This window comes from Prevotella sp. oral taxon 317 str. F0108, from assembly GCF_000162415.1.
GTDB classification, from domain to species: domain Bacteria; phylum Bacteroidota; class Bacteroidia; order Bacteroidales; family Bacteroidaceae; genus Prevotella; species Prevotella conceptionensis.
The window spans coordinates 859,837-917,507 of sequence record NZ_GG740072.1 but is presented as its reverse complement, the minus strand read 5'-3'; the positions used below and the strand labels follow the sequence as shown (position 1 = coordinate 917,507).

Genomic DNA, 57,671 nt, shown 5'->3' with positions numbered 1-57,671 from the left:
AGGCTATCCTATGTCCCTTTTTTGCGGTTTGCCGCTTGTAAGAGGCTTGCCCATATTCGGTAGAAGGGCTACTAGGCTGCTTTCAGTACTTCTCAATCAGTTTGCCCCTTAGCAATGCAGACGAAGCTTGTTCTTTGTCGATGATGGCTTTCACGGCAGTTAATGATGCGCCCACCAGTTGTTCTAAAGGCTGCTGAATGTACGTGATGGGGCAGTTAAAGAAGTCGAATGCGGGTGTTCCGTCAAATCCAACAAGCCTCAGGCCATTCGTAGGACAGCCTAATTCTAGCAGTGCATACATTCCCGAAAGGGTGATGAGGTTAGTGGTAAATATAAATCCGTCTGTACCTTTATCCATGCTTTCTTTCAAAAGGTAGGCCATGTCTGCTGTTGAAATGTCGGGTTCTATGCGGATGACGTTGCTTTGTGCACTCTTGCCTTTGTCTGCCATAGCCTGTTCGTACCCTCTAATGCGTTCGTGCATGTGTATCAGGTCAATGTCGTAGGCCACGATGGTGGGTTGCTTGCTGCCTTTACCTAAGATGTAAGCGGTGGCTTGGCGGGTGGCTTCAAAGTTGTCGAGTGCCACATAGTTAATTTCCTGATGGGGAAAATACCTGTCGAGCAACACCAATGGTATGCCGCGCGGCACGAGCGAGCTGATAAATGTTTCTGAGTCTTGGCAAGGAACAACTATCAATCCATCCACACCGCGGGCAATAAGGTTTCTGATAGCTTGTTGCATTTTGTCTGCATTCTCATCGGAACTGCCAAAGAATACGGTGTAGCCAAGTTTAGCGGCTTCGTCTTCGTAAAGTCGGGCAAGCGAAGCGAAGAACGGGTTGGAAATGTCTGAAACCACGATACCCAATATCTTTGAACAGCCGTCACGCAGACTGATTGCTGTGAAATTGGGGTTATATTGCAGGCGCTCGGCCATTTCCCAAACACGCTTAGCCGTTTCCTCACCTATGTGATACTCATTGGCTTTGCCATTGAGTACGAACGACACTGTTGTCTTAGAAAGACCTAATGCTTCGGCGATGTCTTTTAATGAGCTGCGTTTGTGAACTGCCATAACTATACCGATTTAGTATTTGTTTTGCAAATGTAGGAATTAATTGTTGAAAGTCCAATATTTCAAACTTAAAATCAAGGGTTAATGCCCAACTTTAACATTTGCTAGTTTCCTTTTGGCTTTAAAAGAGTGTTAGGTGGCATGGCTGGCAGGCTACTAAAGCAGATGTTTTTTGCACCTTATACGCTGTGTTTATGTTTCAAAAATACATCGGAGTCGTCTTGACGTTTAATACCTCTACAAATTGAGAGGAGTATAAGACAGGTCAACTCACGGGCTTATAAACCCACTAAAGCCCAATAACTCTCGAATATATCAATTCACCAACTCACTAAATCGCTAACTCACAAGCTTACAAGCTCATCAACTCTAAAGCTCATCAGCTCACAACCTCACCAGCTCAAAGTCTTAAATTATTATCTTTAATTTTACAAAGTTACTCTGTCATTCCTTTCATTCTAGCGAAATTTTTGGTTGAAAAGTAGGTTAAAAGCCTCTGTTTCTACCCTTTCATGCCTTGCTACTCGTCTATTTTTAAGCATAGCACGTGCATTTTGCACCATTTAGCCTTTCTAGTTTGCTTGCCAACTCATGATTTTTGAGGCCCAATTACCCACTTTTAGCCACCAAAAACCTACTTTTTAGTGGTTATTTTGCCCCTCCTGTCATGTATTTCATGGCTCTAAAAGGTTTTGTTCATACAACTGTTGTGGATGTTTAGGCTAAATCGTCTCGCATTTAGCGGCAAATTGAACTGCATTTAGCACCAAAATACCTTGCGTTTTGCACCAAAACGCACTCCATTTAGCACCAAAACGCACTTCATTTTGCACCAAAACGCACCCTATTTTGCAGCAAATAGCCTCGAAATAGGTGCAAATGGCAACCTATCCTAATAAATATTCATTATGCCGCATGCATATGCTAACCCCTTTTTGCATCAAAACAAACCTTCGCGAGAATCGATTTTTTGCGGCAAGGTGGGCGTTTGGTGGACGAAAAGGGCACTCATAATGTTAAATTTCTTACTAAAAACTAGACAAAGCCGATTTGCGGTGAACACGCGCGGGTGGACAACGGCGCGGAGGGTATTTACGCTTACGGCCGCTAGTGTGAGTGGTTGCAGTACATGCTGCTCGCGGACAATGGAAGCAGCATCATAGAAACGCTGACGTAATCGGCATTGACAAGTGGTTTTCAGCTTGTGTAGACCGCATTGAATAACTTCTGCCCGACAACTTTCTGATTCATTGCCACGTTATGGCACAGACAAATGGTGCAGAATTTCATATTTAATCGTTTCTTTGTTTGGCACGTCGTACATGAGTGGAGAGTTTTTCTTGGTTTTACAGCTCAACGACATAAACTCCGCCCAATTTGTAGAAATGATAGAAGTCAAGGCGACTTCTATTTGATATTATGAGTTGATGACTTTATAACGTTATGACTATTTTGTTTCTAAGTTGATGAGTTGATGTGTTCGGGAGTAATTGGGTTTTCACGTGTTTTATAAGCCTGTACGCTGATTTGTCCAATGCTTCGTACATGAGAGAAACCTTTTTTGGGTGTTGACATCATAAAGATAACAAACACCTCTCTATTTATAGAAATATCAAAAGTCAAAACAACTTTGCTGTTGGTTTGTCAGTCTAGTAATTGTTAGAAGTACAATATCTATAACTTAATGTCTATTGCAAATGTCCTACATGAATGTTTGTTAGCCCATTATTGGCTATAAAAGAACATTTGTTGGTACAACTTGCGGTTTCTAAAGCGCAGGTTTGCTAACGATGGTTGTATATGTGTACCTCGATTTCTTTATCATTAAAAAATGTTTAAACCGTTGGGAAACCTAAATAAATGTAATACCTTTGTGAAAAAGGAGATAATCATGGAACGAATTACACTTGAAAACTTCGAAGCAACGTATGTAGACCCAATCGAAGAGGAACGTATTGACAAATTTGTCTGTGATGAAATGGGCCGCCAAATTCATCGATATATAAAAGGAATGTCGGGTAGCAAAGACATTATGAACAAGTTTGAGGCACAGCTTTCTACGTTGTCGATACCTGAAAAGGAAGTGGCCATTGCCAGATATATCGACCTGAACAGGAAGGTTACAAGCGGACTCGACTTCAAAATCGTGCTAACGAGGGCTATGGCTAACTACTGCGACACGTTCGATTATTTACTAACGCTGGTTAACAATAGGCGAAAGATGGTGTATTACCTTAATCGCATCAAGTCGAAATACCTGCGCTATCACGAAGTTGTGGAGGTAAATGGCAAGTTTGGCATTAATGATAGTGACGGAAATGTGCTTGTTTCGCCCAAGTACGACTTCTTACGCCGTTGCTACACCTATGTAGACGACTTGTGCCTAATGCCCATTATCGCCCAAAAAGATGGTAAGATGGGACTTATTTTGCCCGATGGTAAAGATACGGTTGTGGCAGATTTTGTTTACGACGACATCTGTTTGCGCGACGAATACCCTTATTTTGAGGCGCACCAAGGCAAGAAGAAAATATTGTTGGAAACGAAGTAGGCTCGCAAATTGGCTGAACCTCTTCCGCGTTTAGCCTGCTATTAGACCCAGCATACGGTGAAAAGAAGGATTACTTAGCCTGTATGTTTCCCGCCTTAAAAGTGGGGGAGGGGCTTGATGTTCGATTGGTGCATCTTATTTGTTGGCCGTATTGTTCTGTGTTCGTCTCACACAGAATGGTTTCACTGCTACCGCTTTGTTTTCAGCTAAATGCAAAATTCATTAACGAAAAAGTAGAACCCCCACTGATGGCCATGCTATCAATGGGGGCTCTAACAAATAAGGCAGCGGCGCCATAGACGCATGTGTTGCCTTTTGTGTCCTATTATTTCTTCACAGGTGCAGCTGGAGCAGGCGTGCTTGGTGCAGTAGGAGCTTGCGAACCAGCACCAAAGCCTGGTGTGGTGTTGGGGTTCGTGGTTTGTGTTTCGGTTGCCGATTTTTCGAGAACGCTCGTTTCAGCCAACGATTTGGGTGCAACGTATGCACAAACAACGCTAAACACAACCATAGCAATAGCCAATCCCCATGTGGTTTTCTCAACAACATCGGTTGTTTTACGTACACCCATGATAGAGTTTGACGAAGAGAATTGCGACGAAAGGCCTCCACCTTTCGACTCTTGAATGAGTACAATGGCAATCATCAGCACTGCTGCGATGACGATAAGTACTACAAAAAGACTGTAAATCATTTTCTATTTGTTTTTATTATTTATTTTATTACCTATCTTTTGTTATTCATTGCCAACTGTTAGCAGGGCAGCTATGACGACAACTACTACAAAAAGGATAAAAATCACTTTTCTATTTGTTTTTATTATTTATTATCAATTTCTCTAAGAAACGTATTTGGTCTGCAAAGTAAACATTTTTTTTTGGATAATTCAAATTTAGTCGCCTAATAATTTCAAGCGCCTTCTCAAATTTTCCTTGTCGAATGTATATCTTTGCCAATGTTTCAGTGAAATATCCATCACCTTCTGCCGTTGTTGTAGTTGTCGTATTGTCTTCCACAACGGGCGTAAATTCGGGTTCGTCTTTCAGCTGTATCTTCCCTCCTTCATTAAAAATGAAGTTGTCTATGAGCATTTGCCCTTTCAGTTGTGGGGCCTCTTGGGGCTTTTCCTGTTCCTCCGACTCTATTTCGAGCAAATAAGACACATAGTCTATTGCGGCATCAGCAGGTGTAGGTTTGCGCCGACTTTTCTGCGTTTCCTGCTCTTTGTCTTCGGGCAACGAGTCTAAGAAGTTGTCGATAAGCGATATTGTGCGACTCTCGTTGCCGTCGGTCTGCTCTTGCCGCGTTGTTCGGCGGTCTTCGGTTTTGAGCTTATAGTGTGAGGCCTCAATCATCTCGAACACCACATTGCGGTTGGTGAGATATACCGATGCGCGCCTAAGCTCCTCGTCGAAAGTGGGATCGTGCAGAATATAAAGGTTTTGCAGCATCATCAACCTGGCTGGCTGATAATACGGATGTAGCGCAACGATGCTTCGGAGATCGTATAGCGTCTCCTTGTCTAGCACTTCGGGATGATTGATAAGTTGCGTTAAATTCATCATTTGCGTTGGTTAGTTCTGTGGCTTTACCAATTGGCCACAGTGGCATTGAATATTTGGTCTGTTAGGTCTTTCACCATTTCCCTCACCAACCGCTCTTGTACGGCACTTAAAGGCAAGGTTGTTTCGTATGTTGCGCTAGCGGTGAACTGGCGTTCAAAGTTCTCCTTTTGGTTCTTTGTGTTGGTGAAACGCACGTTAACCGTCATGGAAAGTTCCGTTTGTGCCGAATATCCTTCGCTCGATACCGACTTGTTGCGCTGCGAATATTGCAGAATTTCGCCGTCTATGCGCAGGTCGCCATTTCGTTTAACCTGCGTTAGGCGTGTATGGTTGGCAAAGATGTCCTTCAATTGATTGTTGAACATGGGAGCCATTGGTCCCCATACGTAGCTACTTCGGTTGGGAAATTCGGCAATCTGTATGGTTTTCGTCTTGCTGTAATCAATGCTGGCCCCGTTAAATTTGTACGAAACGGAGCATGCCCACAGCACGCAAGTGCCGAGTACGAGCGTTAATGCCAGCCTATTTACTGCTTTCCAATCCATATTGCTTTATTCTCCTATACAATGTTCGGTCTGATATGCCAAGCTCTATGGCAGCTTTTTTCCTGTTTCCTCCGTTCCTTTCAAGTGCCTTCTCCACCATTTGCCGGCCTAAATCATTTAGGTTTAGGCTTTCGTTGTCGGCTTCGTTTATCTCTTCGGCCTCAGCAAATCCATTTGTAAGGGATGCTTGTTGTGGCGATTGGATGGCGGCTAGGGTGGGGGATGTGTCGTAATTCTTCGTGTTCAATGCGGCGATAGACGAGGAGTAACTAGGCAATTCAGCCCCTAAGGCAACGCTGTCGTCCAGCCTTTTTCTCAGTCCCGACACCTCTCTGCGTAGGTCGCTCACGTTGCCCCGAAGCTCGTAGAGTATCTTATAGAGCACCTCGCGTTCGCTTTCATACGAGTGTGAACCCGTTGAAGACATGGGCGCAAGCTGCGTGCTCTCTGGGTCTTGTGGGATGAACTTCTGCAAGTGCGTGGCATCTATCTCGCGTTCGCGACTTAAAATGGATATTTGTTCAGTGATGTTTTTAAGTTGGCGCACGTTTCCTGGCCACTTATATTTCAGCATCAAGGCCTTAGCGTCTTCCGTTAAAGATATTTTGGGCAGCTTATACTTCTCTGCCATCTGCATGGCGAAAAGGCGGAAAAGCAAGATTACGTCGTTTCCGCGGTCGCGTAATGGTGGCATTTGTATGGGAATGGTGTTCAGTCGATAGAACAAGTCTTCCCTAAATCGCCCTTCGCTGATGGCTTTTCGCATGTTCACATTGGTAGCGGCTACGATGCGCACATTGGTTTTCATGATGCGCTGACCGCCAACCCTGATGTATTCGCCCGTTTCAAGCACGCGAAGAAGCCTTGCTTGTGTGGCCATAGGCAGCTCGCCCACCTCGTCGAGGAATATCGTGCCATTGTTGGCAACGCCAAAATAGCCCTCGCTTTCGCCAATAGCACCCGTGAACGAGCCCTTTTCGTGACCGAATAGTTCGCTGTCGATGGTGCCTTCGGGTATCGAGCCGCAGTTAATCGCGAAATACTTCTCGCGTTTTCTGGGTGAGTTGTCGTGAATAACGCGTGGAATTATCTCCTTTCCTACGCCGCTTTCGCCTATGATTAGTACCGACAAATCTGTTGGCGCAACCTGCATGGCAACGTCTAAAGCATGGTTCAAGGCATCGCAGTTGCCCACGATGTTATACCGTTGTTTTATCTTTTGTAGTTCCGTCGTATTCATAGGAGCAACAAAGTTACGAAAAAATAGCCGAAGAATGGGCAGAAATATAGAAGATTAACGAAATTCGGCATTATTGTTTTAAGTTTCTATGCCTGTTTGCTTGTAAGTTTCTGTGCGTTTAATGCCTTTAAATCTTCAAGTGCCTATAAGTTTGTGAATATTCATTTCGAGCTTTATAATCGTTAAAAAGCATGAAATCAGGCTACTAAGGAGTTGGCAACGACTTTGCAAATAAATCTATTTTTGCAGGTCGGCATTGGGTGTAGAGCGGTCGAACTTAATTAAAAGGAGTCCTAAGCCCGTAAATATCAGCTCCCTTACACGTACAATCAATGCAACAAATATGCCCGAACTAGATGCAATACCCAAGCCCGAGGCTGACATGAGGAACCCTCCTTCGCGTCCGCCTAACTGCAAAGGGATGAAGAAAAGCAGGTTGGCGAAAAGGCTGGTAAAGGCCAATATCAATATACATTGTATGTAATTGACATCGGGCATGATGACTAAGAGGATGAAATAAATTTCTAGTGCAGAGATGATGCGGCAGCTTAGTTCCAGCAATACGGCCGTAACGAAGGTGGTACGGTTTTGTTTGTGCAACGCAGAAATCTGTTGGTCTACTGTGTCTAGCTGCTGTTTGTTCCGCTCGATAAACGATAACGCCCAACGTTTAACAAATGGAATGTGGCTAAGTAGCCGCATTGCCCTGAACGCAAGCCCTTTGCGATAGCCTATCATGAAGAACCAAAGCCCCAAAAAGCAAAACACCAAGCTGGCCAGAACAATGGTTAGGTGGCCAAATGTGAGTGGCTGGGTGATGAAAAACAAGACTATCGAGACAAGCCAAAACCAAAAATGGCTGAAAATATGCGTCATGGCGTAGAGTATAACCGAAGAGGATGCCCGCTCGGTACCAATCTTTGGCGCAAGCGACATGATGCGATAGGGCTCTCCACCCATTAATCCACCAGGTGTAGCGTAGTTTAAGGCGAACCCCGAAACGGTGACTTTGTACAGCCACCAAAAGTTAATGCGCTTGTCGTTTGTGGTTGGATGCGCCGTTTCTTGTCCTTGTCCGGCTTTGATAATGATGTACCATGCCGAGGTGTTGAGCACGTATAACGCCATCCAAAGGGCCAGAACAGCAAAGAACCAATAGCCTGTGTGTTTTAATCCACGCCAAACCTCGGCAAAGTCTAGTTGCGTAACCATGATGCCGAGCAGCACCAAGCCGAAGATGAAAAAGCCGTTTTGATATTTCTTCTTCATCTTTTGTTATTTGGATTGCTGCTCTTCGTTGCTCTCTTTCTTTTTCGTCACGTTGAAACGCACCTTGTCGCTCTCGTCTCTTTTCTCGTGGTAGAGCTTTTTCAGTGGGTTCTTATAGGGCTGGTCGTATGCTTTCCTGTTTCTATATACGTCTAAGGCCAGGTAGATGGCGTGCCTAAACGCAATCTCGTTGCTAACGCCTTGCCCCGCCTTTCCGTCTAATGCCTCGTCATCGGTTGAGGTAACGACGGCCGAAAGTCCTGTGATAAGCCTTACGCCACCCTCGCACGAAAGGGCTTTAAAGGGAATCATGGCTTGGTCGTGATACATGGCTAGCACGGCATCGAATGTGTCGAACTCCCTATTTCCAAAGAAACTGTCGGCTTGATAAGGCCCGAAGGCCGTGTATCCCTCGGCAATAAGTTGCTTGATGGCTGGCGAAATCACCTCTTGTTCTTCCTTACAAGGCTGGTCTTCCAATGTAGGATTCAGGGCCAAGACTGCCACTCGCGGGATGGAAATCATGAAATCGCGGCACAACGAGTTGTGCAATAGGCGCACCGTGCTTTCTATTCGCTCTTTCGTTATTTCGTTAGCCACGTCTTTTATGGCCAATTCACCGGAAAGAGTAGTGATGCGCAAGCATTCGTTGAGCCACATTTCTAGCGTCTCACCCGTTTCGCCTAGTTGTTTGGCAATGTATTGCGACAAGCTAAGGGGGTGTTCTTGGGCGGCGAAGAAGTGTTTTTCGCTTATCGGAGCGTTAACAATGGCGTTTACAATGCCAGCCTTGCAGTCGGCAACAGCCCTGTCTATGGCTTTGCGTGCTAAGGCAGCGGCAGCCTCGTTGGGCGTTCCAAACTCAATCTTTACCTCTTCGTCCGAGATGGCTAGCAAGTTAAGCCGTTCGGGTTTGGCCTCGTTGGCATGCTGAATGATAGAGAAATTAACGTCCAGGTTAAGCGCTTTCTTATGATAAGCCGCAACTTTGGGCGACCCATAGATGATGGGTGTGCAAAGTTCGAACATCTCTGGCGAGGCAAAGGTTTTGAAAATAAGTTCCAATCCGATGCCGTTGGCATCGCCTTGGGTTATGGCTATACGAAGTTTATTGTCGTCCATAGGTTTTTACTTTGTTCTTTATTTATTGGTGTTCGCCGTTGTTTTCTCGGCCTGCAATCTTTTTTGCGGTGCTGAGAAGTCCGCAAGCGGCGAATATGTCTTGTCCTCTGCTGGCTCTGATGGTGGTAAACACGCCATGGTTGGTAAGATAATCCCTAAATGTCTCCATGCGTTTCTCGTCCGAATTGTTCAGGTTTACGTTGGGTATTTGGTGAAAACGGATGAGGTTCACCCTACAATCCAGTCCTTCTACAAGCTTAACCAACTGACGTGCATGAAGTGGCGTGTCGTTTAAGCCACCAAACATGATGTATTCGAACGAAAGCCGACGCTGGTGAGTGAAGTCGTATTGCTTTAAAAGTTCAACAATCTCTTCTATCGACAGGCCTTTTTCGGCAGGCATGATGCTAGCACGCTGTTCGGGTATGGGTGTGTGCATGCTAATGGCCACATGGCAATCGCTTTCGTCGAGAAAGCGTTTGAGTTTACCTTTTACACCAACACTACTTACCGTTATACGTTTCGGACTCCAAGCATAACCATAATCGGCCGTTAGTATTTGCGTTACTTTCAGTACGTTATCTAGGTTGTCCATCGGCTCACCCTGACCCATAAACACGATGTTGGTCAGCTTTTGCCGTTCGGGTAGGGCGTAAATTTGGTTGAGAATGTCTTTGGCTGTTAGGTTTCCCTCAAAGCCTTGCTTGCCTGTTTGACAAAAAAGGCAGTTCATTTTGCAGCCCACTTGACACGAAACGCACAGCGTGGCGCGGTCGCGGTCGGGTATATACACGGTTTCCACAAACTTACCACTCTCTGTTGGGAACAGATATTTTATGGTTCCATCCTTAGAATACTGTGCATCGATAAACTTCGCGGCTCCTATTTCGTAACGTTGTGCTAGCTTTTCCCTATTTGATTTTGAGATGTTTGTCATCTCTTCGATGGTGTCCACGTGCTTGTCATATAGCCAAACGGCCATCTGCTTGCCTGCAAATGCAGGCAGTCCGTTGTCTATGGCAATGGCTTTCAGCTCGTCGAGCGTATGCCCTAGAAGTGGAATCTTGTGGTTATCCATTTATATATTGATGTATAATATGCTGCAATAATCGAAAAAACGTCATGCAAAGTTACTACAATTTCTTGGGATAAGCATGTTGAATGGCATGTTTTCTTACCTCTTCGAGGATGCTGTTTGGGCATGAAAACCTACGTTAAGACCGCATTTTACCACTGGTTATTGGTCAAATTGTCCCAACCAATGGTCAATCAACTTGCGGGCAAGACTAAGTTTTTCGGGAATTTGTGGCAGTTTGTTGCGATGAAACCATCCGCCTGCCGACAATTCTTCTTCTTGTAAGCGAAGGTTTCCGCCTTTATATCGCGCCGTAAAACCAACCATCAGCCCAATGGGGTAGGGCCAAGGCTGACTGCCGAAGTAGCGCAGCGAATCTATTTCCAACCCAGTTTCTTCTCTCACCTCACGCACTACGGCCTCTTCGAGCGATTCGCCTGTCTCTACAAAGCCTGCTATCAGGCCATAGAAGTTGCCTTTAAAGTTCTTGGCATGCACCAACAACACCTCGTCGCCCTTATATATCAACACAATAATAGCCGTAGCCAATTGTGGCCAGACTTCGTTTCCACAGCTTGTGCAGCGTTTAGAAATGTTGGTGTGCAACTTCATCGCACCGGCACATAAGCCACAGAACTTTGTTTGTGCATCCCAATAATTTATCTCGCGGCACTTCCCTGCGATGAGATAGAGGTTGTTTGGGAGTTTATAATACGACTGCCTTAAATCGCAGAAGGTATAAGTGGCGGGAATGGTTGTTGCATCGTCTATTGCGTACGTCTTTACGGCAATTCCTTCGGGTGTGCATTCCATCTCATGTACATTCTGTTGTGCATTGAAGGTTGTTGGCGGATTGTCTGATAAGGGAATGCCGAACGTATGGTCATCAAGCTGTTCGAGCAGCAGGTCCGATTGCTTAAATACAAACCACAGGCTTTTCATTGGCTTTCAATTAAAGGGCAAACCCTGCAAGCGTACACACAAAGCATGCGGCATTTGCAGTACGCTTGTGGGGTTTGCCTATATATAATAATGTGTAAGACTCGTTTTTAATGTTTCGTTTTAATTACCGAAAATCAGTTTCCTGTCTCGCTCAATGGCTGGCTTAGTCCATTCTTCTGGCACGAACTTCCAATTGTTATGTGCCTGCGGATTCATCACGCCAGCCTTCTCTATCTCGTTCATCAGGTAGAAACGTTGGTCTTTCTCGCTCTCAAACACAATTCTGCTCTTCAATTCTGCACGTGGAATGCCTGCCCCTTTGGTAAGCAATTCGCCACCGCCATTGCCTCGATAGCTGTTCATCGCCACCTTATACCAGCGGTTTTCGTCGAACGGCGTACCGTCGGCCATGCTCAATATCCTCACCTTTTGTCCATCGGGCTTGGTTACATCCACCTCGTAGATGATGCCGGCCGCACTATCGAAGTTAAATGCCAGGTTCTTAAAGCCAAACCGTTGACGGTCTTGCTTGGCCCATTCGCTTATCTGCATAATGTGGTCGTCGGGCGATTTCATCGTATTTACCCACAGGTCGTAACTCATTTCCAAATGGTTGCGTATCTCTTTGCCCGTCATTTTAAGCACATATATTTGATTTTCGTATTTATATAGGTTGAACATGTCGCTCACATACACGTCGCCCTTGTTGATACGTGCGTCAAACGATAGCGGAGCATTAAACGAAATGTCGGCTCCCGTTATCTTTAATTGCAGGTCGTGAATAAAGTCGGTGAAGGCTGCACTGCCAAAATAGCAGTCGCGCGTGTAAATCGTGCTTTCAAAGCGCCCTATCTTCCTGTTCACAAAAGCGTTCACACTATCAATGTCGGCTTTGAAGTGTTGCACATACTTCTCGTCAATGGGCTGCCCTGTGATGTCTATCACGTCGCCCGTTATTTTCTTGCTCACCACCTTGCCCTTTGCCTTGCGTATGTTGATAGTAGCGTCGCTCACCATGTAAGCATCGCACGATGGGTCGAGGCACAGCACGTCTTTGCCTGCATTGCTCTTTACCCAACCAGCGTAACGGGTGTGGTCGTGTCCGAAAAGAATGATGTCGAACCCCTCCACTTCGCGTGCTACCGTCAGCGAAGCGTCCTCATCATACTCTGGTGTGTGTATTCCGCCTTCGCGCCCACTATGGAAAAGGCCGATAATAACATCGGGTTTTTCTTTTGTTTGGATGTGTTTCACCCAATACTTGGCCGATTTAACCATGTTGTCGAACCGCAAACCCGTCCACAAACTCTCCTTTAACCAATTGGGGATGGCTGGCGTTAGCAATCCCAGTACGGCCACCTTCACACCATCGCGCTTAATGATGGTATAAGGATGAACATAGGGCTTGTTTGTTCGGGTGTCGATGATGTTGGCTCCCAAGATAGGGCACTTTACCTCTTTAATCCATTTATCATATACGGGATGCCCCGTTTCGATGTCGTGGTTGCCCACCGTTTGCGCGTCATACTGCATGTAGTTCACCACTGATGCGGCCAAGTTGGGCATCGTGGGCTTAACAAAGTTGCAATAATAACATGTGGGTTGACCTTGAAGAATGTCGCCGTTGTCGAGCAAGATAACGTTCTTGCCATACTTCTTGCGCATTTCGTTTACATACGAACTCACTCTGGCCAACGAACCTTTCTTGTCGCGGCGGTTAATAAAGTCGTAAGGAAAGAAACTTCCGTGTACGTCGCTCGTCTGTATTACCTTGATTTCTACATTCTGAGCCTGCGTATATTGGGAAAGACTTAAACCTGTTAGGAGCATAAATAATACTTTTCTCATCTGTTTAAACATTTATAGCCGAACTGCAAAAGTACAAAATCTAATTAAAATACCCTACGAACGGGGCATAAATGTTCACACATAAGAAGTGCAAAAGGTCTCATTTGTTAAAAGACAACTATGAAAAACACCTGAGCGGAACGCAGTTGGAAAGTTGCTGAGTGCCTCGACGAGACAAAAGATTTCAGTAACAACATTAAAGAGAAAGAGGGAACGAAATCTCCACGAGCTTAATCAACTTTGTGTTGTGCACGAAATATCATCAATTGGAGGAGACGGGGTGTACTGCACAACAGCCACAATATATTCGTCGCCGTCTGTGTCGATGAACGTCGCGTTATAACCCAACGGCTGCCAAAGCTCGTTGAGTGCGTTGCACCAATGAGGTATATCTGCTTGTTCATCAAAGTGTTCCTGCGGCACGGGCAAGTTATTTGCCTGCGCCCTTCTCAGGTCTGTCATCTGACCTACAAACTCTTCCAGACCCTCTTTCCAGTCAAACATAGCAATGACTTCTGCCTCTGCCAACACGAACAGCAGCCCCTCGCTACACAACACGTCTGGCTGGTCATGATACATATCCCATATATCGACATACGCGTCATTGTACCACCCGTCACGCGTAATCTGTGCTGAATAAAAAGCTTCGGGCGATTCAAGAAGTTCCTCGACAGTCTGCATCACGTCCGCTTCTTCGCCAGCAAGCATTTTCGCAAGTTCACGTAACGAATCTTTATCCGTAGGTAAATTTACCTGTGGCACAAACGGTAACGGTTTCGTATCTGGTGCCGCAGAGGGGAGAAACGGGCCAAGCAATGGGAAACCGAAAAACAGTGCACCCAACACGCAAATTATGCCCTTAACCCACGCGCCCTGCTGGAACATGTTAACGGCCATTGTGCTGCCCAAGACAACAAAGGCGATAAAGACCAGCATGATACACCCTTCCGTCAGTTTTTCTTTCATATCGTTCTCTGTTTAAAAGTTCATATCAACAAGGCTTTGCAATGTCAATGTCGTTTCCATATCTCTGGCACACCATCAACTGCCGAACAAAATGAACTCATCGCACTTGCCCACTGCAAAGATAGGATTAATTTTTGACATTGGGTTATATTGCCGTGCCATAAACGTCGTATCGATTTACCATGTGCGCGGCAAGAGGCCTGTTCTTCGCATGCTATATGCATGATAAGCTTGATTGTTGGCCAACTTATAAGCTAAGGAGGTGATGTCTGGCCCCAAATTATAGTTTCCAAATAAGTTGCAAGTCGGCATCTGCCTGGTCTTTCTGTGTGGTGGAATGGTCGTTAGGTCTAGCCTTCGGAATATAAAAGCGGTGCGTATAACCCAATTTAGCCAAGAGCAGCAGGTGGCTGTTTATCGCCACTCTTCCCAATAATGCAGCCCGATAGCCCCTGCCAAAGAACGAGGGAAAAAGGAAATTATAACGCAATCCACGTTCGTAGGTATAAATTCTTGTGTCGAAACTGTTCGTGTTGAAATAGCCAACAACAGCATCTAGCTTTGTTTTGACCGATTGCCAGCCACCGCAAAGGCTAGTCATCCATCCGCTTTTAAGACCATTACCTTGTATCATTACGCCGTCGGCCTGTATCTTGGCATGCCAATTATCAGCAGTTAGGCAGTAGGCCAGTCGGCAACGGTTCTCCTTCTTGTCGATAACCTGATGGCTACCAGCCGCATTCTCTTGTTTAACTTTAAACCGATAACGTGCTGTCCAGGTTGCATTTCCGCGTGCAAAAGTAGCGGTAAGCATGTTGTCCCACGCTGTCGATGCGGTAGACACCCGATAACGGGGTTGCGGAAAATAAGCATAATCGCTATAAGCACTTACCAACCAACCTTGTGCCGGCTGCCAATTAGTACCAACGTACAAGCCGCTTTCATTGTTTACGCGTCCTCCTTCGCTAAAACTCTGCGCCAAAAGTGCTTGATAACGATAGGAATAAAAACGCTGAACAAGCCTTAAATCCAATCTCGACGATAGGCAGACGGTGGCCATATTAATGGTGGCAAATGCCTGATTTTTGTCTATTGCCGTTTCGCCTGCTATCGTTAGCCGCCTGCTTAGATAGCCATAATCAATGCCCACATTATAGAATTGTCGGCCACGGGCTGCATATTTGCGAAACCTTTGTGCCGTGTCGGGGTGCAGTTCGTGGTTAAATTCGGTGTATAATGCCGTTAACCCAAAGTGAAACCCATTGCGTAAGAAGTTTAAGTTAGAACCTACCAAACCTTGCAAGGCGTTGTGTTTGTGTGCCAGTTCGGTTTTGGTGCGGTGATAGCCTGTTTTCAATATCGTTTTTATTGCGTTTCCGTCTTTTGTAGGTGTTGTGTCGATATGCCTATACGAACCAAATAGCGATAGGTCTAGACCCTTAGCGAGGTTCACTGTGGCCGCTGCGCCTTGCAAATAATTACCTTCCGACCGTGAAGAATGCCCCCGAACATGCCCCGTTGTTCTACCTAATGTGGCTAGCGAGGCTTGCTTACCAAAGCCATAATCGTTGTTTATCACCAAGCCCATGCCGAAACGAAGGCGATAACGTCCCACAGTAGCAGCCTTAATTCTGCCAAGTTTGCGCACCAACAGATAGAAAGAATAAAAGTCGTAGCCCCCTTTGTTGCGATTACTAAAAAAAGGTTCGCCAGCATCTTGCGATGCCAATAGTCCTGCCTTGACGTATTCGCCAAGGTGAAAATCATATCTTAGCCAATGCCGAACATCGTAACCCAAATGCTTTTTGCTTGCAGACGACTCCCCCGTTAAGGGAAATTTCACTTCGCCCGCCACTTCGTGTTTGCCATACTTGATGATGTTGCGTAGGGTGGGGAAGGTTTGACGTTTGTCTTCGTCCACGTAAACAAAGCATTGCAACAACAGTCGCGTATCATAATCAATAGTTTCTATCAACGCCAACTCGGAAAGCGAGCGCACGGGTGCATAGTGATAAAGGTATTCGCAGATGCCTTCCACCTGCTGTGCCGAGAGAAAAGGCAGGCGTTCTAGGTCTTCGCGCGTGGCGGTATTTAGGTTTAAGGGATGTGTTTGCAAGTCGGATAAGGTTTCATACGCATCGGCGTTGGTCTCTTCCATCTGCTCGTTGTTCTCCAACCACCGCTGATAATATTCCTCCCATCTTGTTTCGTCTTGTGCCGCCGATGGGAGAAAGCATGTCATAACAAGCAAAAATGCCACATAACGTATCTTCATGGATAGATTAAGTTGAATGTTTTTACAAAGTTAAGCATAAAGGTTTGAAATGTGCGCAAAATAAGTTGATTTTTCGTTATCATGCATATTTTACCTTGATTAGTGAGGAAAAACCAAGGGCAATAACTATTATTGCGCACACCCTTTATCCTCAATCTGCTCGTAAAATTTCGCTTTCAAACTATATTTCAGTCATTTCTTTTTGTTAAATATGGTTCTATTATTTTACAAAACATACTCTGTGTGGCACATCATTCTAGAAGAAACAAATGCTCTTAAGCATACATTTTGCCTCTATTTTCAGTTTTGTCGAATCCTTTTTCGGTCCATTTTTAAGCATGTTGCCTTCATTTTGCACCATTTTGCCTTTCTAGTTTGGGTGCAGGTTCGTAATTTTTCAAGCCCAATTACCCACTTTTAGCCCTAAAAACCCCACTTTTTAATGCCTATTTTGCCCCTTTGAGCCATGTTTTTAATGGCTCTAAAAGGTTTTGTTTATACCATTTCGTTGTATTTTTATGCTTTTTGGCTCACATTTAGCAGCATTTTGCACTGCGTTTAGCGGCATTTTACCTTGCATTTAGCATCAAAACGCACTGCATTTAGCACCAAAACGCATTGCGTTTAGCACCAAAATGCACTGCGTTTTGCGGCATATTGCACTGCGTTTAGCACCAAAACGCACCGTGTTTAGCACCAAAATGCACTGAATTGACCAGCAAATAGCCCCAAATGTGGTGCCAATTGTGGTTTTATGCAATCTGCATTCATTATGCCAACACTTTCAACTCACCCCTTTTTACATCATAATCAACCTTCGCGAGAATTGAAAATTTGCGGCCAAATGAGCGACTGGTGGCAAAAAACTCACTCATAATGTTAAAATTTATACTAAAAAGATTACAAGGGCTAACGAGTGTACGAGCTAACAAGATTACGAGTTAACAAGTTAATTACTTAATAGCCCCAGCCATTTTTTCACCTTTTCACCCTTTCACCCTTTCACCTTTAAACGGCGCAGCCATCTTTTCACCTTTTCACTTTTTTACCCTTTCACCTTTAAACCACCCTTTCACCTTTAAACGGCGCAGCCATTTTTTCACCTTTTCACTTTTTCACCCTTTCACCTTTAAACCACTTTTTCACCTTTAATTTCAGTGTTTTTTCATTGATTTTCGCTAACTTTGCCAATAATGAAAATGCGGCATGTAATCATTGTTTGCGGTATGTGCATTGGCGTTTCGGCCCAAAGCAAGACTTGGACAGCAACAGACACCCTGTTGCTGAACCGCATTTATCGCTACGCCGACAGTTGTTACGCACGCCCCATCGACACCACCTACTATTCGTACACACGTTATACCATCGACATTCGCCGTAAAAACATCGTGTTAATGGCCGTGCCAAACCTGTTCGATTTGGCTCGAAGTGGCAAACGACACTTTATGGGCGAGAGTATAAGAAGGCATACGTATAACAAAAATGCGGGGCACAACACGCAAACACTGGTTTCGTACACCACACTTCCTCATAGCGAAAACATCCTTCCGCCGGCCATTAAGTATCTTTCGCCAAAGCTTTACGATGTAACATTGGTAGACAAGTTTCTCTTGTCGCCCTTCAATAGGCACAACAAAATGTTTTACCAATTAAGGTTTTTGTCGCAAACAGACAGTCTTGTGTTGCTAAGTTTCAAGCCCAAGGTAGACAATACGCAGCTGGTTAAGGGCAATGCCATCATTGATAAGCATACAGGTAGGGTGATAACCTGCCATGCCGAAGGTGAATACGACATGCTGCGCTTTGAGCTAGACACCGACACGGGCGACAAAGAACACGACAAACTTGCGGTGAAAAGCTGCATCTTGCGCACCACCTTTAAGTTTATGGGCAACCAAATGGCGGCCACTTACCGCGTTAACTACGACCTTTCGCCCATAGACAGCGCGAAAGTGTACCCCAACAAGCCCGCGTTCACCATTAATTTGCTACGCAAGGATAGCCTTACACGCATTGAAAGAGAAATATTTAAGCCCGTATTTCTGGCTGACATACGCCAAGACACGGTGAGAACCCAACCCGATAGGCCACGTGGCATGTTCTGGCGCAAGCTTGGCGACTATTTGGTAGACCGCATTGGCAGCGACTTTGGTAAGTCTAATCAAGGTTATTTCCGCCTAAACGCCCCCTTCGATCCCTTTTATATGGAGTATTCGCCCAGTCGTGGGTTTACTTATATGAACGATTTTAGGTTGGGTTACACATTCAGTCCGCGCACATCATTGTTCGTTCAGTTTAAGGCAGGATATTTCTTTCGCGAGAAACGCGTTACGTTTTATGCGCCATTGGTGTTTTATTACAACCGCGAGCGCAACTTTTACTCCCGGCTAGAGTTGAGTACAGGCAACCGAATATACAGTTCCACCATCGCCGAACGCGTGTCGGAGTCGCTATTAAACAAGCTTTTCGACATGGGCAAGGACCTATACCAGTTTACCGACCGCTATATGAAGTTCGATACCAATATCGACTTCTCCTCAAAATGGGGGTTGCGTGTTGGCTTCGTGTTCCACAAACGCAAACCATTAGACCCCTCGGCCTTCGAGTTGTTGTCCCTCCCTGTGGTCTTTCGGTCTTTCGCCCCTTCCTTCGAACTGTCTATACGCCCTTGGGGATGGGCTGGACCGATATTTACCATCGACTACGAGCGTAGCTTGCCCCATGCGTTTAAGTCGAACATCTCTTACGAACGATGGGAAATAGATGGGCAATACCTTCTTCGCCTGTCCCGACTTCGCGCCCTATCCATGCGCCTTGGCACAGGGTTTTATACGCAAAAGGGACGTTCTTCTTACTTCCTAGACTACTCCAACTTTCGCGAGAACACCATCCCAGGAGGGTGGAACGATGGTTGGACGGGCGAATTCGAACTGCTTAACGCAAGCTGGTACAATGCCTCGAACTATTATGTGCGCGGTAATTTCACTTACGAAACACCGTTATTGGCCGTGAGTTGGCTGCCCTTGGTGGGGCATTACATAGAAATGGAACGCATCTATGTAAGTGCACTGAGCGTTAAATCCTTGCACCCATACCTTGAATGCGGCTACGGCTTTACCACAAGGCTTTTTAGTATTGGTGCATTTGTCTCCAATCGTAACTGGAAATTCGATGGCTTTGGCTTGAAATTCGGATTTGAACTGTTCCGACATTGGTAGAAAAAACATCGCAAACTTTATATTCCCAAGAAACCATATAACACTATGCATCATACCCCATTAACCGTTTATAAGGCAAGCGCAGGTAGCGGAAAGACGTTCACTTTGGCCGTGAACTACATCAAGATACTGCTGAACAATCCGCATAGCTACCGAAACATACTTGCTGTTACCTTTACCAACAAGGCCACCGAAGAGATGAAGTTGCGCATTTTGAGCCAACTTTATGGCATTTGGAAACTTTTACCCAGTTCGAAAGGCTACCTAGACAAGATTACGAACGAACTAGGCATCAGTCCAGAGTATGCCTCGCAACAGGCAGGAACGGCTTTGAGCAACCTGTTACACAATTACAACTATTTTAGAGTTGAAACCATCGACACCTTTTTCCAAGCTGTTTTGCGAAACCTTGCACGTGAATTGGATCTCACCGCTAACTTGCATGTGGGCTTGAATGATAGTCAGGTGGAACAACAAGCCGTAGATAAGCTGATAGAAGATCTTAGTCCTAACAGCAAGGTGCTGAAATGGATAATGGAATACATCCAACAGAACATCGCCGACGATAAGAGTTGGAATGTGATTGGGCAGATAAAACGTTTTGGCGAAAACATCTTTAAGGATGTTTACAAAGACAATAGAAAACAATTGAGCGCACTAATGGCCAACGAAGAGGCGTTTGACAGTTACGTTAAAACCATGAGGGCATTGTCAAAAGCGGCCGAACACAAACTTGTTGGCATTGGCGAAGGGTTTGAACAGCTGTTGGAAGAAAACCAATTGTCGGTTGCCGACTTTGCTTATAAGGATAAGGGCGTTTGCGGTTACTTCATGAAGTTGAAGAATGGGCAGGTAGAAGACGATAAGCTGCTAACCAAGCGTGTGCTCGACGCCCTTGAAGACCCCAACGCCTGGGTGGGAAAGAAAGAGCAAAACGGCGATGGACATGCGCTAACCGTGGTGAGAGGCGTGCTGTTCGACTATCTGAACAACTCGGAAAAGCTGCGTAAGGAGCAGGCAAAACTGCTTAAATCGGCCAAGCTTACCTTGCGCCACCTGGACCAGCTGCGCCTTTTGGACAAGATAGAAACGCAGGTGCGCGAATTAAACGAGCAGTCGAACCGCTTTTTGTTGAGCGACACGCAAACCCTTTTGCACGCCCTGATACACGATAGCGACTCGCCTTTTATCTTCGAGAAGATAGGAACACAACTCGAACACATCATGATTGACGAGTTTCAGGATACAAGCACGGTGCAATGGGCCAACTTTAAGGTGCTTTTGCAAGAGTGTATGAGTCACAACCAATCGCAAAGCTTGATTGTGGGCGACGTAAAACAGAGCATATACAGATGGCGTTCGGGCGACTGGCGATTGCTGAACGAGATTGAAAAGCAATTTGCAGGCTCGCCACATGCCTTTAAAATTGAGCGAATGACGACCAACTATCGCTCGGAACGCAACATCGTTGACTTTAACAATGCCTTTTTCGAGGCGGCATGTGCCATAGAACAGCGCGAGTTGGAGGGGAAAAGTCCAACGGGAGCGCAGCAAATGCAGGTGGCTTATCAAGACGTGAAACAGCTGGTGCCCACTAGTAAGGAGCCGAAGGGTAGGGTTGAGGTATGCCTTCTTGATAAAGAAAACTGCGAACAGCGTATGCTGGCCAAGGTATGCCACACGATAAAGACGCTGTTGGAGCAAGGAGCAAGGGCTAAAGATGTGGCCATATTGGTAAGAAACAACAATTCTATCGCGCTCATTGCCGGCTATATGATGGTGCATTTGCCCGAAGTGCGATTGGTTTCGGACGAAGGGTTTAAGCTGCAAGCCTCTATTGCCGTGCAGATTATCATGGGTGCGCTGCGCGTTTTGGCCAATCCTGCCGACCGTTTGCTGCAAGCTAACCTTGCCACCACTTATCAAACGCACATCTTGGGCAATGCCATTGGCGACCGCGAAATGCTTAAACGCGATGCCGATGTGGCCAGTTTTCTGCCCAACAAGTTTTGGAACAACCACCAACAACTAATGGCCATGCCCATATTCAACATCGTTGAAGAGGTGTATCAGGCTTTTCAGCTAGAACGATTGTCGGAACAAAGTGCTTACATCTGCACCTTCTACGATAGGCTGAACAAGTTTTTGGTGGACAATTCGGCCGACCTAAACGCTGTAATCGACGAATGGGAGAACGACATGAAGGACCGTGCCATACAGAGTGACGAACTTAACGGCGTGCGGTTACTTACCATTCATAAGAGTAAAGGACTGGAATTTGCCCATACCATCGTGCCTTTCTGCGACTGGCAGTTGGAGAGAACGGGCGGAACGCTATGGTGTCAGCCCGACGAACCGCCGTTCAACGCTTTGCCGCTGGTGCCCGTAGACCTCTATCCCAAACAATTAATGGGGTCGGTTTACGAGAAAGACTACCTGCACGAGCATCTACAAACGATGGTAGACAACATGAACTTGCTGTATGTGGCGTTCACAAGGGCTGGCCGAAACCTCTTTGTGATGGGCGAAAAAGACAAAGCGGGCAGCCGTTCTGCTGTTATTGGGCAATGTATTGAACAGCTAATGGGCATGTTGCCAGGCAGTACGCTTGAAACAACAGCCGAAGAAGACTTGGAATTTAAGTACGGAACCTTATCCATAGACACAGCGGAGGAGAAGGCGAAAAGCACATCCGACAATGTATTTAACACCATTCCATCGCCCTTTACCTTTGATGTGAAGGTGTACGAGAGCAAAGCCCTGTTCTTACAAAGCAACAAGAGTTCGGACTTTATCGGTGGAGAAGACGACAACGCTCAACAAAACAACTACATCAAACTGGGCCGTGTGCTGCACGCGGTGTTTGCACAAATACGTACATTAGCCGATGTACCGAACGTGTTAAGGCAGTTGGAACAAGACGGTGTGATATACGATAGCAACCTAACCAAAGAAAAATTGATAGAGATGCTGAACAAACGCTTTGCCGATAAGCGCGTAAAGGAATGGTTCTCGGACGGTTGGCAACTGTTTAACGAATGTTCCATACTATCGGTAGACCCCGTTACCAACGCAGTTGTTACGCACCGACCCGACCGCGTGATAACAAACGGCGAGGAAATGCGGGTTATCGACTTTAAGTTTGGCAAGCCCAAGGAAGAACACCACGCACAAGTGGCCAGCTATATGGCTTTACTAGAAACGATGGGATATAAGCGCGTAAGCGGCTACCTGTGGTATGTTTACAGTAATAAGATTGAGGAAGTGAAATGAGAAAGACCTTTTTAGAATATGTTGCCGAAGACTTGTTGAAGAAATTTGGCACAGACCTGTCGCGCGTTACGCTTGTTTTCCCTAACAAACGCGCATCCTTATTCCTTAACGAGCATTTGGCACGTATGGCAGATGGGCCGTTATGGAGTCCCGTTTATACCACAATCAGTCAGCTTTTTCGTGATAGGAGTGCACGAATAGTGGCCGACGACATCAAGCTGGTATGCGACCTCTATCGCATTTACGTTCAATGCACAGGCTCGACCGAAACACTCGACCACTTTTATGGTTGGGGAATGCTGATGCTAAGCGACTTCGACGACATAGACAAGAACCTGGCCGATGCCGCAGACGTGTTTAGAAACCTGAGCAACATTCACGAACTGGACGACGTTTCGTACCTAACCGGCGAGCAACGAGAGGCGCTGAAACGCTTTTTCAGTAACTTCTCTGACGATTATAACTCGGAGTTGAAGAAACGTTTCTTGCAGTTATGGCAAAATTTTGGCGACATATATAATAGGTATAACGCCCATCTGCAAGCAGAAGGGCTAGCCTACGAGGGTGCACTTTATCGCGAAGTGGCTTGTAACGAGAACGTGAGTTTCGATGCGGATGTTTATGTTTTTGTGGGTTTCAACATGTTACAGAAGGTAGAACAGAAACTGTTTGCCCGACTGGAAAAGGCTGGTAAGGCCAAATTTTATTGGGATTTCGACCGCTATTATATGGAAGGAGTCAACAATGAGGCTGGACATTACATCCGTCAATACCTCAATGCCTTCCCCAACGAGTTGTTTAACCGCGATGAAGAGATATACAACAACTTCTGCCAAGAGAAAAAAATGCAGTTCGTGTCGGCCTCCACAGAAACCATTCAGGCTCGTTTTGTGGGTCATTGGCTGCAAAACGACACCTTTGTGCAGGCAGGACGAAAGACGGCTGTGGTGTTGTGCGACGAGAACTTGCTGCAAACCGTGGTGCATAGCTTGCCACCACAGGTTGAGAGCGTGAACATCACCACGGGCTTTCCCCTGGCGCAGTCGCCAGTCTTTTCGTTTGTCAATGCGCTCATCGCCTTGCAAACCGCCGGCTACACCAGAAGTTCGGGGCGTTATAGGCTGCAATATGTGCGGCCAGTGCTTAGGCATCCGTATGGGCTTTTCCTCTCGGAGAATTGCAGTAAACTGCTGGCCACGCTCGAAGAACATCACACCTATTATCCGTTAAGGCAAGACTTGGCCACGGATGAAGGCTTAACCTTGCTGTTTGCAGACTTAGAAGAGGGCGTTGCCGACGTGCAAGCGTATCATGCCAGACTGGTGGAATGGATGTTGCAACTGCTGAAATGTGTAGGCACAAGCACGCAAGAAACCAACGACCACCTAATGAAAGAGGCCATATATAGGATGTACACCTTGTTTAACCGCTTGCACGAGTTGATTATTTCGGGCGACCTCTCGGTGGATTTGATAACCTTGCTGCGATTGATCACACAGTTGGTGCAGGCCACCTGCATTCCTTTCCACGGCGAACCTGTTGTAGGTTTGCAAGTAATGGGTGTGTTAGAAACCCGTAACTTGGATTTCGACAACATTCTGTTGCTGTCGTGCAACGAAGGCAACATGCCCAAAGGCGTTAACGATGCCTCGTTTATTCCTTATTCGATACGCAAGGCACACGGACTTACAACCATAGACCACAAGGTGGCTATCTATTCTTATTACTTCCACCGACTGTTGCAACGGGCAAAGAACGTCACGATATTATATAACAATTCAACCGAAGACGGACACACGGGCGAGATGAGTCGCTTTATGTTACAGATGCTTGTTGAGAGCGGTCATCAGATAGAACGACTGTCGTTGCAAGCCGGACAAATGCCCAATGTGTTGCAGCCGCATGCCGTTAAGAAAACGCAAAGCATCATGGAAGAGATGCTGAAACTTGAAAAGCTGTCGCCAACGGCCATCAATCGCTACTTGCGTTGTCAGCTACTGTTTTTCTATAACATCGTGGCAGGATTGAAAGAAAGTGACGATGAAACCGACGATATTGACAACAGAACCTTTGGCAACATCTTCCATAAAAGCTCACAACTGATTTACGAGCAGCTGATGGATGCCAATTCGGCCGTTAGCGATCGCGCCATTAAAGATTTTCTTGCGGACAAGTCGGCCTTACAGCGCGTTGTGGATAGGGCGTTTAACGAAGAATTGTTTAAGGTATCTAACACCAATCAGCGACCAGAATACAATGGTTTGCAGCTGATTAATCGCGGAGTGATTATCTCTTACTTGAAGAAACTGTTGCAGATGGACCTCGCCTTGACACCTTTTCGCATACTGGCAATGGAAAAGCAGGTGTATAACGACGTGCTTTTTCATGTAGACGGCAAGCAACACCCCTTGAAAATAGGTGGTTATGTAGACCGATTGGACGAAGTGGACGAGGGTATGGGGAAGGTAATCCGCGTGGTGGACTACAAGACAGGGCGGAAACCACAGATGGGAGTTGCCACTTTTGAGGACATATTCTCGGGCGAAAAGGTGACCAAGAACCACGCCGACTATTTCTTTCAGACATTCCTTTACGCCGCGATTGTGCGCGATTCGGCCTTTTGGAATGCGCAGAAACTGCCCGTTAGTCCTGCCTTGCTGTTTATTCAGCAGGCATCGACCGAAGAAAACGACCCCGTGTTGCGCCTAGGCAAAGAACGCGTAGACGATGTGGCCACATATCGCGATGAGTTTTGGGCGGGTTTGCAGTCGCTCTTGGAAGAAATTTTCGACAAAGATCGCCCGTTCGAACCCACCGAAGACAGGGAGCGATGCACGCGTTGCCCCTATCGGCAGGTGTGCTATCAATAAGAAAAGTTATTTTAGCCCAAATCAGTTGTTCTGCAAAAGGCAGCAAGACGGCCTTTAACAAACTGATTTGGGCTAGAATGTTTGAAGTGCGCTTAGTGGCGCAGGCTCTTATCTCTCCCTCATCGCCCGGCCGCTAAGGCAGACGGAGAGGTTGTGTGTATTGCAGTTGTCACTACTTTCCGATACATTCCTTCGTCAGTATCTCCTGCTCCATCGGCAAGCAGGAACATGGTTCGGGCAACTTCGTGGAGATACTTTACATGGGGTGTAGGCGATGTGTTTCCGTCCTTTACCTATGGTTTGTGTGTCTGTGAACTTGCTTTGCCCTCAGTACCATACAGCTCGTACAGATGTTTGCTGTTGTATGTGAGCGTGTGATAAAAGGCAATTACATACAAAACCTAATATCTTTGGCCATATATATGCGTGCACGAAGGCGTGAGAAAGGAGCATGGATGCAGGTTTTTGTACTTCATAATGTGCTAAAAGTTTTAACACAAACCCATATTTTAGGATGTGAATAGCGATTATTTTAGAGTGGTAGAAAATTCCGTTTATTTAGGTTTTGTTATTCATTCAATTTCCCTTACCTTTGCACTATCCAAACATAAGAAACCAATTTTATGGCAACGAACATATTCAAAGGACTGGGCATCGCCCTTGTGACACCATTTAAAACGGACGGATCGATAGACTATGCAGCATTGAAACGACTCATCGAATACCAAACGGACAATGGCGCCGACTTTCTTTGCATACTTGGCACCACAAGCGAGAGCCCTTGCTTGGATCAGGAAGAGCGTGCCGAAATTAAACGTTTCGTTGTTGAAGTAAACCAAGGAAGGCTGCCCGTGCTGATGGGTTGCGGCGGAAACAACACCAAGGCCGTGGTGAAAGAACTACAATCGTTCGACCTTCGCGGGGTAGATGGCATACTGAGCGTTTGTCCTTATTATAATAAGCCTTCGCAAGAGGGCCTTTATCGGCACTTCAAAATGATTGCCGACAATTGTCCGTTGCCCGTTGTGCTGTACAACGTACCAGGAAGAACCGGCATCAACTTAAAGTCTGAAACAACCGTTAGGCTAGCAAACGACTGCCGTAATATCGTAGCTGTAAAAGAGGCGGGCGGCAGTTTGGAGCAGGTGGACGAGATAATAAAGAACAAACCAGCCCACTTCGATGTGCTGAGTGGCGACGACGCGCTTACCTTCCCCATGATAGCTAGTGGTGCAGCAGGTGTTATCTCGGTTATCGGCAATGCCCTGCCGCGCGAGTTCTCGCGAATGATTCGCTTAGAGTTTAACGGCGAATACGAGCCAGCCCGCAAGATACACCACCGCTTTACCGAACTATATAGCTTGCTTTTCGTTGATGGAAATCCCGCAGGCGTTAAGGCCTTGTTGCACGAGATGGGTTTCATCGAGAACGAATTGCGCTTACCGCTCGTGCCAACACGTGTGGCAACGGTTCAGAAAATGGCTGCGATATTGCAAGAAATGCGCACCTAAGTGGACGAAAGGCAAGATGTTTCTGCCGCTTCACTTTTCATATATAGGTTGCGCAAAAGCAACATGCGGATTTTCCAATGGCTTACTTTAAGGTGGCGTTCAATGTTCAAGATGCGCGGAGTTTAAAGGCCAAACTGCAACATAGAACAGAGCCGAAACAGCTATTTTGTTGCATACGCTTTATAACGTTTCTTTAATTCTTGTGCATATCGTTTTTTTATCGTACATTTGCAGTTTAGGAAAAAGAGACCAGCGTATTGCCAATGGCATCTAGGTTTCCATAACATACATATTGCGTTTATAAACAAATAAATTATAATCATTGTGACAGAGACTAAGTATATTTTCGTAACGGGTGGAGTAGTTTCTTCGCTAGGCAAAGGCATTATCTCCTCGTCTATAGGCAAACTCCTCCAAGCGAGAGGGTACAACATCACCATCCAAAAGTTCGACCCTTACATCAACATCGACCCCGGAACGCTCAATCCCTACGAACACGGCGAATGCTATGTCACAGTGGATGGGATGGAAACAGACCTCGACTTGGGGCACTACGAACGCTTTACAGACATCAAAACCACCAAGGCCAACTCGCTAACAACGGGTAGGATATACAAAGCGGTTATTGATAAGGAGCGAAGGGGCGACTACTTGGGAAAGACCATTCAAGTTGTTCCCCATATCACCGACGAAATTAAGCGTAACGTAAAGCTTTTAGGCGAGAAGTATCATTATGATTTTGTTATTACCGAGATTGGTGGAACGGTGGGCGATATCGAGTCTACACCTTTCCTCGAAGCCATCAGACAATTGAAATGGGAGTTGGGAAGGAAAGCCGTTTGTGTGCATCTTACCTACATTCCTTATCTGAAAGCCGCCCAAGAGCTTAAAACAAAACCCACACAGCATAGCGTTAAAGAACTGCAAAGCGTTGGAATACAGCCCGACGTGTTGGTTCTGCGCACCGAGAAAACGTTAAATGCAGGTATATTGAAGAAAGTTGCAGCTTTCTGTAACGTAGATTTAGACTGCGTTGTGCAAAGCGAAGACCTGCCAAGCATATACGAGGCTCCTGTAAGGATGCAAGAACAAGGGCTGGATGTGGCCATATTGAAACGGATGGGCGAGCCTATCGGCGAGAAACCTGCACTTGGCCCCTGGCGTAAGTTCTTGGAAAGACGCCGACAAGCCACCAGCGAGGTGAATATCGGTCTTGTTGGCAAGTATGATTTGCAGGATGCTTACAAGAGTATTCGTGAGAGTTTGTACCAAGCAGGCACGTATAACGACCACAAAACGGTGATCACGTTCATCAATTCGGAGAAGATTACGAAAGAGAATGTGGCCGAAAAACTGGCAGGCATGGACGGTATCGTTATCTGTCCGGGCTTTGGGCAGCGTGGCACAGAGGGCAAAATTATCGCCGCCCACTATGCTCGCACGAACGACATGCCCACTTTTGGCATTTGTCTGGGTATGCAAATGATGGTGATAGAGTTCGCTCGAAACGTGCTTGGCTACGAAGATGCCAACAGTAGAGAGATGGACGAGAAGACAGAACACAACGTTATCGACATTATGGAGGAACAAAAAAACATCACCAACATGGGCGGTACGATGCGTCTGGGAGCCTACGAATGCGTGTTGAAACAGACTTCGCGCGTGCTAGACATCTATAAACACGAACATATACAGGAAAGGCACCGCCACCGTTACGAGTTTAACAACGAGTATCAAAAGGAATACGAGCGTGCAGGAATGGCTTGTGTAGGCAAGAACCCCGAAAGCGACCTCGTTGAAATAGTGGAAATATCGGGCCTAAAATGGTATATCGGTACGCAATTCCATCCCGAATACCAAAGCACCGTGCTCAATCCGCACCCCCTCTTTGTAGATTTCGTTAAGACGGCAATAGCAAATAAAAAATAATTACAATATCTGATTATCTCCCGTAAAATAGCGTTGGGCAGCAGCCGTTGGTTATGCCTGGCGATGACAGAACGGGATAAATGGACAAGACATAATGAATAAAAACAATCTTATCGGTTTCATTCTCATTGGCTTAGTGCTTATTGGTTTCAGCCTCTGGAATCGTCCTTCGGAGGAAGAATTGGCTAAGCAACAGCAAAAGGAACTGATTGAAAAGAAAAACAAGGAAGAGCAAACGAAGGCTAAGGCTAAGGCCGATGCCGCACGCGCACAAGCCCTAGAACAGGCTACCACCGACACAGCTGCCCTTTTTCATAAGGCTTTGATTGGCGAGGCCAAGCCCATCGTGTTGAAGAACAGCAAGCTAACACTTCAACTCAACACCAAGGGCGGTGTGGTAGATAAGGTTATAATAAGCAACTTTACCGATAGAAACGGGCATAAAGACCTTACCTTGTTTCAAGGAAAAGACCAAAGCCTTAACTACACATTCTCAACTAAGGACGGATATGTAAGTACGGCCGACCTGTTCTTTACGCCTTCGGAAGTTACCGACACCACCGTTACCTTCACAGCCGAAGCGGCAGCAGGCAAAACACTTACCATTAAGTATGTGTTGGACAACGAATATATGCTGCACACAAGCATCTCGGCTACGGGAATGGGCGGAATACTCAACCCTTCGGTTAATACTGTGGACATTAATTGGCAAGAACGTTGCGCACAACAAGAGAAAGGATTTACCTTTGAGAACCGTTATGCGTCGTTAACCTACCACAAAACGGAGGGCGGAACAGACTATTTAAGCGAGAGTTCGGAGAAAATAGACGAGGTTATTGAAGACAAAATAGATTGGGTAGCCTTCAAAAACCAATTCTTCTCGGCTGTTATGATTGCTAAAACCGACTTTGGCACGAACGCCACACTAACGAGCATCCCTCAAGAAAAGGGTTCGGGATACCTCAAACAATATCAAGCCAAGCTTAAAACCGCTTTCGACCCAACGGGCTCACAACCCACACAACTCGATTTCTATTACGGTCCTAACGACTTCCGCTTGCTCCAAAAGATGGAAAGCAAGAGCCATTTCGGTAAGGATTTAGAGTTAGAAAGGCTCGTTTACTTGGGCTGGCCGTTATTCCGCATCATCAACCGTTGGTTCACCCTCTATGTTTTCGACTGGCTAACGGGACTAAATATCAACATGGGTGTGGTACTTATCCTCATTACCTTGCTCTTGAAGTTCATCACATTCCCCTTGGTGAAGAAGAGTTACCTAAGCTCGGCCAAGATGCGCGTGCTTAAACCCAAACTGGAAGAGGCCACCAAAGAGTTTAACAAGCCCGAAGACCAAATGAAGAAACAGCAGGCCATGATGAGCGAATACGCCAAGTATGGTGTCAGTCCGCTTTCTGGTTGCTTGCCCATGCTTATACAAATGCCCATTTGGATTGCGATGTTCAACTTCGTTCCCAATGCCATCCAACTTCGCGGAGAAAGTTTCTTGTGGATAAAGGACCTCTCCACTTACGACCCCGTGTTGGAGTGGGGGCACAACATTTGGCTCATTGGCGACCACCTGTCGCTCACTTGTATTCTCTTCTGTTTGTCTAACGTGCTCTATTCGATGATGACCATGCGCCAACAGCGCGACCAAATGGTTGGTCAGCAGGCCGAACAAATGAAGATGATGCAGTGGATGATGTACCTCATGCCGGTGATGTTCTTCTTCATGTTCAACGATTATTCGTCAGGACTTAACTTCTACTATTTCGTCAGCCTGTTCTTCAGTGCAGCCATTATGTGGCTTTTGCGTAAAACCACCAACGACGAAAAGCTGTTGAGTATACTGGAAGCCAACTATAAGGAGGCACAGAACAACCCGCAGAAACTTAAAGGCCTATCTGCTCGCCTGCAAGCCATGCAGCAACAGCAACAAGAATTGCAACGCAAACGCGAGCAGCTTGGCAAGAAGTGAGCCGAGTGAATAACCCCTAATTCAATTGATACAACATAACAAGCGAATTTAAAACATCCGACGGATTATGGTTTGTGCCCTAACAAGCGCACAACTGTAATCCGTCTTTTAAAATAAGGAATTAAAAGCACTAAAACCTATGAAGAAATCTCTAGCCCTGGCGGCAATGGCTTTGTTGGCTGTCGCGCCGCAATCAATTGGCCAAACCATGATCGGTAAGAACGAAATTACTTTAAAAAGCGACCTTATGACACCTGAGGCCCTTTGGGCAATGGGGCGCATCGGTGGGGCACAAGCCTCGCCCGACGGTAAGCTCGTTGTCTATCGCGTGGCTTATTACAGCGTGCAAGAAAACAAGGGACATCACATGCTCTTTGTGTCTAATGCCGACGGAACAAACAAAAAGCGACTCACTACAACGGCCGACAACGAAACCGACGCCGCATGGATTGAGAACGGACGCCGCATTGCGTTCCTAACAAAAGGGCAACTGTGGAGCATGAACCCCGATGGCTCCGACCGAAAGCAGCTTACGCACAGTGCCACCGACATCGAAGGGTTTAAGTTCTCGCCCGATGGTAAGAAGGTTGTCCTTGTTAAGTCAATCAAATATACAGGCGTTATCCAAGCCAACCCTACCGACCTGCCCAAGGCCACAGGCCGAAAAGTAACCGACTTGATGTACCGCCACTGGGACCATTATGTTGAAAGCATACAACACCCCTTCGTGGCAGATGTTCAAGCAGACGGCATAACCGAAGGTAAGGACATGTTGGAAGGCGAACCATACGAATGTCCAATGGAACCATTTGGCGGCGTTGAGCAATTGGCATGGAGTCCCGACTCTAAGACTATTGCCTATACTTGCAGGAAGAAAACAGGGCGCGAGTATTCCATCTCTACCGACTCGGACATCTATTTGTACGAACTGGCAACAGGAAAAACAACCAACCTTTGCAAGCCTGCCGACTATAAGGCTCCAGCCGTTGATGCTACCAAGTCGTTGAGAAACCAAGCCGTGAACCGTCAAGCCAAAGATTATAACGTGGGTTACGACGTTAATCCCCAATTCTCTCCCGATGGCAAGTACGTGGCTTGGCAAAGTATGAAGAGAGATGGTTGCGAAAGCGACCGCAACCGCCTTTGCATTTATACGCTTGCAACGGGTGAGAAACGCTACGTTACCGAGTCTTTCGATTCTAATGTAGACGATTATTGCTGGGCTGCCAACTCGCAAACACTTTATTTTATCGGTGTTTGGCACGGCTGTGTAAACATGTATCAAACCAATTTGGTTGGTAAAGTGATGCAACTCACTGAGGGCTGGCACGATTACGCCTCGGTTCAGTTGTTGGGCAACACGGGTAAGCTGCTCGCCATGCGCCACAGCTACTCGCACCCCGACGAACTTTTCGTTGTTACACCTTCTAAGAAAGAGAAGAAAGCCGACGTAAAACAAATTACCGACGAGAACAAGCACATCTTCGATCAACTTGAAATGGGCAAGGTTCAACAGCGTTGGGTTAACACCGTAGACGGCAAGAAAGAATTGGTATGGATTATCCTTCCACCGCATTTCGACCCCAACAAGAAATATCCCGCCTTGCTTTTCTGCGAAGGAGGCCCACAAAGTCCAGTTAGTCAGTTTTGGAGTTACCGTTGGAACTTCCAAATCATGGCTGCCAACGGCTATGTAATCATCGCCCCCAACCGTCGTGGCTTGCCTGGATTTGGTTCTGAATGGAACGATGAAATATCAGGAGATTGGACTGGACTCTGCATGAAAGACTACTTGGCCGCCGTAGACGATGCTGTTGCCAACCTGCCTTTCGTAGACAAAGATCGTCTTGGCTGTGTAGGCGCAAGCTTTGGAGGATTTAGCGTTTACTACTTGGCCGGTCATCACGACAAGCGTTTCAAGGCTTTCATCTCTCACGATGGTGCCTTCAACCTCGAAGCCATGTACACCGAAACAGAAGAGAATTGGTTCTCAAATTGGGAATATGACGATGCGTATTGGAACAAAGACCAAACGGCCAATGCCAAGCGCACATACGAAAACTCGCCCCATCGCTTTATCGACAAGTGGGATACGCCCATACTCTGCATTCATGGCGAGAAAGACTATCGTATCAACGCCACCCAAGGCATGAGTGCATTTAACGCTGCACGTATGAAAGGCATCCCTGCCGAGTTGCTTATTTTCCCCGACGAGAACCATTGGGTGCTTAAACCACAAAACGGCGTGCTATGGCAACGCACATTCTTCGAGTGGCTCGACCGTTGGTTGAAGAAATAAAATGAGCGTGGTGAGTTGACGTTAACTTGCAAACAAGTAACAAACCAATTTGTGAATTTGTGAACTTATCAACTTATAAACTCGTCAACTCACCCACGTAGCAACAGAAAACATTAATATCGAATAATTGTTAATATCTATGACAACAATCAACAACGCAACAAGCACCTTACGCGATTCAGCAGCAGCACGTTGGACGGCCTTGTTGCTATTGGCCATGGCCATGTTCTTCGCGTACATCTTTATGGATATCTTGTCGCCAATTAAGGACTTGATGGAATCCACACGTGGATGGGACTCTACCGCTTTCGGCACATACGCTGGCTCGGAAACCTTCCTCAACGTCTTTATTTTCTTCCTCATCATCGCAGGAATTATCCTCGACAAGATGGGTGTGCGCTTTACAGCCATCCTTTCAGGTCTTGTTATGCTCACAGGAGCCTGCATCAATTGGTACGCCGTAACCGAATCGTTCATGGGGTCTTCGCTCGAACATTGGTTTTCGGATAATCTCAACTACATCCCCTTGTTCGACGAACTTGGCGTATCTCCTTTCTATGCAGGTATGCCAGCCTCTGCAAAATTGGCCTCCATCGGTTTCATGATATTCGGTTGTGGTGCCGAGATGGCCGGTATAACCGTTTCGCGTGGTATCGTAAAATGGTTTAAGGGCAAAGAAGTGGCCTTGGCTATGGGGTCAGAAATGGCCTTGGCAAGACTTGGTGTTGCCACCTGTATGATTTTCTCGCCCGTTTTCGCCCGCTTGTTTGGACGTGTAGACGTTTCTCGTTCAGCCGCATTCGGCCTTATCTTGTTGATGATTGCCTTAATCATGTTTGTAGTTTACTTCTTTATGGATAAGAAACTAGATGCACAAACAGGCGAGGCCGAAGAGAAAGACGACCCCTTCCGCATCTCGGACATTGGCCAGATACTCCGCAGTCAGGGCTTTTGGATTGTTGCACTCCTCTGTGTGCTTTACTATTCGGCCATCTTCCCCTTCCAAAAGTATGCAGTTAACATGCTGCAATGCAACCTAACCTTCACACACCTGGCCGAAGGCGATTTCTGGGCTTCTAACACGGTTACGATTATCCAGTATTTTGTGATGATAACCATTGCTGCAACAGCCTTCACTAGCAACTTCAGCAAGAAAGCATCCTTAAAATATGGTTTGCTCTTCATTTCATTGCTATTCCTCGTTGGCTATTGCTTTATCGCTTACAAACGTCAATCGGCTGAGGCCATCTTTGCTGTGTTCCCACTGTTGGCCGTAGGTATTACTCCCATCTTGGGCAAGTATGTCGACCACAAGGGTAAGGCAGCCTCCATGTTGGTGTTGGGTAGTGTGCTCCTTATCGTATGCCACCTTACGTTTGCCTTTGTTCTTCCCATGTTTAAGGGCAACGAAATAGGCGGTGTAACACTCGCTTTTGTCACCATCCTTATTCTTGGTGCTAGTTTCTCATTGGTTCCTGCATCGTTGTGGCCATCGGTTCCCAAGTTGGTAGACAGCAAAATCATTGGTTCGGCATACGCGCTCATCTTTTGGATACAGAACATTGGTTTGTGGCTCTTCCCCTTATTGATTGGTAAGATTCTGAAAGCCTCCAACCCCGACATTGTTCAAAGCCTTGAAGCAGGCACGCTTTCACCAGCCGAGGCTGCGACATCTTACAACTACACCAACCCCTTGCTCATGCTGGCTATGTTGGGCTTGGTGGCTCTGTTGCTAGGCTTGTACCTTCGCGTTGTAGACCGCAAGAAGGGTTACGGCCTGGAAGAACCTAACATTAAGCAATAAGCAACTTGTTTTGCTTAGCATGCTTATGTGTGTATGTGCCTTGTTTGGCATAGTTGTCACAATATAATATGGTGGCTGAATTTCTTTTGTGAAGTTCAGCCTCTTTTATTTAGCCCCAATCGACTTATTAAAACATTTACTAACTAGTGCTTACAGAATAATTGCAACTCGCTGATTATTAGATATGTATTTACTATTTTATTCATCTTTTTCACATAAAGTTAGTACCTTTACAGTGTTAAAGGAATACACAGTATACATCGCAGAATAAACAACTGACCCTGGATTTGTTCAGATCTCCGTTTGAAGATTTGGAAAAGCATGACCGTTGGGGCGTTCTCGATGAAATGTTTCCCTGGGCAGAGTTGGAAAAGGTTTACTACACCAAGTTTCATCGCGATAAGCGAGAGGCTGGTAATAAACCTGCACGTATGGTTATTGTTGTAAATGATTATCAAGCACAAGCTTAACTTGTCTGACGAAGAGAAATTAAAAGGCTCGCGGATAAACCGTGAGCCTTTTAAAAAGAAGGAGGAGGAAGTGTTTATGACTTCCATTTTGTATTTCTTAGCGTTGTTTCAGGCCAACTATTGCCGAGGGGAAACTGGTTGAGCCGCGCTATTTATTCTTTAATGGCGATTTTCTTCACCCGGTTGAGGTGTCGTCCGCCTTCGAATGTGGCAGAGAAGAACCCGTCGAGAATCTTCTTTGCTGTTTTGTTGTCCACAAACCTACCTGGCATAACTAGCACATTGGCGTCGTTGTGTTGGCGGATAAGTTGCGCAATCTCAGGCATCCAAGCCAATCCGGCTCTTACGCCTTGGTGTTTGTTGAGGGTCATGGCCATGCCCTCGCCGCTTCCGCAGATGCCAATGCCGGGATAAACCTCGCCGCTTTCGATACCTTCGGCCAAGGCATGGGCAAAGTCGGGATAGTCACTGCTTTGGTCACTGTATGTGCCATAGTCTTTGTACGGATAACCATGCTCTTCCAAGTATTGGAGAACGTATTGCTTGAGCGGGAAGCCTGCGTGGTCGCAAGCGATACCAATAGTTTTTATTTCCATACTACTCTCTTATTAATGATTTAACTTGATGATATACATTCTCTGCGGTGAAACCTAGCTTTTCGTCTAGCACCTTAAAGGGAGCCGAATAGCCGAAACTGTTTAGCCCATAAACTTTTCCGTTACAGCCAACAAGACCTTGCAACGTTACGGGTAGCCCCGCTGTTAAGCCGAATATCTTAGAACCAGTGGGTAGTACTTCTTCTTGGTATTCTGCGCTTTGCGTACGGAACAATCCTTCGGAAGGAACACTCACGATACGTACTTTCACTCCGTCTTTTCTTAGCAGCTCGGCACCTGCCTCCAATGTGGCTACCTCCGAACCAGAGGCCAAGAGTATAACGTCGAATTGACTGTCGCTGCCTGCAACCACGTAAGCGCCACGGCGAGCAAGTTCGTAATTGGTGTCGGGATGTATGTTCTTCACGTTCTGACGCGAAAGAATGAGTGCCGTTGGCGTGTTCATATTCTCCATCGCCATTTGCCAACATACGGTTGTTTCGTTGACGTCGGCAGGGCGGAATACGCGAACAGAGTCTTCACCGCAATGATTTTTCAGCTTTTCCATCAACCTAATTTGCGCCTCTTGCTCCACAGGTTCGTGCGTAGGACCGTCTTCGCCAACGCGGAAAGCATCGTGCGTCCAAATAAACTTGATGGGAACACGCATGAGGGCAGCCATACGTATGGCAGGTTTCATATAGTCGGAGAACACGAAGAAAGTTCCGCAAGCAGGTATTACCCCCCCATGCAGATACATGCCAATGCACATGCAGGCCATGGTAAGCTCGCTTACGCCGACTTGGAGGAAGGCTCCCGAAAGGTCGCCACGTTTCATTTCGCGCGTTTTATTGAGGAAACCGTCTGTGCGGTCGCTGTTAGAGAGGTCGGCCGACGAGCAAACCATGTTCGGAACTTGCTCTGCCAACAGCCCCAAACAAGCTGCCGAGGCCACACGTGTTGCGGCATCGGGCTTTTGAGTCAGTGTGCTCCAATCCACTTGGGGTGCGTTCCCGCTGAACCAGTCCTTCATTTGTGCGGCTAGTTGTGGGTTGTTTTTTGCCCATTCGTTTTCTTCTTGGTGTCTTTTGGCTACAATCTCTCTTAGTTCTTCATTGCGTTTTGCATAGAGTTCTTTCACTTCGGGGTACACTACGAAAGGTTCGTTGGGGTTTCCGCCTAGGTTAACGATGGTTTTTTGGTAGGCCTCTGCGCCGAGTGGTGCGCCATGTGTGCCGATATGGTGTTCGAAACTAGACCCATCTGCTCGCAATGCGCCTTTGCCCATCACGGTGTTTCCAATGATAAGTGTGGGTTTTTCTTTCTCGGCTTTGGCCTCGTTCAGTGCTCGACGTATCTCGTCGGCATCGTTTCCGTCGATGGTTATCACCTTCCAACCCCACGACTCGTATTTGGCGGCAGTGTTTTCGCAAGTAACTACGCCGCATTCGGTAGACAATTGAATGTCGTTCGAATCGTAAAACATCACGATATTGTCTAGTCCCAGTGCACCAGCCAATCGGCCAACGCCTTGCGAAATCTCTTCTTGTATGCCACCATCGGATATGTATATATATATGGTGTGCTGCATCATGGTGTGCGAGAGTTTCGTTTCGAGGAATTTTTGGGCAACAGCAGCACCTGCACCGTAGGCATGCCCTTGTCCTAGCGGTCCCGAAGTGTTCTCTATGCCGCGTTGCACATCTCTTTCGGGGTGTCCAGGAGTGGGCGAACCCCATTGGCGAAATTGCTGAAGCTCGTCAATCGTAAACTTTCCTTGCAGCGCCAAGGCCGAATATAGCATGGGCGACATGTGCCCAGGGTCGAGGAAAAAGCGGTCGCGACCTTCCCATGAGGGGTTTTCTGGGTCGTAAACAAGGAACTCTGAGAAGAGAACATTAATGAAGTCGGCACCACCCATCGCTCCGCCAGGGTGTCCAGACTTAGCTTTTTCTACCATTGACGCTGCCAGAATGCGTATGTTGTCCGCAGCCAAATTCATCAATTTCTTATCGTTCATGTATTGTGGTTTTTAGTTAAACATGTTCGTTAATATGTGTTTTGCTTTCGGGATGAGTCATTCCTTCCTGAATATGGAAACAAAGTTACAACTTTATGTTCAATAAAACAATTGATTTTAGGTGTATCTTTCACTTTATAGCAATTTTAAATGCAAGTGCTGTTGAAGGGTGTAAGGCGTTTGTTTGTTGGGCGGAATAAAGGAAAAGGCCGCAACACGCTATCTATTACGAAGATAAGAGCGGTTGCGGCCTGTTTCTTTTTGTCTATTCACTCTCTGGGCGAGCATGCCTTGTTGGCTGACATCTCGTTTATCAAGCTTTAATTAAAGAAGTTCCAGCTTAGCCCGAAGTACAACATGCGGTCGTTAAGTGGGTAGTGAGGAGCGAAGAAGTATTTTTTGTTACCGCTGCCTGCATTGATGTGGCTCATCAAAATGAAGAAACGAGCTTGTTTAAGATGGAAGTTGGCGTACACGTTAACAAGCGGATAGTTGCCAATTTTCACCTTGTCGGTTTGGGCTTGAACGGTAAATTGCCCCAGCGCAGGACTATAATCGGGTGCGTTATAGGCGGTAAAGTATCGCATGTCGGCTCCGAAGTCGCACTTTAACACGTGTGCTATCTTAAACCGCAGGTACAGATTGGTGTAAATATTGAGGGAGGGTAGGGGCAGAACGTCGGGATGACTGGTGCGTTGCCACGTTACTACGCTCTCCCAATTGAGTGGTCCGAAAGTGAAATCTTGTGTCAATTCGGCCGTTAGCAGGTTTATCGCTGCACTGCTTTGCTCAACGTTTACAGTGTTGCCCGTGCGTGTAAAGTCGCTGTTTATGGTGTAGTTCTGTGCAAAATACGTGTGGTTCTTCAACTCGTCTACGGCAAAACGCAGTTTGGTTCGCGTCTTTTGAGAACTCAACGTGGCTTGCAGGCGCGAGTGTATGGTCATAGATAAGCTGTTGTTCTCCCACCAGAAGTGGCGCGATTGGAAGTGACGGAAGTAGAAACCTGGGTTAATTCGATGGAAAAAAGCGTTTGCAGCGAGACTGACAGTGTCTCCGAGCAACGGGAAATTAAGGTCTGCCGAGGCGTCTACTTTCAGTTGACCAGCATCTTTGCCCAAGAACCACGTCTCTGCCGTAACGCCATAGTGTAAGGTTTTGCCTTGCGTTTTGGCCAATTGTCCGCCGAAACTCATGGTTTGTTCGTTAAAACTTTCTAGCCTTCCTTGCGTGTTGGGCAATTCGTAGTGGCGTATGTCGCTGCTTATAAATGCCTTTATGCCTGCCTTAGCCCACTTGTTGAACCCTTCGAGCAAGGCCAGGGCCAACGTGTTTTGTAGCCTATGGTGGCGTGTTTCGTCGAAAATGGAGTCGCCTGTTAGCTTGCCAGCGTTAAAATATGTGTTGGCATAGTAGTTGGTTGGCGTTTGGTGAGCCTCGTAAATGCGCTTGTAGTTTTCGAATTTAAGCGTGTGTATGAAACTTGTAACGGGCACATACTCGTTTTTCAGCCACGAAGTATCTTTCTTTGGCTGGTCGCTTTGTGCCATCAAGCTGTCTGCTTGTGCCTTGCTACTAACGGTAATGCGGCGCGTAGAGCGTGCCGAATCTTCTGGCTCTACGCCTGCAATCTTTGCATTGTCGGGGCGACCGCCATACGCTTTGTCGTCGGTTGCATTATCGCCAGCCTTACTTGTACGGCCATTTTGTTTCTTTTCGCGTTGTTTCTTGTCTTTTTTAGCCTCCATTGCGAACTTCTTGGCAGCAATTTCTTCTTTGGTCATGGGTACTTTTCGGTTAAAGCCGATGTTGTAACGATGACTGAAAAAAATGCTAAGATTATCGTTCCTGTTCCAGTTTTTGGTTAAGACGGTAGGAATTTCGTTCGTGGTGAAGTTCTCGCTGAACGTTTCGGGATGGGTGATGTAGTTGTCGTTGGTTATTCCCCCGTTCTCGCTAGCCTTTTGATGGTTGGTAGAAAACAACAGATGCGCTTGGTATCTGTCGCCGATGTACGACCCATACATGGTGTAATTAAACATGGCCGTACTTTGGTTTTGGTAGAAACCGCGCCCATAGTTGTAGTCGAACTTGAAACCAACGCCCACGCGTTTGCCTGCATTTACGCCAAACAAAGCCGTGAAATGGTCTTCGCCGTCGGTCTTGTCGCCACAACTGAAATAGCTGAGATTGGTTATGGGCGACAGCGTATTGGTGAAAAGGAACTTGTCGGCAGGCACAATGAAGTAGCTATAAGGCTCAGTAAAGATAAACTGACCATCAGCCGACCTGTCTACGAACACGCGATTAAGTCTGGGCGACGACAAGTTGCCCAGCATATTGTACTCACCTCGCATGCCATAAGTAAAGGCTTTGTTCATAAACATGTGCGAGAGGGTGTCGGGTTGCGCCGCAATGCGGTCGCCAAAGCGTGGGTCAACGGTCCACACTTTCAGCCCCACGGGTATCTCCTTGTTAGAACCCAGCGAGTCTTTCCTGTTCTCTTTCTTGCCTGTTGAGAAGTTTCCGTTCTCGTCAAAGCGAGTGAAGTCGTCTTGTGCAAGTGCCGACGACAGTGCCAACGACAGCATTGCGGCCAGCATGAATAACCTGTTCATCTAACGAATAAAGCGGAGTATTGTTTCGGCAATTTTGAAAACCATCGACCCCAGCACGATAAACGTGCCTACGGTGGTGTCTGATAAGAAATATACGGATACGCCAATAATGGCTCCGATGATGAAAATAATATTCAGTATGTTCCTTATGGGCAAGAATTGGTCTTGCTCCTTATCTGGTCTTCTATGTCTTCTTTGTGGATATTGCGTTTCCATACAAATGCGATTTGTGTTGCTATTTATTTTCTTGCTGTGCGGAATTGGCGTGGTCGGCATGGTGTCTTATTGCCTCAATCGCTGCTTAATGGTCTCAAACACCTCGTCTTTACGGTCGATAGTCTTGCGCCTAAACTTGCCCGACATCTTGCTAAGCTTGGTCTTAGCCTTGTTTAATCCATATTGGTCTGTAATCCATTTCTCGGCAGTAGCCTCCACTCCGCTGCCTTCACCGCGGTTCATCTCATAGGCATAGCTAATGCGCGAGAGGGTTAGGTTAAGCTTTCCGTCTGAACATTTGGCAATGAGCGTGTAGTTAAACACTGTTCTGTCTAGCGAAAGAAAAGTGCTTTGAAACACCAACCACTCTTTAAGTCGTGCCGCGATGATATGTTCTTTCTTGTTAACCAGTGCAATCGAACTTTCGGGGAATTGGTTTTCGCCTTTGGTTAAGTCTTCAATCGCCGCGTAGGTAGCGTCGTAAATCTCTTGTGCACTTTTACCAGGGAGGTCTAGTTCGTAATCAAACACCACCTTGCCGTCTACAGTTGGCACTGCGCCTTCTAGGTATTTGGCTTGTTCGGTGGTGGTTGCGCTTTCTTTTTTGCTTTTTGTTTGTGTAGATTTGTTTTGTTCCTTACTTTGTGGACGTTCCCAATCGTTTTGTGCGAACGTGAAAACGGGAACGAAGAGTAGTGCTAAAAATAGTTTCCTTTTCATTATAATAAACTTTATTACTTACCTCGTTGTGGATGAATATAATTGCTGTTTGCGTTGTTGGCGGCCTATATTGCTGATGGTTTGCATCATTTGCCGTTATCTTTATTGAGTGAATGTGGTGTTGGCAGGCTTAACAAGGTTGTGCAACCTCTATGTTTGCCGCTTGTTTGCCCACATTTTCAACATACAAATTTACAAAAAAATAGATGGATGCGTCGCCAATATTCAATATTTAACTAAATGGCACAACGAAGAGTTATTGATGTGGCTCGCATGCTATGGACAACAAACATCCGCATGCGAGCCACTTTGATGAATGAAACAAGCTTGGACATAGCAGAGGACAACACCTTAAAAGCCACAAGGAATGTTTATAACACTGTGGAGTATTTGTCCCTAAGCCTGCCTACACTTGTTTATGTCTGTAAAGGTTCTTATTCCTTTCTGACTAACAGAAGGTTAAATGTAAATACCTACACCAATTCTGAGGCCAACTGTTGAGTACTTGGAATGGCTTTTAAACGATTGGTTGTAGTACAGCGAAGGTTCGATAGTAACAGTGCGACTAACGAAGAATGCGTAGCCCAACTCAAACCCTGGCATGATGTCGTTATAGTTGTGGTAGGTGTGTACAAGGCTTGCATTGGCTCCAACAAATAGGCCGTTTTGTTCAATATAATATCTTAGTCCAGCCCCAACAGAAATATAATCGGGCACGGTTTCATTACCATAGTGGTTGTAGGCGAACTGTCCTAACACCATCCAGTCGTCTTCAAAGAAATAACCAGCCTTAGCTTGCACGCCGAAACTAAACTTATTGTTGCCGTTGTAGTTGATGTCCAGCCCCGAAAGCGAACCTGCCACATACACTTTTTCCTCTTCAAATTGTGCGCTTGCCGTGAGCGTAAGCATCAACGACACGAAAAGCAAACCTAATTTCTTTTTCATTTCTACGGGATTAATCTTTAATTCAATTTTGATAATTCTCTTTCTGCAACTGTTGTCCTGCTAGCGGTTGGCACTATGCCACAAAAAACCGCCTTAAACAGGCTTTAAGTCACATTAACTGCAAAAGTAAATAAATTATTCGACAAATGCGAGAAATATACTTATCTTTGCATTCATTATATATTTAGGTCTCCTTGCGCTTGCATGTGGAAGGCCTAAACAACAATACAAGGCACAAACAAATAGAAGAGAGATATTCTGATGATAAAGCAATCCTCATTTTTACGTCGATTTTTGCTGTTGTTTCTCACGTTTTTTGTCGCGACAACGCTCCTCGCACAGAAGTTTTCGTTTTCAAAACCCAATGCACTTAACGGGTGGAAACTGCCTAAACGCGAGGTTAGAGCGGTGTGGCTCACCACCATTGGCGGATTGGATTGGCCACGTTCGTATGCTCAAAACGATTTGGCGGCAAGCAAACAAAAGCAAGAATTACGTGGCATTTTGGACAAACTTCAACGCGCAGGCATCAATACCGTTTTATTTCAGACACGCATTCGCGGCACGGTAGTCTATCCTTCGCTGCTCGAACCGTGGGATGGATGCCTCTCTGGTGTACCAGGAAGGTCGCCAGGCTACGACCCTTTGGCCTTTGCCATAGACGAATGCCATAAGCGAGGGATGGAGTTGCATGCTTGGGTGGTGACTATTCCCGTGGGAAAGTGGAACGCACTGGGTTGCAAAACGCTGAGAAACAAATATCCGCACCTGATAAAACGGATTGGCGAAGAGGGTTATATGGACCCCGAAAACCCAACAACAGCCACTTATTTAGCCAACATCTGCAAAGAAATATCCGACCGCTACGACATTGATGGCTTGCATCTAGACTATATCCGCTATCCCGAAACATGGAAAATAAACATTGCGCACGATGCTGCAAGGCGAAACATTACGGCCATTGTGCGTGCCATTGGCGAGAAAGTTAAGGCCAATAAGCCTTGGGTGAAGTATAGCTGTTCGCCTATTGGCAAGTTTAACGACCTTAGCCGTTTTGCAAGTAATGGCTGGAACGCATACACCAAGGTTTGCCAAGATGCGCAAGGCTGGTTGCACGATGGGCTAATGGATGCCCTTTTCCCCATGATGTACTTCCAAGGCAACAATTTTTTCCCTTTTGCTATCGACTGGGCAGAACAGAGTTATGGGCGAATGGTGGTGCCTGGATTGGGTATTTACTTTATGTCGCCCAGCGAAAAGAACTGGTCGCTCGACATCATAACGCGCGAAATGCAAGTGTCTAGGCAGTATGGCATGGGGCATGCCTATTTCAGAAGTAAGTTCTTTACCGATAACTTGAAGGGCATATACACCTATGCTCAACAAGTTTTTACGCCAACTTTGGCCCTACCACCCGCTATGACATGGGAAAACAGCAAGCTACCATCGCCTCCAACGGACTTAAACACGAGCGAAGAAAACGGAAACGTTTTCGTTAGTTGGCGTGGTGGCCGTAGCACCAACAACTCGCCATATATTATATATAATGTGTATGCCAGCTCGTCTTATCCTGTTGACGTTACCGATGGTCGCAATCTCATAGCCATGCGCTATGCAAAGAACAGCATTGAGGTTAGTCCGCGAAACGCACAAATGTATTTTGCTATAACAACGATGGACAGATATGGCAACGAAAGCCAACCTTTGCAAACACGAAAGGCGGCAGGCGGCAGCAGAAGCGAACTTAAAATGCTGCCTTACAGTGACGGAAAGGTGTTGCTGCCCAAGTCGGCCGATGCTTTGTGGGGACGTGTTTGGGTTGTTGAAACCTTGCAAGGTCAACACGTTGCAACGCTTTCTTCGGTAAACGATAAGCTTGATGTGCGCGGCATAGCCAATGGGGTATACGTGTTGCGTGCCCTTAACAATAAGGGGGTGGGGCATCGTTTGGGAATGTTCACTAAAAGATGGATACGCAGTCCATTCGATTAAATATTTCCTGGTACTTCAATCAACACCGAAGAACGGTAAAGGCCCACTCTTCAATTTCTTCGGAAATGAATAGGCCGTGATGTAGGTAAAACTGCGAGATGCAATGGCTTGCTTTTAGTAACTATTCAGCAATAAGGCGTACAAACTATTATTGATTACCAACAAGTTACATAAACAGACACGTACAAATTCTGGTAAAGTAATGTCATTTCGAGACTTTTTCCACAATATTACGTTTATAAGTTCTTGATAATCAACGTTCATTATTGCAGAATAGTTACTTGCTTTTATCTTGTTTGCTAACAAACAGCAATTGGTGTGAGTGGCCCATCCGTGAGACACAATTGCTTTTTGTCTAGTTTTCAGCAAGAAATTTAACATTCTGAGTGCCCATTTTGTCCACCAATCACTCACCTTGCCTCAAAAAATCGATTCTCGTGAAAGTTGGTTTTGATGAAAAAAGGGGGTAGTTGTACATGCAGTCAAAATGAATTTTTATTTAGACAGACCGCCACTAACACCCCTTTTTAGGCTATTTGTAGCAAAATGCAGTGCGTTTTGATGCTAAATGCAGTGCATTTTGGTGCTAAATGCAAGGCGTTTTGGTGCTAAATGCAAGGCAAAATACGGCTAAACACAAGTCAAAAAGCATAAAAATACACAGCGATTGGTATAAATAAAACCCTTTTGAACCCTTAAAAGTAGGGCTAAAAAGGCAAGATACCCATTAAAAAGTGGTTATTTAGGGGCTAAAAGCGAGTTATTGGCCTTGAAAAATTACGAGCCGGCAACCAAACTAGAAAGGCAAAATGGTGCTAAATGCAGGGTTTGCGCTTAAAAATAGACAAAACAAGAGGCGTGAAAGGCTAGAATTAGTGGCTTTTTACCCACTTCATGACCTACTTTTTCGCTAGAATGGAGTGAAAATTTGGGTGGTATTGTAAAATAAAAACAACAATTTAAGATTTTGAGTTGGTGAGTTAATGAATTTGTAAGTAGACGAGTCGATTTATTCGGGAGTTGTTGGATTTACGTGAGTTTATAAGCCAGTGAGTACTCCGTATATGAAGAGGAGTGTTTATCTTGTGTTGACATCACGGAAACAATAACCCCCGCATCAATTTTTAGCAACATCAAAAGTCAATATGTCTTCCTTTCCTGTTTCAAAACTTTTATCGGTCATCAATAACTTTTTTAAGGTTTACCAACTTCTTTTCCGCAATAAATTTTGTAAATTTGCATGGTGGGCAAGCCCCACAAGAAAGATTGTTTTAGGTAAAATACAAAGAAAATGAGTTTAAATATAGCAAAAGACGGCCGCAAGCGGATTGTGATAGTTGGTGGTGGCTTTGGTGGTTTGCAGGTTGCAAACAAACTGAAAGGAACTGATTATCAAGTGATACTTATCGACAAGAACAATTATCACCAATTTCCACCGCTCATTTATCAGGTGGCGTCGGCAGGAATGGAGGCCAGTTCCATATCGTTTCCTTTCCGCAGAAACTTTCAAAAGCACAAGAACTTCTATTACCGAATGGCCGAGTTGCGTGCCATCTTCCCCGAAAAAAAACTTATTCAGACCTCAATAGGGAAGGTGGAGTACGATTATTTGGTGTTGGCGGCTGGCACAACCACTAATTTCTTTGGCAATAAGAATGTTGAAGAGCAGGCCATGCCCATGAAAACAGTGGACGAGGCAATGGGCTTGCAAAACGCCATACTATCGAACATCGAACGTGCCATAACCTGTGCCACGAAACAAGAACAGCAAGAGCTGCTTAATGTGGTGGTGGTTGGCGGCGGAGCAACGGGCGTTGAGATAGCAGGCGTGCTCTCTGAAATGAAACGTACCATCCTTCCACACGACTATCACGACCTAGACCCCAGCTTAATGAACATCTATCTCATCGAGGCTGGCAATAGATTGTTGTCGGCCATGTCGCCCGAATCGTCGTCGGCTGTGGAGAAGTATCTGCGCGAAATGGGCGTAAACATCTTGCTTAACAAGATGGTGACCGACTATAAGGACCATAAGGTGATGCTGGCCGATGGCTCCTCCATATCTACGCGCACGTTTATTTGGGTGAGCGGCGTGGCTGGACAGCGCGTTGGAAACCTGGATGCCGGCCATTTAGGTCGTGGACGGCGCATTAAGGTGGACACTTTCAACCGGGTTGAGGGACTTGAAGACGTGTTCTGCATTGGCGACCAATGTATTGTTGAAGGCGATAAAGACTATCCCAATGGGCATCCGCAATTGGCACAAGTGGCCATTCAGCAGGGTAAAAACTTGGCTAAAAACCTGAAACGCATGGCAAAGGCAAAGCCGTTAAGCCCTTTTCGCTATAAAAACCTTGGCGCAATGGCCACCGTTGGTCGCAACAAAGCCGTGGCCGAGTTTGCTAAAATAAAGATGAAAGGCTTTGGGGCATGGTTCATGTGGCTTGTTGTGCACCTCCGTTCCATCTTAGGCGTACGCAATAAGATGGTGGTTTTGCTCAATTGGATGTGGAATTACTTTAACTATAATCAGTCGTTGCGCATGATTTTCTATCCCAAGAAGGCCAAAGAGATTCGCGAAAGGGAAGAGCGCGAGGCCAAAACACATTGGGGAGAGGACCTGATGGAACAATAAAAACGCAAAGGAAGTGAGAGAAAAGAGCGCGCCAAATGGCTCGTTATAGAAGGGCGAATGCCCCCAAAGCCTAAAACTTAGGCGGACAGACGTTCACCCTTTCACTTTTTTTTCGTACTTTTGCAAGCATAAAGCACATAGTAAGAAAGTATGAACGTATTAGAACTAAGTGAGCAGGAGATAGTAAGAAGACAGAGCCTGCAAGAGTTGCGCGACTTGGGAATCGACCCTTATCCCGCGGCAGAGTATCCCACTGATGCTTTTTCAACCGACATAAGAGATAACTTTAAGGGCGACGAGCAACGCGAAGTGTGCATTGCCGGCCGGATGATGACGCGCCGCGTGATGGGAAAAGCCAGCTTTATGGAGCTGCAAGATTCCAAAGGCCGTATTCAGGTGTATGTTACTCGCGACGACATCTGTCCCAATGAGAACAAGGAACTGTACAACACGGTGTTTAAACGTTTGCTCGACATCGGCGACTTTGTAGGCGTACGCGGTTTCGTATTCCGCACACAGACGGGCGAAATATCGGTTCATGCCAAAGAACTCACGCTGTTGAGCAAGAGCATCAAGCCACTTCCCATCGTGAAATATAAGGACGGAGTGGCTTACGACAAGTTCGACGACCCAGAATTGCGTTTCCGTCAACGCTATGTAGACCTTGTTGTGAACGAAGGCGTTAAGGAAACGTTCTTGAAACGCGCAAAGGTGATTAGCACGATGCGTCAATTTTTCGACGAGGCAGGCTACACCGAGGTTGAAACACCTACGCTGCAAAGTATCGCAGGCGGCGCTACGGCGCGCCCATTCGTTACACATTTCAATGCGCTGAACCAAGAAATGTTCTTGCGTATCGCCACCGAGCTTTATCTAAAACGACTTATCGTAGGCGGATTTGAGGGCGTATACGAAATAGGAAAGAACTTCCGCAACGAGGGAATGGACAGAACGCACAACCCAGAGTTCACATTGATGGAGCTTTATGTGCAATATAAAGACTACAATTGGATGATGTCGTTCACCGAACGTCTGCTCGAAACTATCTGCGTGGCCGTTAATGGTAAGCCCGAAAGCGTGGTTGATGGGCAGGTTATCAGCTTTAAGGCTCCCTATCGTCGCTTGCCCATCCTCGATGCCATAAAGGAAAAGACGGGCTATGACCTCGATGGCAAGACGGAGGAAGAGATTAGACAGGTGTGCAAGGAGTTGAAATTGGACATAGACGACACGATGGGCAAAGGAAAGCTTATCGATGAGATTTTCGGTGAGTTCTGTGAGGGGCAGTTTCTTCAGCCAACCTTCATCACCGACTATCCTGTTGAGATGAGTCCGCTAACAAAGATGCACCGCTCTAAGCCTGGATTGACCGAGCGTTTCGAGCTAATGGTTAACGGAAAAGAGCTGGCTAATGCTTATTCTGAACTTAACGACCCCATCGACCAAGAGGAACGTTTCGTTGAACAGATGAAACTTGCCGACAAAGGCGACGACGAGGCAATGATAATTGATAAGGACTTCCTTCGTTCTTTGCAGTACGGCATGCCCCCAACGTCGGGTATCGGCATTGGCATAGACCGCCTCGTGATGCTTATGACGGGTCAAACCGCCATTCAAGAAGTGCTGCTCTTCCCGCAGATGCGTCCCGAAAAGAGCATCCCTAAGAGCACTACGGCAGAGTGGCAAGCACTAGGAGTGCCCGCCGAATGGGTGCCCGTGTTCAATAAAGCTGGCTATAACCTCATCTCAGACATAAAAGAGGTGAAGGCGCAAAAGCTGCAAATGGACGTTTGCAACGTAAACAAGAAATATAAACTAGGGTACGAGAACCCGAAGGTGGACGCCTTCCAAGCTTGGATAGACAAGGCTAACGAAGGCTAAATAACGACTAGGGGTGAAAGGGAACGCCTAAGGCACAGGCCTTTGTTTTCCTTTCCGCCCTTTTGCCTTGTTATTTTTCGAGGTTCAAAGGGCGATACTTGCCCACTCCTCGCTCCTTCTCACCTTTAACCCTTTCACTTAACCATGTTCAACTGCGGTAAAATAGCAATAGTGGGAGGTGGTAGCTGGGCTACTGCCATTGCCAAAATTGTGGTGCGACACACGCATCACATCGGCTGGTATATGCGCCGCGACGACCGTATAGACGACTTTAAGCGCTTGGGGCACAACCCAGCCTACTTGATGAGCGTTCACTTTAACGTAGACGAGATTTACTTTTCGAGCGACATCAACAAGATTGTGGAGAACTACGACACGCTTGTGTTTGTTACACCCTCACCTTATTTGAAGAGCCATCTCAAAAAGTTAAAGACGCGTTTGCACGACAAGTTCGTGGTTACGGCCATCAAGGGACTTGTATCCGACGACAATTTGCTTTGCTCCGAGTTCTTCCATCAGGTGTACGACGTGCCTTACGCCAATATTGCTTGCATCGGCGGTCCGTCGCATGCCGAAGAAGTAGCCCTCGAAAGGTTGTCTTATCTCACCGTAGGCTGTGCCGACAGAGACAAAGCGCAAGCCTTCACCGAGATTTTAAGCAGCGATTTCATCAAGACAAAGACCAGTCAGGATGTCGTGGGCATTGAATATTCGTCGGTGTTGAAGAATGTTTACGCCATTGCCGCAGGCATTTGTAGCGGTTTGAAGTATGGCGACAACTTCCAAGCTGTGCTCATGTCCAACGCTGTTCAAGAGATGTCGCGTTTCCTTTCGGCGGTACATCCGCTCGAACGCAGTGTTTACGACAGTGTTTATCTCGGCGATTTACTGGTTACGGGCTACTCTAACTTCTCGCGAAACCGCACCTTTGGTACAATGATTGGCAAAGGATATAGCGTGAAAAGCGCACAAATAGAAATGGAAATGATTGCCGAAGGTTATTTCGGTACCAAGTGCATGAAGGAGACTAACAGACATCTGCACGTGAACATGCCCATTCTCGATGCTGTATATAATATATTGTACGAGAAAATTTCGCCACAAGTGGAGATAAAGTTGCTTACTGATAGCTTTAGATAAACCGTCAAAAAGATATTCATATTTTTGACAGAAGGACATAAGCACATGCTCTTGATTTAAGCTTTTCACAATACGATCGACAATATGGAGGTAGAAAATGCGATAACTAAGATTATAAATTGTGCTTATACAGTGCACAAACAGCTGTCTATTGGTTTTGCAGAGAATGTATACAAGAATGCAATGGTCATTGAGATGAGGGAACAAGGTCTTAGTGTAAAGACAGAAATGCCTTTTGAAGTAATGTATAAAGGTCGCGTAGTTGGAAGTTATCGAGCTGACATTGTGGTGGAAGATAAAGTCATACTGGAACTTAAAGCAGTTCATTCACTTGCGGTTGCGCACGAAATACAGCTAGTAAACTACCTTACGGCTCTGCATATCGATTATGGTCTACTGATCAATTTTGGTAGTGAACTCATAACAATTAAACGTAAATTCAGAACTTATCGCAAAGCACATTAAACATTTTCGCAAGCCAATAACATTCAATCTCCTCAAAGGAATTTCCTTTTCAATAAACTTATGTCCTTATGTTCTTCTGTCAAAGCAACATAAACTTCTGTCGAAAATCAACGTGTTATAAAGATTAACTTACATATAATAACCCCCGACCTAAAAACATGTCCTTCTGTCTTTCAGTCAAAAGAACATGCGCTTATGTCAAAAACAAATATATAAGATGAAAAATATCAGCTTAGACATCACCAAAGCCGCCCAATTTCTTAGTGAGGGCGCAGTGAAAGCCTACGAACCGAAAGTGAAAGCGGCGCAAGAGGCTCTTGAAAATGGCACTTGTCCTGGTAACGACTTCTTGGGTTGGTTGCATTTGCCCAACTCCATCACACCCCAATTCCTAGACGAGGTGCAGGCCGTTGCCAACACCTTGCGTGAGAAATGCGAAGTAATCGTCGTGGCAGGCATCGGTGGCAGCTACCTCGGTGCGCGTGCCATCATCGAGGCTTTGGGTAATTCGTTCGCATGGCTTGTGGGCGATAAGACAAATCCCACCATTGTTTTCGCAGGAAACAACATCGGCGAAGACTATCTTTTTGAACTTTCCGAGTATCTAAAAGATAAGCGCTTCGGTGTGATCAACATCTCGAAGTCGGGTACTACCACTGAGACGGCTCTCGCATTCCGTCTACTTAAAAAGCAATGCGAAGAACAACGCGGTAAGGCGGAGGCCAAAGACGTTATCGTGGCCATTACAGATGCCAAGCGTGGAGCAGCAAGGGCTGCCGCCGACAAAGAAGGTTATAAGACCTTTGTGATACCCGACAATGTGGGTGGACGTTTCTCGGTGTTGACACCTGTTGGCCTATTGCCTATCGCTTGCGCAGGTTTCGACATTAAGGCATTGGTTAATGGTGCCGCCGATATGGAGAAAGCCACAGCTCCAAGCGTTCCTTTTGCCGAGAACATCGCTGCCCAATACGCTGCCGTGCGCAACGCACTGTACACCGAAAAGGGAAAGAAAATCGAGATAATGGTGAACTATCAGCCTAAGTTGCACTTCATTGCCGAGTGGTGGAAACAACTTTACGGCGAAAGCGAGGGTAAGGAACACAAGGGCATTTTCCCCGCATCGTGCGACTTTACCACCGACCTGCATTCTATGGGACAATGGATTCAGGAAAGCGAACGCAGCATTTTCGAAACCGTAATAAGCGTTGAACAACCAGCAAAGAAACTGTTGTTCCCCAGCGATGATGAGAACCTAGACGGCCTGAACTTCCTTGCCGGCAAGCGTGTTGACGAGGTTAACAAGATGGCCGAATTGGGAACACTGCTCGCTCACGTAGATGGTGGCGTGCCCAATATCCGCATCAGCGTGCCCGAACTGAACGAGTACTACATCGGACAATTGATTTATTTCTTCGAAATAGGTTGTGGCATCAGCGGAAACGTGCTTGGCGTAAATCCGTTTAACCAGCCAGGCGTAGAGGCTTACAAGAAAAACATGTTTGCCTTACTAGACAAACCTGGTTACGAGGCCGAGAGCAAGGCTATAAAAGAACGTCTGAAATAAATTCTTTAATATGCGAAACGCCTCTTCGCCTGCAAAAACGAAGAGGCGTTTTGCTTGCTTTTATATTCGCAAATGAACAATATGTATGCTCCCACTTCGCCCAATTTGCCTTTTGGACACGAACAAGAAGTGAAGTCTTATTTGGAAAATCGCGGTTTCGACAGCTTTCAACCGCAAGCCGTGCTATTCGATATGGATGGCGTGTTGTACGATTCCATGCCCAATCATGCCCGTTGCTGGCAAGAGGCTATGGCTAAATTCGGACTGAGAATGACGGCTGCCGACGTGTATGCAACCGAAGGTATGCGCGGTGTAGAAACAATCAGGCTGATGGTGAAGGCGCAACAGGGACGTGATATATCGGAAGACGAGGCGCAAATAATGTACGATGAGAAGGCCAGACTCTTCGGACTGCTACCCAAAGCACCCATCATGGAGGGTGTTTTAGAGTTGATGGAGAAGATAAAGGCGGCTGGCATGTGCATCGTTGTGGTTACCGGGAGTGGTCAGCTACCGCTGATTGAGCGTTTGCAGCATGATTTTAAGGGTTTTGTTACGGCCGATAAGATTGTCTCGGCTTATGATGTGACGCGTGGAAAACCTGCTCCCGATCCTTATCTGATGGGCTTGCAAAAGGCTGGTGACTTGCTGCCCTGGCAAGGAATTGTGGTAGAAAATGCGCCAATGGGTGTGCGCGCAGGTGTGGCTGCACAGATATTTACAATTGCCGTTAATAGTGGACCCTTGCCAAATGCAACTTTGGCAGGTGAAGGAGCAAACATCGTGTTCGACAGAATGACGCAATTACGTGATACCTGGATGAGTGACCATGACTGATTTTAGATTCATATCGCATATCGTAGGCAAGGCGATGGTGGCCGAAGTTTCCGCCAACGATATGCTTTTGACCGCCCCCGAAGATGCAAACGACCTTTTGGGAAATGCCTATTATCAAGGTTTCGATGGCATGATCATCTCTGCCGACAAAATTTCGCCACGCTTTTTCGACCTCAAAACGAGGTTGGCCGGCGAGATTTTGCAAAAGTTCTCCACCTTTCGGATGCGTTTGGCCATCGTTGGCAACTTCTCTACCTTTACCAGCGAAAGCCTTAAAAGTTTCGTTTACGAAAGCAATCGTGGTAGCCTAATACACTTTTCGCCAACCACAGCCGATGCCGTAGCTTGGTTTGAAAATCAGTTTTGTCATCGTTAAGAATTACTTCGTAGCGAAACATACCTTGATACCTCTGCACAAACCTATACGTTCAAAAGAGCCGCCATTGATTATCTATTAGTTGCCAGTTCTAAAACTCCCTTACGGTGGGGGAGGTTACAGAGGCCTCACTATATTATTTTGAAACCACAAAGTTTGCTATTTTAAACCACCAAGTAACTGATGTGCACAAACATCGTGAGTTCTGTGATAGAATGCCGTGTTTATGTAACATTACATGCCTATCGTTGTTGCTTTGTTTACAGGCCTCAAAGTCCTATAATGTGTGTTTAGTTTGTAATCCATTATATGTTAGGGCGTTAAGTATTGTTAGCTAACAAGCCCATATAGGCTATTCTAATCCGTAACGCTTACCGAAGTATGAGCGATGAAAAGTCTCAAATCTTTTATTTTTGATTTAATGCAAGAAAAACGCATTTGTGTGTCACAAAAGTCAAAGCCCTGCGTACTATAAGTAAATAACAGAACATCAGATGACCGTCGACGAATATAAAGAAGAAGTGGAACGCAACCGACCGCGCATGCTTTCCGTTGCTCGCAGCTATCTAAAAGCTGGCGAAGAGGCGGAGGATGTTGTGCAGGACGTGCTGCTGAAACTCTGGCAATTGCTCGACAAGTTGCGTATTCCCATGGGGCCTTTAGCTTTGGTGCTGGTGAGAAACCGCTGTATCGATTGTTTACGGCGACTGCAAACCACCATTGACATTCCTGAATACGTGGCGGAAAGCGAACCAACATGCGACGAACGCTATGAAAAGGTAATGCGGCTTGTTGACAAATTGCCCACGATGCAGCAGACAATCATGCGGCTTCGTCACATGGAGGGTATGGAAATGTGTGAGATTGCAGCACTCACGGGAAGTAACGAAACGGCTGTCAGAAAGGCGTTGAGCCGTGCACGACAGGCCATCAGACAGCAATTAAAACAACAAAGCAATGAATAAGGACGAAGAAATCAGAATTTTAGTGGCTCGTTTCATGGAGGGTGACACCACACTTGATGAAGAAGGCAAGCTTTATTGCTATTTTTCTGGCGATGAGGTGTCGGACGACTTGCTACCGATGCGCGAATATTTTCGCTCAATTGCAACCATGCGTACACCCAACCATCATCGGCATAAAAGGCTACCTGTGTTGCATGGCCTGCTTTCACGCCCATTGTTCATCGGCATAGCTGCCTCGGTTGCTTTGCTTGTTGTGGTTGGGGTGGGCGGTATGTTGTGGCAACCAGAACCACAGGACTATTGCGAGGCCTACATCTACAATAGGCATGTGACTGCCCCCGCCACCGTAATGGAAGAGGTAGATGAGACGCTGGAAGCCATTAGTCAGGATGGCGAATTAAATGTTGATGGTCAGTTGCATGACATTTTCGGAAAGCAATAAATGGAATAAGATTAAATACATCGTTATGAAACTTCGTTTTTTCTTAACAGCTATCGTGGCGTTTCTTGCCTTTGAGGCTCATGCTCAGCAAGGTTTGAACGTTAATGCGCTCTTTCAAGGTAAAGTGGTGCCGCACGAAGAGATGGTAGACGTCAGGGTGAAAGGCCGTGCCATCAGTAAATACAAGCTTGATTTCTATCGCAGTATTCGTTTCAATGCCACCGAACAGCAACGAAATGTTGTAGACGATTTGGTTGACAGCGACTGCAAAACGGCCATAGGAACGGAACAAACCACCCGAAACGGAACGACAACCCTTATCATGACGCTACCCAAGCAGGGCAATATGAACCGCTACCTGTGCTATATCACCTGCCGAAAGGGGCGAACGACCGTGATTACCGTGGTCTATATGGAAGGCAAAGTGGAAAGTATTGCCGAACTCAGAAAACTAATACATTAAAGATATAGTTATGGAAAAGATCTTAGTTTGCATGGCATTGACCTTTAACTTGGCTGCCAAAGCTACACCGTCAGACAACGACACGGTGGTTGTTGAACGGCCCCAGAAAGTGAGAATCATCACTGGCGACTCTGTACAAAGCGTAGAAGTGTGGGGCAAAGAGGGAAAACAAACTTTTCATTATGTGAGCAATATCCAGCTTGTTGACAGTAATTACGTGAGTACTTCGACCATCAATGACGACACATGGAGTTTCTCTATTGCTGGTTTCAGTAAGCCACGGAGGAAAAAATCCAGGACAGAGTGCACCACTCACTTCGTTGTTGGTTTCAACAACGCTGTGGGAATGCCGACAGGGGCCGACATTCAGCCCTTCAAATCATGGGAATTGTGGTGGATTGTGACCGATTGGACCTACCGCCCATGGCGAAACAATCACTTTCTTTCAATGGGATTGGGGCTCGATTGGAGAAATTATCGCATGACTGATGACCTGCGTTTCGTGAAAGACAATCGGTCGGTTGCCCTCGACACTTACCCCACAGGCAGTAGTCCTCAGTTCTCTCGCATCAAGGTATTCAGCATCAATCTTCCAATTCGCTATGGTTACGAAGGAAAATGGTTTGGTTTCAGTCTCGGCCCAGTGATCAATTTCAACACTTATGGTAGCCTAAAAACACGCTACGAAAAGGATGGTCATGAGTTGAAAGATGTAGACAAAGATGTACGCATCACTCCGGTAACCGTTGATTTCATGGGTACATTCTCTATTCGCGGTGTTCCTGATTTCTATTTTAAGTATAGTCCTTGCAACTTGTTGCGCGATGGCTATGGACCTAAGTTCAGAACCTTGTCGTTCGGCCTAATGTTCTAGCACATGGATATGTAGTAATAAGGTGAAAACTAGTTCAGTTTTCACCTTATCTATTTGTCGTCCATTTCTGCTTTTTCCAATTGGTGCAACTGGGTAAACCAAAATAATGGTTGCGTATGCGCGCATGTTGCCATCAATCGGATTAACAAACTATCAACAGAATTGCTCAGTAAATAACGTGTTGCCTAGAAAGATGGGACGTGCAAGGTTGAAGAACAAAACAGTATAAGTTAATGGTGAAGAACCGCTTGTAACCCATTAAGCGGCAATGAAAATGGGGTTTTTCCGAAATCCAAGGCCGCATGCATGGACGTTTTGATGTTCTGAATGTGTCAAAAGATTATGCTGCTGTCCGGTAAAAGATTTAAAACAGCAAATAGGGTGTTCAGGTTGCCAGCAAACAGAAAAGTCGGTTTCACCTCTCACCCCAAATATGCCCCTTTCTGTTCTACACAAGCGCGAAATAGTGGGCAGCAGGTTGGGTTTAAAGGCGCAACTGGGTGAATTGTGAAGGCCTTACGCGTTTCGTTGCCCTATATCATTACCTCAGTAATGACTTAAACTTGTTCGCATCATTGCGCCCATCATGTTTAGTTTTATCGCTTATGCCGAGAGATAGCTGTCGGCTCTATCTCCGAAATCGTCTGTTTGCGATATGTTAATACGGTAAGTATATTTTACAAAACACAGTCTTCGGCCGAACCTTTCTAGAAGAAAATAACCGCTAAAAGCCATATAAAATGCGCCCAAACGATGAAATTTCAGCTACTTTTGAGTGCTTATCCCCTCCGATTTTGGTCATTTACTATGCTTTTGCATTTCTCTTTGAAGAAAAATTCCCCAAAATTTGCTCCGCAACCACAAGAAAATAGTGCTTAATCGCTAGTTATTGCAAAGCATTTTGCACCAAAACGCAATGCAATATGCACCAAAACGCAATGCAATATGCGCCAAAACGCAATGCAATATGCGCCAAAACGCAATGCAATATGCACCAAAACGCAGTGCAATATGCACCAAAACGCAGTGCAATATGCACCAAAACGCAGTGCAATATGCACCAAAACGCAGTGCAATATGCACCAAAA

General features: G+C 46.1%; 40 protein-coding genes. 22 read left to right on the top strand and 18 right to left on the bottom strand.

The genetic code is table 11. The annotated features are described in order from the left end of the window. Nucleotides 1-82: 82 nt before the first annotated feature. Nucleotides 83-1,078, bottom strand: coding sequence for a LacI family DNA-binding transcriptional regulator (locus tag HMPREF0670_RS03280; RefSeq protein WP_009229742.1), 996 nt, complete (start codon nt 1,076-1,078; stop codon nt 83-85). A 1,891-nt stretch (nt 1,079-2,969) separates the two neighbouring features. Between HMPREF0670_RS03280 and HMPREF0670_RS03275 the strand changes: the two genes are divergently transcribed. Beyond that, nucleotides 2,970-3,629, top strand: coding sequence for a hypothetical protein (locus HMPREF0670_RS03275; protein ID WP_044077659.1), 660 nt, complete (start codon nt 2,970-2,972; stop codon nt 3,627-3,629). A 325-nt stretch (nt 3,630-3,954) separates the two neighbouring features. Here the strand turns inward: HMPREF0670_RS03275 and secG are convergent, their stop codons facing one another. From secG to HMPREF0670_RS03215, 11 genes are all read right to left on the bottom strand, one after another. After that, nucleotides 3,955-4,323, bottom strand: coding sequence for a preprotein translocase subunit SecG (gene secG, locus HMPREF0670_RS03265; protein ID WP_009229740.1), 369 nt, complete (start codon nt 4,321-4,323; stop codon nt 3,955-3,957). Nucleotides 4,324-4,435: 112 nt separating this feature from the next. Beyond that, nucleotides 4,436-5,191 carry a hypothetical protein gene (locus HMPREF0670_RS03260; protein ID WP_044077854.1) on the bottom strand — a complete coding sequence of 252 codons (756 nt, stop codon included), beginning with the start codon at nt 5,189-5,191 and terminating at the stop codon, nt 4,436-4,438. A 26-nt stretch (nt 5,192-5,217) separates the two neighbouring features. Continuing rightward, nucleotides 5,218-5,739 (bottom strand): LptE family protein, encoded by a 522-nt coding sequence (gene lptE, locus HMPREF0670_RS03255; RefSeq protein ID WP_009229738.1) that lies wholly within the window; start codon nt 5,737-5,739, stop codon nt 5,218-5,220. Further along, nucleotides 5,717-6,979, bottom strand: a complete 1,263-nt coding sequence (locus HMPREF0670_RS03250) for a sigma-54 interaction domain-containing protein (protein WP_009229737.1) — start codon at nt 6,977-6,979, stop codon at nt 5,717-5,719. The genes lptE and HMPREF0670_RS03250 overlap by 23 nt, the downstream gene beginning before the upstream one ends. A gap of 237 nt (nt 6,980-7,216) precedes the next feature. After that, a complete protein-coding gene (locus HMPREF0670_RS03245) occupies nt 7,217-8,248 on the bottom strand; it encodes a lysylphosphatidylglycerol synthase transmembrane domain-containing protein (RefSeq protein WP_009229736.1) in 1,032 nt (343 codons plus the stop codon). Between the two features lie 6 nt (nt 8,249-8,254). Beyond that, on the bottom strand, nt 8,255-9,370 hold the full coding sequence (locus HMPREF0670_RS03240) for a PdxA family protein (RefSeq protein WP_009229735.1): 1,116 nt from the start codon (nt 9,368-9,370) through the stop codon (nt 8,255-8,257). 22 nt (nt 9,371-9,392) lie between these two features. After that, on the bottom strand, nt 9,393-10,448 hold the full coding sequence (rlmN, locus tag HMPREF0670_RS03235; RefSeq protein WP_009229734.1) for a 23S rRNA (adenine(2503)-C(2))-methyltransferase RlmN: 1,056 nt from the start codon (nt 10,446-10,448) through the stop codon (nt 9,393-9,395). 159 nt (nt 10,449-10,607) lie between these two features. Next, a complete protein-coding gene (gene nudC, locus HMPREF0670_RS03230; protein WP_009229733.1) occupies nt 10,608-11,387 on the bottom strand; it encodes an NAD(+) diphosphatase in 780 nt (259 codons plus the stop codon). A gap of 120 nt (nt 11,388-11,507) precedes the next feature. Continuing rightward, nucleotides 11,508-13,247, bottom strand: a complete 1,740-nt coding sequence (locus tag HMPREF0670_RS03225) for a bifunctional metallophosphatase/5'-nucleotidase (protein WP_009229732.1) — start codon at nt 13,245-13,247, stop codon at nt 11,508-11,510. 222 nt (nt 13,248-13,469) lie between these two features. Then, nucleotides 13,470-14,201 carry a DUF6630 family protein gene (locus HMPREF0670_RS03220; protein WP_009229731.1) on the bottom strand — a complete coding sequence of 244 codons (732 nt, stop codon included), beginning with the start codon at nt 14,199-14,201 and terminating at the stop codon, nt 13,470-13,472. A gap of 280 nt (nt 14,202-14,481) precedes the next feature. Beyond that, a complete protein-coding gene (locus tag HMPREF0670_RS03215; protein ID WP_009229730.1) occupies nt 14,482-16,476 on the bottom strand; it encodes a helix-hairpin-helix domain-containing protein in 1,995 nt (664 codons plus the stop codon). Nucleotides 16,477-17,675: 1,199 nt separating this feature from the next. On the opposite strand from HMPREF0670_RS03215, the gene HMPREF0670_RS03210 reads away from it, so the two are divergent. From HMPREF0670_RS03210 to HMPREF0670_RS03170, 9 genes are all read left to right on the top strand, one after another. After that, a complete protein-coding gene (locus HMPREF0670_RS03210) occupies nt 17,676-19,694 on the top strand; it encodes a DUF5686 family protein (protein WP_232213849.1) in 2,019 nt (672 codons plus the stop codon). A gap of 45 nt (nt 19,695-19,739) precedes the next feature. Continuing rightward, the gene (locus HMPREF0670_RS03205; protein WP_009229727.1) at nt 19,740-22,967 is read left to right on the top strand and encodes a UvrD-helicase domain-containing protein; all 3,228 of its coding nucleotides are present in this window, start codon (nt 19,740-19,742) and stop codon (nt 22,965-22,967) included. Next, a complete protein-coding gene (locus tag HMPREF0670_RS03200) occupies nt 22,964-25,837 on the top strand; it encodes a PD-(D/E)XK nuclease family protein (RefSeq protein WP_009229726.1) in 2,874 nt (957 codons plus the stop codon). The genes HMPREF0670_RS03205 and HMPREF0670_RS03200 overlap by 4 nt, the downstream gene beginning before the upstream one ends. A gap of 623 nt (nt 25,838-26,460) precedes the next feature. Next, the gene (gene dapA / locus HMPREF0670_RS03195; protein WP_009229724.1) at nt 26,461-27,348 is read left to right on the top strand and encodes a 4-hydroxy-tetrahydrodipicolinate synthase; all 888 of its coding nucleotides are present in this window, start codon (nt 26,461-26,463) and stop codon (nt 27,346-27,348) included. A gap of 324 nt (nt 27,349-27,672) precedes the next feature. Further along, nucleotides 27,673-29,277 carry a CTP synthase gene (locus tag HMPREF0670_RS03190; protein WP_009229723.1) on the top strand — a complete coding sequence of 535 codons (1,605 nt, stop codon included), beginning with the start codon at nt 27,673-27,675 and terminating at the stop codon, nt 29,275-29,277. A 94-nt stretch (nt 29,278-29,371) separates the two neighbouring features. Beyond that, nucleotides 29,372-31,255, top strand: coding sequence for a membrane protein insertase YidC (gene yidC, locus HMPREF0670_RS03185; RefSeq protein ID WP_009229722.1), 1,884 nt, complete (start codon nt 29,372-29,374; stop codon nt 31,253-31,255). Between the two features lie 139 nt (nt 31,256-31,394). Then, nucleotides 31,395-33,554, top strand: coding sequence for an alpha/beta hydrolase family protein (locus HMPREF0670_RS03180; RefSeq protein WP_044077657.1), 2,160 nt, complete (start codon nt 31,395-31,397; stop codon nt 33,552-33,554). A gap of 139 nt (nt 33,555-33,693) precedes the next feature. Next, nucleotides 33,694-35,358, top strand: coding sequence for an MFS transporter (locus HMPREF0670_RS03175; RefSeq protein WP_044077656.1), 1,665 nt, complete (start codon nt 33,694-33,696; stop codon nt 35,356-35,358). 287 nt (nt 35,359-35,645) lie between these two features. Continuing rightward, complete coding sequence (locus HMPREF0670_RS03170; RefSeq protein ID WP_009229719.1) at nt 35,646-35,828, top strand: hypothetical protein; 183 nt, start codon at nt 35,646-35,648, stop codon at nt 35,826-35,828. Nucleotides 35,829-35,980: 152 nt separating this feature from the next. Here HMPREF0670_RS03170 and rpiB read toward each other — a convergent pair whose 3' ends face one another. The 6 genes from rpiB to HMPREF0670_RS03140 all read right to left on the bottom strand — a co-directional run bounded on the left by rpiB (nt 35,981) and on the right by HMPREF0670_RS03140 (nt 42,946). Next, nucleotides 35,981-36,424 carry a ribose 5-phosphate isomerase B gene (rpiB, locus tag HMPREF0670_RS03165; protein ID WP_009229717.1) on the bottom strand — a complete coding sequence of 148 codons (444 nt, stop codon included), beginning with the start codon at nt 36,422-36,424 and terminating at the stop codon, nt 35,981-35,983. A 1-nt stretch (nt 36,425) separates the two neighbouring features. Beyond that, the gene (locus HMPREF0670_RS03160) at nt 36,426-38,444 is read right to left on the bottom strand and encodes a transketolase family protein (protein WP_009229716.1); all 2,019 of its coding nucleotides are present in this window, start codon (nt 38,442-38,444) and stop codon (nt 36,426-36,428) included. A 320-nt stretch (nt 38,445-38,764) separates the two neighbouring features. Further along, nucleotides 38,765-41,062 carry a putative porin gene (locus tag HMPREF0670_RS03155; protein ID WP_044077654.1) on the bottom strand — a complete coding sequence of 766 codons (2,298 nt, stop codon included), beginning with the start codon at nt 41,060-41,062 and terminating at the stop codon, nt 38,765-38,767. Next, nucleotides 41,063-41,278, bottom strand: a complete 216-nt coding sequence (locus tag HMPREF0670_RS03150) for a hypothetical protein (RefSeq protein ID WP_019188379.1) — start codon at nt 41,276-41,278, stop codon at nt 41,063-41,065. A gap of 66 nt (nt 41,279-41,344) precedes the next feature. Further along, nucleotides 41,345-41,998 (bottom strand): DUF4468 domain-containing protein, encoded by a 654-nt coding sequence (locus HMPREF0670_RS03145; RefSeq protein ID WP_009229714.1) that lies wholly within the window; start codon nt 41,996-41,998, stop codon nt 41,345-41,347. A gap of 459 nt (nt 41,999-42,457) precedes the next feature. Next, nucleotides 42,458-42,946 carry an outer membrane beta-barrel protein gene (locus HMPREF0670_RS03140; protein ID WP_009229711.1) on the bottom strand — a complete coding sequence of 163 codons (489 nt, stop codon included), beginning with the start codon at nt 42,944-42,946 and terminating at the stop codon, nt 42,458-42,460. A gap of 261 nt (nt 42,947-43,207) precedes the next feature. Here HMPREF0670_RS03140 and HMPREF0670_RS03135 point away from each other — a divergent pair, with 261 nt between their 5' ends. The 12 genes from HMPREF0670_RS03135 to HMPREF0670_RS03080 all read left to right on the top strand — a co-directional run bounded on the left by HMPREF0670_RS03135 (nt 43,208) and on the right by HMPREF0670_RS03080 (nt 56,583). Then, nucleotides 43,208-44,938: a glycoside hydrolase family 10 protein gene (locus HMPREF0670_RS03135; RefSeq protein ID WP_044077653.1), complete on the top strand. Its 1,731-nt coding sequence runs from the start codon at nt 43,208-43,210 to the stop codon at nt 44,936-44,938. A gap of 1,291 nt (nt 44,939-46,229) precedes the next feature. Beyond that, on the top strand, nt 46,230-47,573 hold the full coding sequence (locus HMPREF0670_RS03130) for an NAD(P)/FAD-dependent oxidoreductase (protein ID WP_009229708.1): 1,344 nt from the start codon (nt 46,230-46,232) through the stop codon (nt 47,571-47,573). A 150-nt stretch (nt 47,574-47,723) separates the two neighbouring features. Further along, nucleotides 47,724-49,454, top strand: a complete 1,731-nt coding sequence (gene lysS / locus HMPREF0670_RS03125) for a lysine--tRNA ligase (RefSeq protein WP_009229707.1) — start codon at nt 47,724-47,726, stop codon at nt 49,452-49,454. A 144-nt stretch (nt 49,455-49,598) separates the two neighbouring features. Beyond that, on the top strand, nt 49,599-50,594 hold the full coding sequence (locus HMPREF0670_RS03120; RefSeq protein ID WP_009229706.1) for an NAD(P)H-dependent glycerol-3-phosphate dehydrogenase: 996 nt from the start codon (nt 49,599-49,601) through the stop codon (nt 50,592-50,594). Between the two features lie 84 nt (nt 50,595-50,678). Then, nucleotides 50,679-51,059: a GxxExxY protein gene (locus tag HMPREF0670_RS03115; protein WP_009229705.1), complete on the top strand. Its 381-nt coding sequence runs from the start codon at nt 50,679-50,681 to the stop codon at nt 51,057-51,059. Between the two features lie 217 nt (nt 51,060-51,276). Continuing rightward, a complete protein-coding gene (locus tag HMPREF0670_RS03110) occupies nt 51,277-52,626 on the top strand; it encodes a glucose-6-phosphate isomerase (RefSeq protein ID WP_009229704.1) in 1,350 nt (449 codons plus the stop codon). Between the two features lie 81 nt (nt 52,627-52,707). After that, on the top strand, nt 52,708-53,463 hold the full coding sequence (locus tag HMPREF0670_RS03105) for an HAD family hydrolase (RefSeq protein ID WP_044077853.1): 756 nt from the start codon (nt 52,708-52,710) through the stop codon (nt 53,461-53,463). After that, nucleotides 53,456-53,839 (top strand): DUF4180 domain-containing protein, encoded by a 384-nt coding sequence (locus HMPREF0670_RS03100; RefSeq protein WP_157579534.1) that lies wholly within the window; start codon nt 53,456-53,458, stop codon nt 53,837-53,839. The genes HMPREF0670_RS03105 and HMPREF0670_RS03100 overlap by 8 nt, the downstream gene beginning before the upstream one ends. 494 nt (nt 53,840-54,333) lie before the next feature. After that, nucleotides 54,334-54,804, top strand: coding sequence for an RNA polymerase sigma factor (locus tag HMPREF0670_RS03095; protein ID WP_009229701.1), 471 nt, complete (start codon nt 54,334-54,336; stop codon nt 54,802-54,804). Beyond that, nucleotides 54,797-55,246: a hypothetical protein gene (locus HMPREF0670_RS03090; RefSeq protein WP_009229700.1), complete on the top strand. Its 450-nt coding sequence runs from the start codon at nt 54,797-54,799 to the stop codon at nt 55,244-55,246. The genes HMPREF0670_RS03095 and HMPREF0670_RS03090 overlap by 8 nt, the downstream gene beginning before the upstream one ends. Nucleotides 55,247-55,271: 25 nt before the next feature. After that, entirely contained in the window at nt 55,272-55,709 is a 438-nt protein-coding gene (locus tag HMPREF0670_RS03085) for a DUF6108 family protein (protein ID WP_044077650.1), read from the top strand. A gap of 10 nt (nt 55,710-55,719) precedes the next feature. Next, nucleotides 55,720-56,583 (top strand): hypothetical protein, encoded by an 864-nt coding sequence (locus HMPREF0670_RS03080; RefSeq protein ID WP_009229698.1) that lies wholly within the window; start codon nt 55,720-55,722, stop codon nt 56,581-56,583. Nucleotides 56,584-57,671: the final 1,088 nt, after the last annotated feature.

Excerpts from the sequence above, each read along its gene's own strand:
- HMPREF0670_RS03280 (WP_009229742.1), bottom strand. The coding sequence starts at position 1,078 with ATGGCAGTTCACAAACGCAGCTCATTAAAAGACATCGCCGAAGCATTA.
- HMPREF0670_RS03275 (WP_044077659.1), top strand. The coding sequence starts at position 2,970 with ATGGAACGAATTACACTTGAAAACTTCGAAGCAACGTATGTAGACCCA.
- secG (WP_009229740.1), bottom strand. The coding sequence starts at position 4,323 with ATGATTTACAGTCTTTTTGTAGTACTTATCGTCATCGCAGCAGTGCTG.
- HMPREF0670_RS03260 (WP_044077854.1), bottom strand. The coding sequence starts at position 5,191 with ATGAATTTAACGCAACTTATCAATCATCCCGAAGTGCTAGACAAGGAG.
- lptE (WP_009229738.1), bottom strand. The coding sequence starts at position 5,739 with ATGGATTGGAAAGCAGTAAATAGGCTGGCATTAACGCTCGTACTCGGC.
- HMPREF0670_RS03250 (WP_009229737.1), bottom strand. The coding sequence starts at position 6,979 with ATGAATACGACGGAACTACAAAAGATAAAACAACGGTATAACATCGTG.
- HMPREF0670_RS03245 (WP_009229736.1), bottom strand. The coding sequence starts at position 8,248 with ATGAAGAAGAAATATCAAAACGGCTTTTTCATCTTCGGCTTGGTGCTG.
- HMPREF0670_RS03240 (WP_009229735.1), bottom strand. The coding sequence starts at position 9,370 with ATGGACGACAATAAACTTCGTATAGCCATAACCCAAGGCGATGCCAAC.
- rlmN (WP_009229734.1), bottom strand. The coding sequence starts at position 10,448 with ATGGATAACCACAAGATTCCACTTCTAGGGCATACGCTCGACGAGCTG.
- nudC (WP_009229733.1), bottom strand. The coding sequence starts at position 11,387 with ATGAAAAGCCTGTGGTTTGTATTTAAGCAATCGGACCTGCTGCTCGAA.
- HMPREF0670_RS03225 (WP_009229732.1), bottom strand. The coding sequence starts at position 13,247 with ATGTTTAAACAGATGAGAAAAGTATTATTTATGCTCCTAACAGGTTTA.
- HMPREF0670_RS03220 (WP_009229731.1), bottom strand. The coding sequence starts at position 14,201 with ATGAAAGAAAAACTGACGGAAGGGTGTATCATGCTGGTCTTTATCGCC.
- HMPREF0670_RS03215 (WP_009229730.1), bottom strand. The coding sequence starts at position 16,476 with ATGAAGATACGTTATGTGGCATTTTTGCTTGTTATGACATGCTTTCTC.
- HMPREF0670_RS03210 (WP_232213849.1), top strand. The coding sequence starts at position 17,676 with ATGCGGCATGTAATCATTGTTTGCGGTATGTGCATTGGCGTTTCGGCC.
- HMPREF0670_RS03205 (WP_009229727.1), top strand. The coding sequence starts at position 19,740 with ATGCATCATACCCCATTAACCGTTTATAAGGCAAGCGCAGGTAGCGGA.
- HMPREF0670_RS03200 (WP_009229726.1), top strand. The coding sequence starts at position 22,964 with ATGAGAAAGACCTTTTTAGAATATGTTGCCGAAGACTTGTTGAAGAAA.
- dapA (WP_009229724.1), top strand. The coding sequence starts at position 26,461 with ATGGCAACGAACATATTCAAAGGACTGGGCATCGCCCTTGTGACACCA.
- yidC (WP_009229722.1), top strand. The coding sequence starts at position 29,372 with ATGAATAAAAACAATCTTATCGGTTTCATTCTCATTGGCTTAGTGCTT.
- HMPREF0670_RS03180 (WP_044077657.1), top strand. The coding sequence starts at position 31,395 with ATGAAGAAATCTCTAGCCCTGGCGGCAATGGCTTTGTTGGCTGTCGCG.
- HMPREF0670_RS03175 (WP_044077656.1), top strand. The coding sequence starts at position 33,694 with ATGACAACAATCAACAACGCAACAAGCACCTTACGCGATTCAGCAGCA.
- rpiB (WP_009229717.1), bottom strand. The coding sequence starts at position 36,424 with ATGGAAATAAAAACTATTGGTATCGCTTGCGACCACGCAGGCTTCCCG.
- HMPREF0670_RS03160 (WP_009229716.1), bottom strand. The coding sequence starts at position 38,444 with ATGAACGATAAGAAATTGATGAATTTGGCTGCGGACAACATACGCATT.
- HMPREF0670_RS03155 (WP_044077654.1), bottom strand. The coding sequence starts at position 41,062 with ATGAACAGGTTATTCATGCTGGCCGCAATGCTGTCGTTGGCACTGTCG.
- HMPREF0670_RS03150 (WP_019188379.1), bottom strand. The coding sequence starts at position 41,278 with ATGGAAACGCAATATCCACAAAGAAGACATAGAAGACCAGATAAGGAG.
- HMPREF0670_RS03145 (WP_009229714.1), bottom strand. The coding sequence starts at position 41,998 with ATGAAAAGGAAACTATTTTTAGCACTACTCTTCGTTCCCGTTTTCACG.
- HMPREF0670_RS03140 (WP_009229711.1), bottom strand. The coding sequence starts at position 42,946 with ATGAAAAAGAAATTAGGTTTGCTTTTCGTGTCGTTGATGCTTACGCTC.
- HMPREF0670_RS03135 (WP_044077653.1), top strand. The coding sequence starts at position 43,208 with ATGATAAAGCAATCCTCATTTTTACGTCGATTTTTGCTGTTGTTTCTC.
- HMPREF0670_RS03130 (WP_009229708.1), top strand. The coding sequence starts at position 46,230 with ATGAGTTTAAATATAGCAAAAGACGGCCGCAAGCGGATTGTGATAGTT.
- lysS (WP_009229707.1), top strand. The coding sequence starts at position 47,724 with ATGAACGTATTAGAACTAAGTGAGCAGGAGATAGTAAGAAGACAGAGC.
- HMPREF0670_RS03120 (WP_009229706.1), top strand. The coding sequence starts at position 49,599 with ATGTTCAACTGCGGTAAAATAGCAATAGTGGGAGGTGGTAGCTGGGCT.
- HMPREF0670_RS03115 (WP_009229705.1), top strand. The coding sequence starts at position 50,679 with ATGGAGGTAGAAAATGCGATAACTAAGATTATAAATTGTGCTTATACA.
- HMPREF0670_RS03110 (WP_009229704.1), top strand. The coding sequence starts at position 51,277 with ATGAAAAATATCAGCTTAGACATCACCAAAGCCGCCCAATTTCTTAGT.
- HMPREF0670_RS03105 (WP_044077853.1), top strand. The coding sequence starts at position 52,708 with ATGTATGCTCCCACTTCGCCCAATTTGCCTTTTGGACACGAACAAGAA.
- HMPREF0670_RS03100 (WP_157579534.1), top strand. The coding sequence starts at position 53,456 with ATGACTGATTTTAGATTCATATCGCATATCGTAGGCAAGGCGATGGTG.
- HMPREF0670_RS03095 (WP_009229701.1), top strand. The coding sequence starts at position 54,334 with ATGACCGTCGACGAATATAAAGAAGAAGTGGAACGCAACCGACCGCGC.
- HMPREF0670_RS03090 (WP_009229700.1), top strand. The coding sequence starts at position 54,797 with ATGAATAAGGACGAAGAAATCAGAATTTTAGTGGCTCGTTTCATGGAG.
- HMPREF0670_RS03085 (WP_044077650.1), top strand. The coding sequence starts at position 55,272 with ATGAAACTTCGTTTTTTCTTAACAGCTATCGTGGCGTTTCTTGCCTTT.
- HMPREF0670_RS03080 (WP_009229698.1), top strand. The coding sequence starts at position 55,720 with ATGGAAAAGATCTTAGTTTGCATGGCATTGACCTTTAACTTGGCTGCC.